39 protein-coding genes, 1 other RNA gene and 1 CRISPR repeat array (1 of these 41 cut by a window edge) are annotated in these 57671 nt (G+C 50.6%); of the genes, 29 read left to right on the forward strand and 11 right to left on the reverse strand.

Annotation, left to right across the window (positions count from 1 at the left end; all coding sequences use genetic code 11):
* Nucleotides 1-341: 341 nt before the first annotated feature.
* The 4 genes from DXB92_RS13560 to DXB92_RS05650 all read left to right on the forward strand — a co-directional run bounded on the left by DXB92_RS13560 (nt 342) and on the right by DXB92_RS05650 (nt 8137).
* Complete coding sequence (locus DXB92_RS13560; RefSeq protein ID WP_181976926.1) at nt 342-4808, forward strand: DUF5620 domain-containing protein; 4467 nt, start codon at nt 342-344, stop codon at nt 4806-4808.
* 323 nt (nt 4809-5131) lie between these two features.
* A complete protein-coding gene (locus DXB92_RS05640; protein ID WP_242986606.1) occupies nt 5132-6421 on the forward strand; it encodes a galactokinase family protein in 1290 nt (429 codons plus the stop codon).
* A 113-nt stretch (nt 6422-6534) separates the two neighbouring features.
* Nucleotides 6535-7545 carry a UDP-glucose 4-epimerase GalE gene (galE, locus tag DXB92_RS05645; protein WP_117733012.1) on the forward strand — a complete coding sequence of 337 codons (1011 nt, stop codon included), beginning with the start codon at nt 6535-6537 and terminating at the stop codon, nt 7543-7545.
* Between the two features lie 55 nt (nt 7546-7600).
* Nucleotides 7601-8137, forward strand: a complete 537-nt coding sequence (locus DXB92_RS05650) for a DUF2500 family protein (protein WP_117733014.1) — start codon at nt 7601-7603, stop codon at nt 8135-8137.
* Between the two features lie 105 nt (nt 8138-8242).
* Here the strand turns inward: DXB92_RS05650 and DXB92_RS05655 are convergent, their stop codons facing one another.
* Nucleotides 8243-10060: a L,D-transpeptidase gene (locus DXB92_RS05655; RefSeq protein ID WP_117733016.1), complete on the reverse strand. Its 1818-nt coding sequence runs from the start codon at nt 10058-10060 to the stop codon at nt 8243-8245.
* A 629-nt stretch (nt 10061-10689) separates the two neighbouring features.
* Between DXB92_RS05655 and DXB92_RS05660 the strand changes: the two genes are divergently transcribed.
* The 3 genes from DXB92_RS05660 to DXB92_RS05670 all read left to right on the forward strand — a co-directional run bounded on the left by DXB92_RS05660 (nt 10690) and on the right by DXB92_RS05670 (nt 16621).
* Nucleotides 10690-14316: a dockerin type I domain-containing protein gene (locus DXB92_RS05660; protein WP_117733018.1), complete on the forward strand. Its 3627-nt coding sequence runs from the start codon at nt 10690-10692 to the stop codon at nt 14314-14316.
* 275 nt (nt 14317-14591) lie between these two features.
* Nucleotides 14592-15785, forward strand: coding sequence for an enhanced serine sensitivity protein SseB C-terminal domain-containing protein (locus DXB92_RS05665; RefSeq protein WP_117733020.1), 1194 nt, complete (start codon nt 14592-14594; stop codon nt 15783-15785).
* An 83-nt stretch (nt 15786-15868) separates the two neighbouring features.
* On the forward strand, nt 15869-16621 hold the full coding sequence (locus DXB92_RS05670; RefSeq protein ID WP_117733022.1) for a hypothetical protein: 753 nt from the start codon (nt 15869-15871) through the stop codon (nt 16619-16621).
* 272 nt (nt 16622-16893) lie between these two features.
* Here the strand turns inward: DXB92_RS05670 and mutY are convergent, their stop codons facing one another.
* The 4 genes from mutY to udp all read right to left on the reverse strand — a co-directional run bounded on the left by mutY (nt 16894) and on the right by udp (nt 21486).
* On the reverse strand, nt 16894-18525 hold the full coding sequence (mutY, locus tag DXB92_RS05675) for an A/G-specific adenine glycosylase (protein WP_117733024.1): 1632 nt from the start codon (nt 18523-18525) through the stop codon (nt 16894-16896).
* Nucleotides 18526-18592: 67 nt separating this feature from the next.
* Nucleotides 18593-19810 (reverse strand): ATP-binding protein, encoded by a 1218-nt coding sequence (locus DXB92_RS05680; RefSeq protein ID WP_021680383.1) that lies wholly within the window; start codon nt 19808-19810, stop codon nt 18593-18595.
* 2 nt (nt 19811-19812) lie between these two features.
* Nucleotides 19813-20499: a response regulator transcription factor gene (locus tag DXB92_RS05685; protein WP_084194290.1), complete on the reverse strand. Its 687-nt coding sequence runs from the start codon at nt 20497-20499 to the stop codon at nt 19813-19815.
* A gap of 216 nt (nt 20500-20715) precedes the next feature.
* Nucleotides 20716-21486 (reverse strand): uridine phosphorylase, encoded by a 771-nt coding sequence (gene udp / locus DXB92_RS05690; RefSeq protein WP_117733026.1) that lies wholly within the window; start codon nt 21484-21486, stop codon nt 20716-20718.
* A gap of 539 nt (nt 21487-22025) precedes the next feature.
* Between udp and DXB92_RS05695 the strand changes: the two genes are divergently transcribed.
* Complete coding sequence (locus DXB92_RS05695) at nt 22026-22451, forward strand: DUF4190 domain-containing protein (protein WP_040646313.1); 426 nt, start codon at nt 22026-22028, stop codon at nt 22449-22451.
* On the opposite strand, the gene DXB92_RS05700 is transcribed toward DXB92_RS05695, so the two are convergent.
* Nucleotides 22446-23504, reverse strand: a complete 1059-nt coding sequence (locus DXB92_RS05700; protein WP_084194289.1) for a YegS/Rv2252/BmrU family lipid kinase — start codon at nt 23502-23504, stop codon at nt 22446-22448. The two genes, DXB92_RS05695 and DXB92_RS05700, sit on opposite strands and share 6 nt — an antisense overlap.
* Nucleotides 23505-24010: 506 nt before the next feature.
* Between DXB92_RS05700 and DXB92_RS05705 the strand changes: the two genes are divergently transcribed.
* From DXB92_RS05705 to DXB92_RS05750, 10 genes are all read left to right on the forward strand, one after another.
* Nucleotides 24011-24931, forward strand: a complete 921-nt coding sequence (locus DXB92_RS05705; RefSeq protein ID WP_117733028.1) for a prepilin-type N-terminal cleavage/methylation domain-containing protein — start codon at nt 24011-24013, stop codon at nt 24929-24931.
* Nucleotides 24932-25070: 139 nt separating this feature from the next.
* Nucleotides 25071-25418, forward strand: an RNA gene (gene rnpB, locus DXB92_RS05710) — RNase P RNA component class A.
* Between the two features lie 186 nt (nt 25419-25604).
* Nucleotides 25605-25787 (forward strand): hypothetical protein, encoded by a 183-nt coding sequence (locus DXB92_RS13340; protein WP_147330024.1) that lies wholly within the window; start codon nt 25605-25607, stop codon nt 25785-25787.
* A gap of 1 nt (nt 25788) precedes the next feature.
* Nucleotides 25789-28110 (forward strand): glycoside hydrolase family 95 protein, encoded by a 2322-nt coding sequence (locus tag DXB92_RS05720; RefSeq protein ID WP_117733032.1) that lies wholly within the window; start codon nt 25789-25791, stop codon nt 28108-28110.
* An 83-nt stretch (nt 28111-28193) separates the two neighbouring features.
* Entirely contained in the window at nt 28194-29765 is a 1572-nt protein-coding gene (locus tag DXB92_RS05725; protein ID WP_147330025.1) for a glycosyl hydrolase, read from the forward strand.
* A gap of 201 nt (nt 29766-29966) precedes the next feature.
* Nucleotides 29967-30188 carry a cation transporter gene (locus DXB92_RS05730; protein WP_040646307.1) on the forward strand — a complete coding sequence of 74 codons (222 nt, stop codon included), beginning with the start codon at nt 29967-29969 and terminating at the stop codon, nt 30186-30188.
* Nucleotides 30189-30249: 61 nt separating this feature from the next.
* A complete protein-coding gene (locus DXB92_RS05735; protein ID WP_117733036.1) occupies nt 30250-32112 on the forward strand; it encodes a heavy metal translocating P-type ATPase in 1863 nt (620 codons plus the stop codon).
* 300 nt (nt 32113-32412) lie between these two features.
* On the forward strand, nt 32413-34089 hold the full coding sequence (locus DXB92_RS05740; protein ID WP_242986607.1) for an AMP-binding protein: 1677 nt from the start codon (nt 32413-32415) through the stop codon (nt 34087-34089).
* A gap of 706 nt (nt 34090-34795) precedes the next feature.
* Nucleotides 34796-35605, forward strand: a complete 810-nt coding sequence (locus tag DXB92_RS05745; protein WP_117733040.1) for a CAP domain-containing protein — start codon at nt 34796-34798, stop codon at nt 35603-35605.
* An 11-nt stretch (nt 35606-35616) separates the two neighbouring features.
* Nucleotides 35617-36582, forward strand: coding sequence for a WYL domain-containing protein (locus DXB92_RS05750; protein WP_117733042.1), 966 nt, complete (start codon nt 35617-35619; stop codon nt 36580-36582).
* Nucleotides 36583-36653: 71 nt separating this feature from the next.
* On the opposite strand, the gene DXB92_RS05755 is transcribed toward DXB92_RS05750, so the two are convergent.
* A complete protein-coding gene (locus DXB92_RS05755; protein ID WP_021682627.1) occupies nt 36654-37685 on the reverse strand; it encodes a hypothetical protein in 1032 nt (343 codons plus the stop codon).
* 175 nt (nt 37686-37860) lie between these two features.
* On the opposite strand from DXB92_RS05755, the gene hydE reads away from it, so the two are divergent.
* The 3 genes from hydE (at nt 37861) to mscL (ending at nt 41084) form a co-directional block, all read left to right on the forward strand.
* On the forward strand, nt 37861-38892 hold the full coding sequence (gene hydE, locus DXB92_RS05760) for a [FeFe] hydrogenase H-cluster radical SAM maturase HydE (RefSeq protein WP_117733044.1): 1032 nt from the start codon (nt 37861-37863) through the stop codon (nt 38890-38892).
* A 278-nt stretch (nt 38893-39170) separates the two neighbouring features.
* Entirely contained in the window at nt 39171-40370 is a 1200-nt protein-coding gene (locus tag DXB92_RS05765) for a M15 family metallopeptidase (protein ID WP_181976928.1), read from the forward strand.
* Nucleotides 40371-40607: 237 nt separating this feature from the next.
* On the forward strand, nt 40608-41084 hold the full coding sequence (gene mscL, locus DXB92_RS05770) for a large-conductance mechanosensitive channel protein MscL (RefSeq protein ID WP_117733048.1): 477 nt from the start codon (nt 40608-40610) through the stop codon (nt 41082-41084).
* A gap of 348 nt (nt 41085-41432) precedes the next feature.
* Here the strand turns inward: mscL and DXB92_RS05775 are convergent, their stop codons facing one another.
* The 4 genes from DXB92_RS05775 to DXB92_RS05790 form a co-directional block, all read right to left on the reverse strand.
* Nucleotides 41433-41609 (reverse strand): FeoB-associated Cys-rich membrane protein, encoded by a 177-nt coding sequence (locus DXB92_RS05775; RefSeq protein WP_021682634.1) that lies wholly within the window; start codon nt 41607-41609, stop codon nt 41433-41435.
* 213 nt (nt 41610-41822) lie between these two features.
* Entirely contained in the window at nt 41823-44330 is a 2508-nt protein-coding gene (locus tag DXB92_RS05780) for a ferrous iron transporter B (RefSeq protein ID WP_117733050.1), read from the reverse strand.
* Nucleotides 44331-44485: 155 nt separating this feature from the next.
* Nucleotides 44486-44707 (reverse strand): ferrous iron transport protein A, encoded by a 222-nt coding sequence (locus tag DXB92_RS05785; RefSeq protein WP_021682636.1) that lies wholly within the window; start codon nt 44705-44707, stop codon nt 44486-44488.
* 17 nt (nt 44708-44724) lie between these two features.
* Complete coding sequence (locus DXB92_RS05790; RefSeq protein ID WP_117733052.1) at nt 44725-44937, reverse strand: FeoA family protein; 213 nt, start codon at nt 44935-44937, stop codon at nt 44725-44727.
* A gap of 535 nt (nt 44938-45472) precedes the next feature.
* On the opposite strand from DXB92_RS05790, the gene cas3 reads away from it, so the two are divergent.
* The 8 genes from cas3 to cas2e all read left to right on the forward strand — a co-directional run bounded on the left by cas3 (nt 45473) and on the right by cas2e (nt 54883).
* Entirely contained in the window at nt 45473-48121 is a 2649-nt protein-coding gene (cas3, locus tag DXB92_RS05800; RefSeq protein ID WP_117733056.1) for a CRISPR-associated helicase Cas3', read from the forward strand.
* A 360-nt stretch (nt 48122-48481) separates the two neighbouring features.
* Nucleotides 48482-50110 (forward strand): type I-E CRISPR-associated protein Cse1/CasA, encoded by a 1629-nt coding sequence (gene casA, locus DXB92_RS05805; protein ID WP_117733058.1) that lies wholly within the window; start codon nt 48482-48484, stop codon nt 50108-50110.
* 17 nt (nt 50111-50127) lie between these two features.
* A complete protein-coding gene (gene casB / locus DXB92_RS05810; protein ID WP_040647833.1) occupies nt 50128-50700 on the forward strand; it encodes a type I-E CRISPR-associated protein Cse2/CasB in 573 nt (190 codons plus the stop codon).
* A complete protein-coding gene (cas7e, locus tag DXB92_RS05815; protein WP_117733060.1) occupies nt 50697-51770 on the forward strand; it encodes a type I-E CRISPR-associated protein Cas7/Cse4/CasC in 1074 nt (357 codons plus the stop codon). Before casB ends, cas7e begins: the two co-directional genes overlap by 4 nt.
* A 5-nt stretch (nt 51771-51775) precedes the next feature.
* On the forward strand, nt 51776-52414 hold the full coding sequence (cas5e, locus tag DXB92_RS05820) for a type I-E CRISPR-associated protein Cas5/CasD (RefSeq protein ID WP_117733062.1): 639 nt from the start codon (nt 51776-51778) through the stop codon (nt 52412-52414).
* A gap of 8 nt (nt 52415-52422) precedes the next feature.
* Nucleotides 52423-53049, forward strand: coding sequence for a type I-E CRISPR-associated protein Cas6/Cse3/CasE (gene cas6e, locus DXB92_RS05825; protein ID WP_117733064.1), 627 nt, complete (start codon nt 52423-52425; stop codon nt 53047-53049).
* Nucleotides 53049-53990 carry a type I-E CRISPR-associated endonuclease Cas1e gene (cas1e, locus tag DXB92_RS05830; protein WP_181976930.1) on the forward strand — a complete coding sequence of 314 codons (942 nt, stop codon included), beginning with the start codon at nt 53049-53051 and terminating at the stop codon, nt 53988-53990. The genes cas6e and cas1e overlap by 1 nt, the downstream gene beginning before the upstream one ends.
* Complete coding sequence (gene cas2e, locus DXB92_RS05835) at nt 53987-54883, forward strand: type I-E CRISPR-associated endoribonuclease Cas2e (protein WP_117733066.1); 897 nt, start codon at nt 53987-53989, stop codon at nt 54881-54883. The genes cas1e and cas2e overlap by 4 nt, the downstream gene beginning before the upstream one ends.
* 35 nt (nt 54884-54918) lie before the next feature.
* A CRISPR array of direct repeats spans nt 54919-57671; the repeat unit is 28 nt; unit sequence CTTTTCCCCGCATAGGCGGGGGTGATCC (it continues 4548 nt past the right edge of the window).

Raw genomic sequence — 57671 nt, forward strand, 5'->3', positions numbered from 1 at the left:
TCAGATTAGCAAGTTGTTTTTCACTGGTAATTCGAGATTTAGAAAAAATGCACAAAAACAGAGTGTGCTTTTATTGGTGCTGTATAAAAATATGTGGAAAATAAAAAAAATACTTGCAAAATAACGATAAATATGCTATGCTGGTATATGGAGAAGTAGGGTGCAGGAAAGCACTGGGCGGATTTCAGAGGACAAATCGCACGGCTGTACAATTTGAAAGCGGAAAGGGGGACGTGAAAAACAGTGCGGCGGCATTCGTTTTTTTGAAATGCCAAAAGCTTCTCTGCACACAACCAAGCGGCAATACGCCGCATCAATTCAAGAAAGGAAGAATGATAATCATGAAGATGAAAAAGTTTCTTTCATCTCTGACAGCTGGCGTAATGGCGGCAACGACCATTTTCACCAGTGCATTGGTGACCCCGATGATGTCCCTCGCTGCGACAGCGGCAGATGATGCACCGATTGCGTTTCTGCACATTCAGAGTGGCGATGGCGACTGGTCGCTGAACAATTATAAGGCAGGAACTGGAACTGATGCTACGATCGATAAGAGCGGCTCTTATGAAGTTTCTGTAAAAAGAGGCAACTGGGGTGATGCTCTGAGTTCCTACAATTTCTTCGACCTGTGCGTTCAGGATCCGGATCTTTACGGCGGTAAATCTCTGTATAAGAAGATCACAATTGATTCTGTAAAGATCGGTGAAACGACTCATGAACTCAATCAGGAATATACGACATTTACTCCGTCTTCTGTACAGTCTGCATCTGATGAGTGGGATTTCACCTGCAACAAGCTGGCAATTGATTCCACTGGCTGGGATATGCCGGCAGCAGGCGAAGTGATTTCAGTTAGCTTCACAGTAGAGCTGGCAAATGAAGTCACCACTACCACAACAACCAGCGAAACCACTGCGGAAACTACCGCGGAAACCACGGTTGCTTCCAGCGAAACTACTGTTGCTTCCAGCGAAACCACTGCAACCTCTGCTGTCACTACAGCGACTACCGCAGAGGAAAAGGGCGTGAAAAAGATCACTGTCGGCAAGACCTACAGCGAACTGCTGAAGGATGCACAGAAGGCTGACCCGAAGGAAGGCATGATCGGCTGGAAGTGGGCTGACTTTGGCATCACCAACAGCAATGTTGTCAAGAAGGTCGTTGTCAACGTTTCCTCTGATAAGGAAATCGGCACATACAACTATATGTTCGGTTCTTCTACACAGAAAGCACCGGATTATTGGACACAGACCACACAGGAAAACAAAACTCTGGGCAAGTCCGGCGAATTCACCTGGGACATCACCAAGACTGTGGACGCAACCATTCAGAAGGAATATGATGGTTCTCTGAAGTTTGGTGCCTGGGGCGACGGTACCTATGAGGACTTCACTGTAGATTCTGTTGTGATTTACACAGATGATGCAACGATCACTACGACTGCTGCAACCACTGTGACCACACAGCCGACCACTACAGTTTCCGCAAAGTACACCAAGGAACTGACTCCGAAGGCAGAGGAAGACAAGGGTACTGACGGCAAGGCAAGCAACACCAAGGTTGAATTTGATCCCATGGGTGCATACAAGGCAATTGCTTACTACACCGTAAAGACAAATGACAAGAACACCAGCGGTGCGTTTGGCACATGGAACGACAGCCTGCCGGAAGGTGAAGAATGGCAGAGCACGGAATTCAAGGATCTGGCTGTACCGGCAAACAAGCAGGTCATCGTATCTTATGATATTCCGAAGACTGTTGGTGAAACTGTACAGTTCATGGTTTATTATCCGAAGTTCGGCGATGTGACAATCGACAAGATCGTACTGTGCTTCGACGAAGATCCGGATCAGACCACCACTTCTACAACTGTGACCACTGAAACAGTTGCAACCACAGAAGAAAGCACCGTTTCTGCAACGACAGAAGAAACTACTGTTACTTCCAAGGAAACTACTAAGGAAACTACTAAGGAAACCACAGTTACAACTGTAGTTACCACAGCTGACACTACAGCAAAAACCACTGCTTCTACTTCGACAGAAGCATCTGCTGAAACCAGCAAGGCTACAGAAACTTCTGCATCTGCTGCAACAACCACAGCAAAACAGACCACTGCTACAAAGGCAGACACCACTGTTGTAACCACTACCAAGTCCATCGGCACCACCACGACAGAAGCTCCGAAGGGCAAGGGCATCATCTTCAAGGTAGACGAAGCACAGGTCAAGACTGCAAGCAACTATGCAAAGATCCCGCTGTCCGTTCTGGTTGAAAACTATGTGGACGCACAGGGCTTCAACTTCGCTCTGGAAGTTCCGGAAGTTACTTCCAAGATCCTGACGATCTACAAGAACCCGAAGAACAAGAAGGACTATGGTTATAGGGACGTTTATGTCAGCGGCGACCTGGCTCCTTCTCCGCAGAACCTGAAGGGCTATGAGGCAAACGGTCAGGATATGAGCGTTGAGCCGTCCAAGCGTTGGATGTATTTCCAGTGGACTTCCAGTACCAGCACGATCACGATCAGCGGTGACAAGGTGATCGACATCAACTGCACCATTGCAGAAAACGCAGTGGACATCGCAAAGGAATACGGTCTGGAACTGCAGACAGATGAAAACGGCGACAGCTACTATCTGTTCCCGGTAAACTTTGCAGAGTATCAGAAGGTAAACTGGGACTTTGAGGGTACACACGGCGACGGCTATCTGGCTCCGAACCGTCAGTACATTGACGAAAACGGCACAGATATTGCGACCACTGATGTAGTTTACTACAACGGCGGTATCCGCGTTTACACAGATGCACAGACTGAAACCACTACAACTGACACGACTACCACAACCACTACCACAGAAGAAAAGGACATCAATCTGGACATTGACGAAGTATTCGTATATCCCAGTGAAAAGGATGCCACTTCTCTGAAGAACTACACTCTGGGCGTGAAGGTAACTGCCAAGGAAGGCGTAGACGCAACCAGCTATGGTATCAACTGCGTTGTCAACCTGCCGGAAGCAACCGCAAAGCTGTACACCATTCCGTCCAAGCTGCTGAAAAAGAGAGCATTTGTTGTCAACGACTTCGGCAGCGGTATTCCGAATGCAAATGATTTCATTGCATACAAGGACGGCACTTCTACCATTACTGACGGCAGCGACCGCTGGATCCGTTTCATTGGTGCACGTTCTGCCGAAGGTGCAACTGACCCGACAAAGATGAATCAGGTATTCCGCATGATCTTCAATGTGCCGGATAAGGATACTGTACAGGCACTGGCTGACGAATATGGTCTGACACTTCAGACTGGTGAATACGATGGCAAGACTGTTGAGTACTATGAGTTCCCTGTAGACTGGGCACCGAATGGTTCTGACAAACTGCCCAGCGGCACCACGATGGTAGATGTCAAGCGTTTCAACTACCTGAACGGCGAGGGCGTAACCGGCGAAGACATCTTCGACGAAATGGTTGGTCTGAAGGACGGTGCGATCCGCGTAATCATGAATGATGTAGTGGAAACCACTGAAACAACAACTGCTACAACTACAACTACTACAACAGCTACCACCACTACAACTGCAACCTCTGCGGCAACGACTACTACCACAGAAGAACCGCAGACTACAACTGCTACAGAGGCTACGACTGTCACCACCACAACTGCAGCAACCACTACAACAACGACTGCTGCTACAACCACCACTACCGAAGAACCTATTGTAACAACTACCAAAGCAACTACCACTACCACTACTACCGAAGCAACGACTGTTACTACTGAAGCAACAACTGCTACGGCAACCAGCACCAGTGCAGGTCCGACAACCACCAGCACCAGTGCAACAACCACTACTGTAACAGAATCTGAAACAACTACTACAAAGGCAACTACAACTGCTACAACAGAAGAGCTGCCGGACTTCAGCAAGAAGACCACAGCTTCTACAACAGAAGAGCTGCCGGACTTCAGCAAGAAGACGACTACCAGCACAACTACCACAACAACTACTACTACAGAAGAAACCACGGAAGCAACTACTGAAGCAACCACTGAAGAAACTACTACCACACCGGCAGCTGTTTCTTCTACTACAGAAGCAACTACCACAGAAGCTACGACAACTGTTACAGAAGCAACCACTACCACAGAAAACACGACAGCTTCTACCGAAGCTACCACTACTACAGAAGTAACCACCACGACTGCAGAAGCAGAACTGGAAATCGAAGTAAATCCGGATGCAAACTTCTATCTGTCTATTGACGGACGCAATTTCAACGCTGCTGACCTTGTGAAGTCTGCAACTGTAAACGGCGAGAGCGTCATGGACGATCTGACCTTTGGTGCAGAAAGCCCGAAGGCACTGTTCGACAGCGAAGGCAAGGCATATGTAGATACCGACCTCGATATCCTGTATAAGGGTGAAAAGGTTGCTACTGCAAAGGTTTACATCGGCGTAAAGGGCGATACTGACTTGTCCGGTAAGGTAGAGGCTACTGATATGTACTACAGCAGCTACTACATTGCAAGACAGGGTGCTGGTATTAAGGATGCAAAGCTTCTGGACGGCACAGAGCACGCACAGGATGAGAATCTGGAGAAACTGTCCTTCTTCCTGACGGATATTGATACCGAAAGCAAGGCAGGAGAGAATTCTGCAGACGGCAAGCTGGAAGCAACTGACATCTTCTACCAGGCATACTATGTTGCTCTGGTTGGTGCTGGTCATAAGAGCACTACCTGGGACAATCCGGTTTGCCCGGATCTGAAGAACCTGAAGGGCTCTATGTGGGCTGAATAATCAGATTCCCTGATTTCGAACGCGTAAGCGTTTCTGACAACAAGGCTATGACAGCATAAGAAAAACCCGATGCGGGAGCATTCCCGTATCGGGTTTTTGTTTGCAAGCGTAAGGCGGGATTTGCTTCAATTTTCAAGGCCGAGGCTTTGCTTTTTTCGAATTCTGTATCGAGATAGAAAAAATCACAAAGAATGCTTGCAAAATCGTGAAAAATCGGTTATACTGAATAGTGGAGAATTGTAGGAACGCAGATTGCCGCTTTCGGGGAACCAAGCTTTACACAGCAGTTCTCCGAAAAAGCGATTTGAGAAAGGGGCATCACATTGAAGACAATTGAGGAGGCTCGCAGACTGCTGCAGTCGGAAGAATTCATGCACATCGCGGCAGTACTTGGCGGCGGTGAAGATCTGGCGGAAGCTTATCGGAACCGGCTGATGTGTGCCATTGACAGTTTTGTGCAGCTGTACGGCAGCGGTCGGGAAATTGCCATTTTTTCTGCACCGGGACGGACAGAACTGGGCGGAAACCACACCGACCACCAGCGTGGTCACGTACTGGCGGCAAGCATCAATCTGGACGTGATCGCTGTTGTGGCAAGACGGGAAGATACCACGATCCGGGTGCATTCAGAGGGCTTTCCGGAAGATGAGATCTCTCTGGAAGAACTGGAACCGGTAACGGACAAAAAGCCTACAGCAGCAGAACTGATCCGCGGAATCGCTGCCCGCTTCAAGCAGTACGGATGTCCGCTGGAAACCGGTTTTGATGCATACACCACCTCGCAGGTCATGGCAGGCTCTGGTCTGTCCTCATCAGCGGCTTTTGAGGTTCTGCTGGGAAATATCTGCAATGCTCTGTATGCCGAAAATCGGTTCACACCGGTAGAACTGGCACAAATGGGACAGTATGCGGAAAACGTGTATTTCCAGAAGCCCTGCGGGTTAATGGATCAGATGGCTTCGTCAGTAGGCGGTGCTGTTGCCATTGACTTTGCCAATCCGATGCTGCCGGCAGTGCACCCAGTTGCATTTGACTTTTCCAGAACTGGTTATGTACTTTGCATTGTGGATACCGGCGGAAACCACGCAGACCTGACAGCGGAATACGCTGCGATTCCGGCAGAAATGCAGGAAGTGGCAAAGTATTTCGGCAAGGACGTTCTGGCGGAAGTTCCGTCGGCACAGGTGCTGCGTTCCATTCCGGAACTGCGGAAAGCCTGTGGTGACCGTGCAGTGCTCCGTGCGATGCACTTTTATCGGGAGGACGGACGGGCACAGGGCGAATCTGATGCACTGGATCGGGGCGACTTTGAGGCGTTCCTGCACCTGGTACAGAACTCCGGACAGTCTTCCTATTGCCTGCTGCAAAACGTCTACCCGTCCTCCGCACCGGAAGACCAGCCCATCTCCATTGCCCTTGCAGTCGGCTCGGCAGTGCTGGGCGGCAGGGGAGCAATCCGTGTACACGGCGGTGGCTTTGGCGGAACAGTACAGGCATTTGTGCCGGCTGTGCTGCTGTCCCAGTTTCAGGAGGGTATGGAATCCGTTCTGGGAAAGGGCTGCTGCCACGTGCTGCGAATTCGTTCCGTTGGCGGCATGACTGTATTGATATAAGGCAGCATTGTGCTTTTGTGCAGTGCTGCTGAAAGTTTGCCTTTCAGGGCAAACTGATAGGAGGGAAAATTCCCTCTCCATTTGACAGAAATTGAAAGGAAGCGTAAAGTAACATGGGAAAAATTCTGGTCACTGGCGGTACCGGCTTTATCGGCAGTCATACTTGTGTGGCATTGATCAATGCCGGCTATCAGGTCGTGATTATGGACAATCTCTGCAATTCAAAGGTGGAGGCAGTTGCCCGTATCGAGATGATCACCGGAAAGCACGTGCGGTTCTATCGCACAGATATGCGTGACGAGGAGGACATGCGGCAGATTTTTGAGGACAACAAGATCGATGCCGTAATTCACTTTGCCGGTCTGAAGGCAGTTGGCGAATCGGTGGAAAAGCCGCTGGAATACTACGAGAACAACATCAGCGGTACACTCTCCCTGCTGCGTGTCATGCGGGAGTATCACTGCAACGTGATAATTTTCTCCTCCAGTGCGACCGTTTACGGCTGCAACAATGAGGCTCCCTACGTGGAGGAAATGCCGACCTCTGCAACGAATCCCTATGGCTACACCAAGGTCATGATTGAACAGATTCTGCGGGACGTTTGCACTGCCAATCCGGAGTTCACGGCTGTGGCTCTGCGGTACTTCAACCCGATCGGTGCTCACATCAGCGGTCTGCTGGGCGAGAATCCCAACGGAATCCCCAACAATCTGGTGCCCTATGTGGCACAGGTGGCACTGGGCAAGCTGGATCATGTGCGGGTATTCGGTGATGACTACGACACGCCGGACGGCACTGGTGTGCGGGACTATATCCATGTTATGGATCTGGCAACCGGTCACGTGGCAGCCGTGGCATACGGACTGGAGCACCGTGGCTTTGAACCGATCAATCTGGGTACCGGTCACGGCAGCAGCGTGCTGGACGTGGTGCATGCGTATGAAAAGGCATGCGGCAAGAAGATTCCGGTAGAGATCACGGAACGTCGTGCCGGAGATATTGCCACCTCGTATGCAGATCCGTCGAAAGCAAAGAAACTGCTTGGCTGGGAAGCAACTGCGGATTTGCAGCAGATGTGTGCCGACAGCTGGCGTTTCACAAAGCAGAATCCCAATGGAATGTGAGAAGCTGCTTTCGTAATCCGTTTACGAAAATGCGTTCCCACAGAAAGGAATACATATGACAGGCAGATTCGGAAATGCGATCGATAATTTCCTGATTATCATGGTTGCTGTTGCCGTGGTGCTGCTGCTGGTGGTGATGCTGGGTTCTCGGCAAAGCCCGTTCCGGCAGAAGCTGAGCCGGCTTCTGGTACAGAATCCAAACACTGCCGACAAACGGCAGTCGCTGGAGTTTAATCGGGAATATTATATCACAGGAGAAAGAGCAATGCGTAAACCAAACCGCGGAAAAAATCCACCCCGTACTGTGATCGCTGTTCTGGTACAAAAGGTAGATGAACGCCGCAGAACCATGGATCCCAGCGGCACTTTGAAACTGTACAACGAATACTATGAGTTGATTTTCAAGACCCGCAAGGGTGATGTGCTGCATATTGTTACCAGCAAAAAAGCGTATATCGAAACCCCGTTTCATCAGCAGGGACAGCTGACTTTTCAGGGGGATCGTCTGATCCGGTTCCAGTATCCGGAGGGAGAAGTTACCGAAGACGAAGCAGCATTCACCAGCATGATGCCGGCAGTACGCCGCGGATAATACAAAAGGCAATACCGCACAGTTTTGTGCCGTGCTGCCATAACAAAAAGCGTACCGTTTCACAAGAAAACGGTACGCTTTTTTCGTTGTTATAGTGGCTGCGGTTTACGGGACGATCATAACCGGAGTGTTGATAGTGACCTTGTCATAGATCTTTTTGGCAACGTCCAGCGGCAGGTTGATACAGCCGTGGGAACCGTTGTTGATGTAGATGTCACCGCCGTAGGCACTGCGGTTCAGATCGTGCAGACCGATGCCGGTATAGGTGACGGGCATCCAGTAATTTACCCATGTTTCATAGCCCTGCACTGCGTAAGTCCCCAGCTTTCGCGGAGATTCTCTGGACCATACCTTGTATGCTCCCGGCGGTGTGGCACGTGTCGGATCGGATTCCTTACCGGTAACCACATCGGACTCCAGGAACAGTTCACCATTGACATAGTACCACAAGTGCTGGTGGCAGATGTCCACTTCAATGTAGGTGTTTCCGGTGTAGGTAACGCCGGCGTTGGAATTCATGCGGAATCCCTCTACTTTATATACCGGTTCAATGGTTACTGCCTCGCCGGCTTTGATGTAATCTACCAGCTTTTCCACAGTGGCAGAAACATTGGTTTTCCAGCCGTAGATGCCGTCAGAACCGATTGGCAAGGTAATCTCTCCGTCTTCGGTGGCTTTGAACTTGAAGTTGTAGCCGGTCACTAGTGTGTCGTACTTGTCAGCGATATGTTCCTGCACCCATGCGGAAGCTTTGTCGGTGTCTACAGTGATGTCATCGCCGTCCGTGGTGATCCAGTCCATGATAGTAGCGTGATCCAGCTTTTCCGTGCCAACCGGATCGAAAATTTCCTCGCGGTCAGTCATGTCATAGGTGATCTCTACAGCACCGATCTTGTTGTACAGTGCCAGTGTAGGCTCCAGACTTTCCGCAGTGACAGCTGCCTTTTTGTAGCAGTCGCTGTCTGCCATCTGAATGGTATTGTTGCCCTCCCGCATCTGTGCGACCGTGTAGTCGGACAGCTTCTGGGTGTCTACCATGTTGCCGTTATCTTCCGGCTGAATGGTAAAGGAACCGTCCTCGTTCTGGACAACCTTGGCATCGGTGGGCGGTACATTGCCCCAGTCATAGGCGGCGATCAGGCTGACCAGTGCATCTTCCGAGTAGGAATCCTGCATCTTGACTGTATACTCGGTTTTGGAGAACAGCTTCCTGAACCAGAGGGCGTGACTTTCGTCTGCCGGCTCTGTCAGAGCGTTGTCCGGCAGGGTAACGGTGCAGCCGAATGAGGAGCCCTTGAAGGTGATCGGGTCGCCGCTTTTGGGAATGAATGTCAGCCCCATATCCTGTGCGGTATTCAGAACTGCGTCACTGGCTTCCTCCGCGGTCATGCCGCCGATGTCCACGCCGTTGACGTAAGTTTTAGGAAGAAACTTGCTGTGATAGACAGCCAGTCCGGCGATGTAGCTCAGCAGGAGTACAGCCAGCACGGCAATACCAATGATGATGCAGATCTTTCCGGCGTTGGACTCCTCCCGCACTGGTTCGTAATGTCTGGGCGGTGTAGGGCGGGGCGGACGCTGTGCTGTTGCCACGTTGCCTCCGGAACGCTGCTGTTGCTGCGGCTGCGGTGCACGCTGCTGCCGCGGCTGGTCATAGGCATAGCCGGAAGAAACGGCATCATGGATCTGCCGTGCCTTGTCCGAACGGGTGCGTTCCGAAGCGGAGCCGTTTTCAGGGCTGCGGGAAGCCGGACGATTCTGTCCGGAAAAGCGTTCAGAAGACGGCTTTGGCGATGACGGCTGAAATTCTGTTGCCTCTTTTGCAGCGAGAGAAGCTTTGATTTTTTCCCGCATTTCGTCTTTGGTCAGATGCTGCTTGGGAGCATTTCCGGCAGGGGATTGGTCTTTATTGTTCACTGTCATCTTTCCTTTCTTCCATGGTACGAGGGCTGTGCGGAATACAGCATCATTGAACTTCACCGCATGTCGGCGTTCCGAGTATGTTGACAAACTGATGACAGCTGCGGTCAGTCCGAAGACAGTAGAACCTCTGTTTCTGGAAAAATTAAAAAAATATTACATTGAGAGAAGCGGGCTCTGCAGCGTGGATATTCGCCAGAGCCATTCTTTATTATTATACCCACTGGATTTCTGTTTGTCAACACTTTTCGACATGAAATATAAATTGTAAACATCCTTTACCGATTTGTTTCCAAATGCACATTGAAATTTTATCGGCGGGCTGTTGTAATGTATGCGGAAAATCAGTCATATATTCTGTTGCTTTATACAATGAAAATAAACAAAAAATGCAAATATGTTGTGTAATGTGCACACTGAAAACATTGCATTTTTGTTGAAAAAGCAGATTGACATTATAGGAAAATAGGCGTAAAATGAAGGTGGAAATTGGGTGGGAAAATGTGCCACCACAATGTGAGCTATCCACCACAATTTGAGCAATAAGGAGAAATATTCCGGGCAATGAGGCTTCCGGAAATTTTTCAGCTGATGTCCGGTGTATGCACACATCGGACGAACAGGAGGAATGAATGATGAAGAACAAAAAAATCGGAACCAGTATTCTGGCATTTCTGCTGGCGGCGGCCACTGCCGCAGCCGGTGCACAGCCGGTTCTGGCAGCAGATCTGGGAACTGTAACTGACAACGTTCCGGCGATTGTGGCAGCCAGTGCTTCGGTGTCTGTGATCGATGCCAGCGGCGACCTGGAAGCTGCCTATGCGGAATGGGGTGCTGTGTCCAATGCGACCGGCTACAACGTGTATATCAAGCCGGCAGGCGGCAGCTACACGCAGCTGGATACCATGCTGGTACGCCAGTATCCGGATCGCTTCCGTGCTGATGCAGTGGGTCTGAAAGCCGGCAGCTACACCATGAAGATCGTGCCGGTGATTAACGGCAAGGAAGATGCTTCTAAGGCAGCAGAAACTGCGGGACTTCAGGTAGAGGCTCACGACAGAAGCGGCTTTGGCTTTGTAGAGGGTACTTCTTCCGGTGCATACAACGAGGACGGCACGCTGAAAGCAGATGCCATTGTGGTATATGTCACCGATGCCAACAAGGACACCGTGACGGCAAGCATTGACTCCACCGGCAAGGGTGCGACCGATGTGACTGGTGTGCAGAACATCATTACGGCTTATAAGAAAAATAAAGAAAAGCGTCCGCTGTGCCTGCGGTTTATCGGCAACATCACCGATCCGGCAGACATGCCCAAGGGCGATCTGATGATCGACACCGCAAAGGCTGGCATCACCGTGGAGGGTATTGGTACCGATACCGTATTCAACGGTTTTGGTCTGGTCATGAAGAACTGCTCTAACGTAGAGGTCCGCAATATCGGCTTCATGAACTGCAACAGCAGCGAGGGCGATGACTGCGGCTTGCAGCAGGGCAACGACCACATCTGGGTGCATAACTGTGATTTCTTCTATGGTGATGCCGGTTCAGATGCCGATCAGGTCAAGGGCGACGGTGCACTGGACACCAAGACTTCCACCTATGTAACACATTCCTACAACCACTTCTGGGATAACGGAAAGTGCAACCTGCAGGGCATGAAGACAGAAAAGGAAACCAACTATGTGACCTATCACCACAACTGGTACGATCACTCTGATTCCCGTCACCCCAGAATCCGCACCTGCTCCGTACACAGCTATAACAACTACTTCGACGGCAATGCCAAGTACGGCATCGGCGTCACCAAAGGAGCTTCTGCGTTCGCGGAAAACAACTACTTCCGCAACTGTAAGAACCCGATGATGAGTTCCGGACAGGGTACTGATGCACTGGGTGAGGGTACATTCTCCGGCGAAACCGGCGGTATCATCAAGGCTTGCGGCAACTATATCGAGGGTGCTTCCAGCTATATCCCGTATTCGCAGAACAGCACCTCGTTCGATGCCTATGAGGTTTCCAGCCCGTCTGAAAAAGTACCGGACAGCGTCAAGACGGTTTCCGGCGGCACAGGCTACAACAACTTCGATACCGATTCCAGCATCATGTACAGCTACAAGGCAGATGCAGCGGCTGATGTGCCGACTATCGTTACTGCCAAGGCCGGACGCGTACAGGGCGGTGATCTCCAGTGGAAGTTTGACAACTCCGTGGACGATACCAGCTATGCGGTCAATCAGGCATTGAAAGACGCTCTGGTCAATTACAAGTCCTCTATCGTGGCGATCGGCAGCGGCTTTACCGACAGCACCACAGATCCGGTTGTCACCACTGAGGAAACCAAGACTACTACAGTGACCACCACCGTCAGCGTGTCCAAGGATACGACCGCAACGGCTCTGACCACTGCTACCACCAAGAACACCACGCCTACCACACCGGACGTGCCGGTGGCAGGGGACATCTTCTGTTCGCCTGCCGGTACCGGCAGCGGTTCTTCCGAAAAGGATCCGGCTTCTGTTACCGATGCGATCTCCAAGCTGTCCGCAGGCCACACCATTTATCTGCTGGGCGGTACATACAAGTTCTCGGAAATGATCCTCATTGACGCTCAGAACAGCGGTACTGCTAATGCAATGAAGACGATCAAGCCTTATAACGGTGCAGATGTGGTGTTCGACTTCTCCGGACAGGGCGATGCAGACGGCAGCAAGCGTGGCATTGTGCTGGACGGTGACTACTGGCACTTCTATGATTTTGAGATCACCAAGGCAGCCGATAACGGCATGCTCCTCTCCGGCAACAACAATAAGATCGAACGCATGGTATTCAACGACAATCAGGACACTGGTTTGCAGCTGTCCCGTTATAATACCAGTGCAGCAACCATTGCAGACTGGCCCAGCAATAACCTGATCCTGAACTGCACTTCCAAGAACAACTGCGACAATGCCAGCATGGAAAATGCTGATGGTTTTGCAGCAAAGCTGACCTGCGGCGAGGGCAACGTCTTTGACGGCTGTATGGCATACAACAACAGTGACGACGGCTGGGATCTGTTTGCAAAAAGTGCTACCGGTCCTATCGGTGTTGTCACCATTCAGAATTGTATTGCATTCCGCAACGGCTTTACGGAATTCGGCGAGGGCTACGGCAATTGCGACGGCAACGGCTTCAAGCTGGGCGGCTCTGGTATCGGTTCTGCACATATCTTGAAGAACTGTCTGGCATTCGAGAACCTTCACTGCGGCTTCACCGATAACAATAACCCGAAGCTGGGCAGTCTGACCAACTGTACCGCAGTCAACAACAATGGCGAAGGCAAGGGAAAGCCGAACTTCTCCTGCTATCGCTGCACAGATCCGGGTGCAATCTTTGAGAATATGATGTCCTATTATGATGATTCTGTATTTATGTCTGACGCAAAGCTGAAAGGCGGTGCTTCTAACGACAAGTATGTTGGTACTTATGAAAACGGCGTGTACTACAACAGCGGCTACTATCAGGTAGATGCAAAGACTGCGATCACAAACGGTGCGAAGATCGGCACAAAGCTTTCTGCGGCTCCGGCAGCTTCTGACTTTATCACAATGGCAAAGGCTCCGGAACAGGGTACCGATTTTGATGCTGTATGGAGAAATGCAGACGGTTCGCTGAATCCGGGCGGTTTGTATGAAACTGCGGATTCCAGCAGCTATAAGACAATGGGTTACCATATGTATAACGGCAGCATTGTCGTTCCGCCGACAACAACCACAAGCACTTCTTCTGAACAGCAAACCACCACTACTACTACCACAGCAGTACAGCCCACTGAAACCACAACCGGTTCGGAAACTTCTGCAAAGACCAGCGAAACTTCTGCGCAGCCGACAGAAACTGCTGTAAAGACCAGTGAAACTTCCGCACAGCCCACTGAAACCACAGCTGCTCCGGCAACTTCGGATACGGCGGACACCACGGAACATTCGACTGCCACTACACCAGTCAGCAGCGGCGACAGCAACACAGAAACCACGCAGACCACCGCTTCGGAAGTGACCTCTCAGTCCCTGTACGGCGATGTGAACTTGGACGGCAAGGTGGATATTACCGATGCAGTTCTGCTGAACAAGGCGGTTGCCGGTGTGGTAACGCTGAACGCCAGCCAGCAGAAGAATGCCGACTGCATGGCGGACGGAGAACTCTCTACCAATGATTCGACAGTTCTGCTGCAATTCCTGGTACGCATAGTTACCTCCCTGCCGGTAACGGAATAACCGATTCTCCGGAAAAGAAATAGATCTTTATTCTGCAAATGGCAGCCGATGTTTTCGGCTGCCATTTTTGCGTGAAAAGCAATTCCGCTTTTTTCGGTTTTTTTGTACAATTTGACTTGCTTTTTTTTACGGGATATGTTATACTATAGACAGCACCCATGCCGGATTTGGAAGTCTGACATGGAAAAGTGTTTTCATTTCTATCCCTGTCGCTTCCGCTGCCTGCGGGCACGGCGGCGTTTTCGGGCGATAAATTTTAGATGAGGTGAATCAAATTGTCACAACTGAAAAAACCCACAATCAAAAACCCTGATCTGGTTGCCGCAATGGCGGAATTCAAAAAACAGCAGAGCGTACAGACCGAAAAAGAAATGCTGGACGCAATTGCAGCAGCATCGTTTATTGCTCCGATCACGTTGCAGAACAAGCTGAACGAGGTAGAACCGGACGAGAATGGTCAGCGTCACATGGAGGCTTCTCTCATGGCTGTTTCCAACAAGGACGGTGTAAAGTTCTTTCCGGCTTTCACCGACTGGCTGGAATTCCTGAAGTGGAAGAACGATCCGGACGCGGACACAATGGTAATTACATTTGACCAGTACTGCGGGATCCTGCTGAAGCAGGGTGTCGATGTCAGCGGTATCGTCATCAATCCGGCAGAAACCAACATCGTGATCCGCAAGGAAAAAATGGCAGAGATGAAGGGCGTTTCTCCGGAGGCAGAACAGCCGCAGGAGGCTCCGAAGAAGAACAACATTCTCCCGCTGTTTGGCTGCGAAAAGGTCACCAATCCGGAAGTGATCGTTGCCGCAGACCGTCTGCGTCGGGAAAACAACGAACCTGCCCGCAACAATATGTTTGAGGCAATGCGGAAAGCACGCTTTGTGGCTCCGGTGCTGATGGAAGTGCCGAAGGAAGTTAAGGCTGGCGAAAAGGTCAATGCACAGGCAGAGTTCATCATGCTGAATCACGAGGGCGGAAAGTACATGCCGCTGTTCACCAGCCTGTCGGAACTACAGAAGTGGAACGGGGCACCGGACTGCAAGGCAGTTCCTATGAGCATGGCAAACTATGTGGCAATGCTGTCTGATCCCAAGAGCACAGCTGCCGGCATCGTGCTCGATCCGTTCACCATGGGGCTGGCATTCAGCAAGGAGCAGGCAATGAACATTCAGCCGCGTCTGGCAATGCGGGATATTGACTCCACTCCGGAGGGCATGGAAGACGACCTGAAAGCATACTTTGCAGAAAATGCAGATGTCAAGAAAGCATACATCGATGGTGTCAAGGCGAACAACACAGACGGTTTCGTGGTAGTTCTGGAACTGGAAAACGAAAACAATGTCCGTGAGATCGCTGACCACGTGGCAAAGGCAATCAACAAGTATGGTTCCTGCGTAGTGGCTCCGATCAGCTCGCCGATCGGCAAGAAAGTGCTGGAAAGAAAGACTGCTTTCTACGAAGCTTGAAAATTACACACATCGGAGCAGTAAAAGGAAATGCTGATCCGGTAATTTGGGGGCGAAAAAATTTTGGGAAGGGAAGAAAAAATATGTTAAGAAAGAATCGAAAAAGATGCGGGCTGCTGGCAGGGACACTGGCATGTGCAGCTGCGGTGTCGGCGGTCATGCTGCCGATGCACTGTGAGGCGAAAACGCCTGTGATCGGTGCGAAGCAGGTGGGCGTGGCATACTTGCAGCTGAATGGGAACACCGTCAGCTCTACGCTCAACCTCTTTACGGACGGGCAGAACACGCTTTCGTGTGATGTGGCTGCCGTGCAGGAAACGGATACGCTTACGCTGGTAGTTGACAATATCGATCCCACGCCGCTGGGCGACAGCAGTACGACGCTGACCATTGATTCGGTACAGCTGAACGGCACAGAAACCGGAGCCAAGCTGCGGGACGGTGACGGACTGCTTAGGGTGTCCAAAACGGATATGGGATACGCTGCCGGTGCAATTACCGGCTTTGTCGGCACGTTTACCCCGTTGCAGTCGGAACTGGAAACCAATCAAATTACTGTGACATTTACGCTGACGAATCTGACGGCTGCTGTAGAGGGAACTACGGCGGAGGTTGCCACAGGTACGACCACGCTGACAACTACCACCGCGGTGACATTTGCGAATGATGCAGGCGGTTCTGTAACCGCTGGGCAGTCATCTTCCGGCAGCGGAAGCACGTCCGGCACAAAGGGGAAAAACGCTTCTCCCAAGACCGGCGATATGGAAATCTACGGTGTGTTCGCAGTGCTGGCAATCAGCGGCGGCATCGCATTCTGGGCAAAGAAAAAGGGATAAAAACCAACCTGTTCTGAACCCTCTCTGAAAGAAAATCAACCCCCTGTCCTCGCGGCAATGGCTGCAAGGGCAGGGGGTTTTTGTGATATTTTGATTTTAGGCAATACCGCACAAAGAGCGTCTGGCGACTTTGCACGCCATCTGCTTGCAAATTTCCCGTCATATTGCCCAGAAATCCCTTGCCATACGGCAGTATGCCTGCGGAATTTCTAGGCAATCTGCCGAAAAATTTGACGACGCATCTGTCGTACAATCTTTGTGCGGTATTGCCTTTAGAAAAACTGCCGGAAAGCCGTGGGCAGGGAAATCTCCTTGGTAATTTCTGCCGCAGTTTTCCAGACGAATTGTTCGTCCTGTCTGGCACAGGTGAGGTATACGCCGTAGAGTTCCCATTCCACATGGGTGAAGATGTGTTTCCGTTCCACCGTCTGCGTCAGATCCGTGGGCTTGCAGTGCCAAGCACTGGCCTGGGCAATGGCTTCTTCGGCAGTGCAGATGCCGGCAACATTGGGATATTCCCAAAGCCCGTGGAGCAGCCCCTTGGCAGTGCGTTTCCGGAGGGCGAATTTCCCGTCGCATTGCAGCACAAAAACGGTGTACTGTTCCTGTCGTCTGGCTTTTTTGGCAGTCCGCTGGGGCAGCCGCAGAGCATCGCAGTACTGTCTGCCCAGACACAGTTCCGACAGGGGACAGGTTTCACAATGCGGCTGTCCGTTGGGCACGCAGACCGTGGCTCCGATTTCCATAAACGCCTGTGTCAGCGTGCCGCAGTGTTCCGGATTGTCCAGATAGACCTGCCGCAGCAGGGCAGTGACAGCTGCCTTTTGTTCCGGCCGGTCGATCTCACAGAAGTGGTTCATCACTCTGGCGGCCACCCGCAGCACATTGCCGTCTACCGCTGGCGTAGGCAAACCGTAGCAAATGGAACAGACTGCACCGGCGGTGTAATCGCCTACGCCAGCCAGTCCGCGGACTTCCTCCCATGTGCGGGGAAACACGCCGCCGTACTGCTCCTGAATCGTCTGTGCTGCCTTTCGCAGATTCGCTGCACGGCTGTAATAGCCCAGCCCCTCCCAGCACTTGTTGACCTGATCCTGTTCCGCTGCGGCAAGTGCGGCAATGTCCGGAAAGGTTTCCAGAAACCGTGCGTAATAGTTCTTGACGGCTTCCACCCGCGTCTGCTGGAGCATGATCTCTGACAGCCAGATGCGGTAAGGCTCCTGCGTGTGCCGCCAGGGGAGATCCCGTGCATGCAGCGGATACCACGCCAACAGCGGCTGTGCTGTTTGCAGAAGTGCCTGTTCCTGCATGGCTTTCCAGCAACGCATGCGGTGGATCACTTTTTCATAGACCGGCAGCATGTGGGGCTCTTTGCAGATTTCCGGCAGCTGTTCCACAGGGATCCACTGTACCGCAGTGTTTTCGTCCGGCTGGATCCGCAGCGTTTCTTTCTGGTCGGCAATGATGCCGTAGGTGACGTTATAGTGCTGATGTGCCGGAACGGGAACGCCCTTTTTCTGATGTGCTTTGACAGGGAGAATGTCCAGCGAGAGAATGGCTCCGGTAAGGGGATAGGGTTTCTGAATACCGGTTTCCTCTTTTGCCTCCCGCACGGCTGTCCAGAGAAAATCACTGGAACCGTCAGCGTGTCCGCCTGTCCATGCAAAGGAATCGTAGATGCGGTGGTAGACCATCAGCACCTGATCCATTGCCGGATTCATGACGAAACCGGAACAGGTGAAATGGCTTTCCGCGTGGCTGCGGTAGAGCAGCTGTGTGTCGTACTGTTCCGCCGCAAGGAGTATCTCGTTCCGGTCGCGTCGTTCCTGTTCAGTTTCGGGCGTATAGGCAGCAAGACGTTCTTTCCAGTCGGTCACATCTTGTTCCTGCATGACGTTTCTCATGTTGTTTGTCCTTTCTTTTGGATAACCCCGCACAAAGCCGATTCGCAAACCTTGTGCGGGGTTATCATTACTTTGCCGGCAGCAGAATCGTAATTTCCGTACCGTGTCCCAGTTCGCTGCGGAGAGAAATGGTGCCGTTGTGGCAGTCTACGATGTGCTTGACGATAGACAGCCCCAGTCCTGTGCCGCCACGCTGTTTCGAACGGCTTTTGTCCACCCGATAGAACCGTTCAAAGATCCGGCTCTGTGCCTGTAGGGGAATGCCGATGCCGTTGTCTGCAATGACGATTTTCGCCTGTGTGCCGAGGTGCTGTATGGTGATCGTCACGGTGCCCTCCGGATTGTTGTACTTGATTGCGTTATCAATGAGGTTGATGAACAATTCCCGTATGTAGCCCTCGTTGCTGTGGAGCAGCAGACAGTCGCCCTCCAGCCGGACGTGAATTTTGTTCCGCTGAATCTGCGGCTCCAGAATTTGCAGGGCGTTCTTTGCCGCAGCTTCCAGTGCCACCGGTGTGTTCAGCATTTCCGTGTGTTCCTCGATCTCCGACAGGCGGATAATGTCGTTGATGAGAAACAGCAGGCGTTCGCTTTCCCGTTCGATCATGGCACCGTACTTGGCAACGTCTTCCTCTTTGGTGATCATGCCGCTGCCGAACATTTCGCCGAATCCCTTAATGGTTGTCAGCGGTGTTTTCAGCTCGTGGGAAACGTTTGCGGTGAATTCCTGCCGCATCTTTTCCGCCTTGACGTTGTAGGTCACATCGACCAGCAGCACGATCGTGCCGAAAATGCCGCCCATTTCCACGCGGGTGATGTACGCCCGAATATACTTGCCGTCGATCTTCAGCAGCTGCCGCACAGAGCAGCCCTTGTGCAGTTCACTGTCTTCCGGCAGCAGTTCATGCTGAGGTGCTGTTTTGGATTTTCGCAGTGCGTCCAGAAAGTCCTGATTGTTTGTCAGAATGAAAATGGATTTGTTGTCCCAGCTTTCCTTGCTGATGTTCAGCAGTGCCGTTGCCGTGCGGTTGGCAAGCTGGATCTTGTCGGAATCGTCCAGAATCAGAATGCCCTCTACCATGTGCTCCTGAATCAGCCCGATGATATCCCGTTCGTGGTGCAGCTCTTTCTGCATGCGGTTCATTTCGTTTTCCAGCTTTCCAAGAGCCTTTTGACTTTTCTTGTGCTGATGCTGTGCCTGCTGTTTCTGGTGCAGATACAGAAAAATAAAAATTGTCAGCAAAAGAGCCGTTGCCGCAGCAAATGCCCAACCGAGCCATTCCATAATTACCCTCCGATCTTATAGCCGTAACCCCGTACTGTGTGAATGAGATTGGTACAGCCGGCAGCCTCCAGCTTTTGCCGCAGCGTCTTGACATGAGCGTCCACAGTTCTGGTTTCGCCCTCATAGGAGAAGCCCCAAACCTGTTCCAGCAGCCGGTCGCGGGAAATGGCAGAGCCGCGGTTGCGTACCAGATAGGACAGCAGTTCGAACTCCTTATAGGTGAGAACGATCTCCGTTTCCAGATAGACCACGGTACGCTGGTTCAGGTCAATGGTCAGGTCATGGGCAGAGAGCACCTGCTGCTGTTCCGGCTTTTGCACATGGCTCCGCCGCAGCACCGCCTTGACGCGGGACAGCAGTTCCATGATGCCGAATGGCTTGGTGATATAATCGTCTGCACCGTTTTCCAGTCCGGTGACCTTGTCGATCTCCGAGGACTTCGCCGAAAGCATGATGACAGGAATTTCCGCCGTTGCCGCATCGGATTTCAGTCGTTTCAGAATCGAGATGCCGTCCTCGTCCGGTAGCATGATGTCCAGCAGGATCAATGCCGGCTGTTCTTCCTGTACACGCTGGAAAAAGCTTTTTCCGTCAGGGAAGCCCTTCGCAGTATAGCCGCCGGACTGGAGAGCACAGGTGATGAGTTCCCGAATGCCGGTGTCGTCTTCCACACAAAATATGTTTGCCAAATTACATTTCCTCTTTTCCCTGGAATCCGCCGCAAAGCTTTAGGAAACACTGAATAAAGCTTGTGCGTAAGATGCGTAGTCAGATTTTTCGGCAGATTGCCCAGAAATTCCGCAGGCAGACTTGGTGTCTGGCAAGGGATTTCTGGGCAATATGACGGAAAATCTGCAAGCAGATTGCGTGCAAAGCCGTCAGGCGGGCTTTATTCAGTGTTTCCTTTATACAGCAGTTCCCTTGTTTTCCCGAATCACAGCACGCATTGCCGCCACGGCGACCTCGATGGCGTGTGTCATGTCGCTTGCGGCGTGTTCCTTGTCCCGTACCACTGCCTGCCGTTCCTGATTCCACAGCATCTGCAAAATGGTGGCACAGCGGACGTGCCGTGCGGCGGCGACCGTGAACAGAGCAGCCGATTCCATTTCCGATGCCAGCGTGCCGGCGGCTTTCCATGCCTGCCAGTTCTGGAGCAGGGTGGGAGCTACCGGCATGGTTTCCGGCGAGTGCTGCCCGTAGAAAGAATCCTTGCACTGTACCACGCCGGTATGATAATCATATGCAGCAGCACGTGCCGCACAGACCAGATGTTCCGTCAATCCGAAATCCGGTACCGCCGGAAATGCCAGCGGCATGTATTCCTGCGAAGTGCCCTCCATGCGGATCGCTCCTGTGGGAATGATCAACGCCCCCGGCACCAGTTCCGGCTGCATGCCGCCGCAGGTGCCGATCCGCAGAAAGGTATGGGCTCCCAGAGCAGCCAGTTCTTCCATGGCGATCGCGGCAGAGGGCCCGCCGATGCCGGTGGAGGTGACGCTGACGCGGGTGCCGTCCAGCGTGCCGGTATAGGTGGTGAACTCCCGGCTCTGTGCCACCTTCTGGGCGTTTTCAAGATAGGACGCGATCCACGGAACACGGTCCGGATCGCCGGGGAGAAAGACATAGTGTCCGATGTCCTCCGCGGTGCATTGAATGTGAAACTGACGTTCTGCCATAGGGAACTCCTTTCTGAATCGGTTGCCTATCCCATAATTCGACACACTTCTTGACAAAATTCCGGAATTCTGCTAAGATACTGATACAGGGACAACGCTGCACAGGAATATGCAGTGTTTCCTTTTGGCAATACCGCACAAAGAGCGTCTGGCGACTTTGCACGCCATCTGCTTGCAAATTTCCCTTCAGAGCCTGTTTCGTATCTTCCCGCACGCATCTTGCGTGCATATTTTCCGAGATATTTCGGGAAAATAATCGAAAAACCACAAAAGAATTTCTCCGTTTTTCCCTTCATCTCTCAAAAAATCTGACGACGCAATCTGCATACGTCAGATACGAAACAGACTCTCATATTTCACAAAAATGCTCGTGAATACATCAAGTATTCACTCCGCTTTTTGTTTCATCTGACGAAAAATTTGACGACGCGTCTGTCGCACAATCTTTGTGCGGTATTGCCTTTCAGGACCTGACTTCACAAGACACATGTATACGCCTGTGAAAACAGGTTCTCATCAAAGGCAGGAGGAAAAATGCCATGCAGCAATATTCCAACCGACCTCCGTTTATGGGACCGGAGTATCACTATGATCTTAGAGCATTGATTTTTGGGATCGTGTCGTTTTTGTTTTGCCAGCTGCCGGTGCTGTCCGTCGTGACGGGCATCGTGGCACTGGTCTATGCGGCAAGGGCGAAAAAGCGGCAGTGGAATTACAGCCGCGGCATGCGTCGCTGCGGTATCATTTTGGGAATCGTCGGCATTGTCGTATGTGTACTTTTCAGCATTTACTGGGGCATTTCGATCCTGCGGACAGTGATCATGCTCTATGAAGAAAATCAAATGGTACCGGCTCCGCCGAATCCCCAGTTCTTTGAGGGACCCGGCACACCCGCAGCGATTTATGGCACCATCGCACAAAGCTCGCCTGACGGCTTTGCACGCGATCTGCATCATTTTTTATGATTCTGAAGAATCTGGATCGGGTTCTTCCGGTTGGAAGCTGTTTTCCGCGTCGTCATCGGTTTGCTTTTCTATGCCGAATGGCTGGACATCGTCCGGCAGAGGCTTGACTATGGCAAAACCGCTGTCGGCGTTTTCTTCTGCCTGTTCGCGGCAGGCGGGGTCCACGTGGAACGTCACCGCCTGTTTCCGGTTGAACACCTCGTTGACCCGTTCTGTGCCGCCGTATTCGCCGTCAATGGTCCACGAAACCGGCTCTTCGTCCAGTGCAGTGACTTTCAGGTGCGATGTGCGGAAATAGTGGAGATACTGTTTTGCCAGTCCAAGCTGGATCTTGGAGAATGCCATGACCAGTTTGTGGAATTCCACCAGATTAGAGGGCTTGTGGATCAGGGTGACTTCAAACAAGCCGTCGTCCCAGCGAACATCGGACAGAGCCAGAAATTTCGCAACGGAGGAAGAATTGGTCACCATGCCGTAGAGGAATTCGTCCTCGATCACGCCGCCGTCGTATTCGATCCGCATGCGGTATGCCCGAATTTTCGGCAGCTTGGAGATCGCGTTGAGCAGGTAGGCGGAGTGTCCCAGCAGGTTTTTGAAATGCTGCGGCGTTTCGTAGGAGATCTCCGTAAATGCTCCGAATGCTGCCACGTAGGTGAAGTATTTGTCGTTGAAGCTGCCCACGTCGCATACCAGATCTTCGCCGTGAATGATACAGTCTACGGCTTGTTCCGGATCCTTGGGAATTCCCAGACCGCGGGCGAAGTCGTTGGTGGAGCCAAGGGGAATGTAACCGATGGGACACTGGGTCTTGCTTTTCATACAGCCCTGAATGACTTCGTTCAGGGTGCCGTCGCCGCCGGAGCAGACGAGAATATCATAACAGCCGGCATCGCACGCCAGCTTGGCACAGGCGGTGGCATCGCCGCGGTCCTGTGTCGGGTGTACGGTCACTTGAAATCCGGCAGCGGTGAATTTGTCGATAATCATTGCCAGATGTGCCCCCGCCGAGGCTCTGCCGGAATGCAGATTGCAGATAAAATAGATCTGTTTCAACTGTGATACCTCCTTTTTTCAGAAAAAGATGTCGCCTTTAGTATACCACAAATTTTACAAAAATGCAAGCATTTTGATTTGTGAACGTCTTTGAAAAATACTGTAAAAAATAACGTGCTTCCTGCGTTTTTCGGTTCTTTTTGAATTTTTTTTGCTTGCAATTTTATGTGCACTATAGTATAATGAGAAAACGATACACAGATACCGTTGTGTGCAGGTCATGTATGCGGATCGTTGAAAGTGGAAAAAGGTATAAGGCAGCACCGCACAACATTTTTAGGCAATACCGCACAAAGAGCGTCTGGCGACTTTGCACGCCATCTGCTTGCAAATTTCCCGTCATATTTCACAAAAATGCTCGTGAATACATCAAGTATTCACTCCGCTTTTTGTTTCATCTGACGAAAAATTTGACGACGCATCTGTCGCACAATCTTTGTGCGGTATTGCCTTTATTCAGTATTTCCCTTGTGCAGTGATGCCGCTAAAGGAGCGTGGAGGTTGTTATGAGTAAAGTTCAGAATAAAGTAAATGGATTTACGCTTGTTGAACTTTTGATTGCCTCTGTGATTATGGGGATTCTTGCTACAATTTTGGTGCCCGCTCTGCTGCAATATATTGAACGAAGTCATGAAACCATTGACATCACCAATGTGCGTGAGGCATATCTCGAAGTCAGAACGGCATCGATGATCGATGGAGCAGCAGGTGTGTCCAAAACGGTAAAGCTTGAACAAAAACGAGATGACTGGCAGTCGTTCAATCCTGTAACGATTGCGGGGATCAAACACTATACCTGGGAAGGGGATACAGATCACTGGAAGGGTATCCCCGCGGCGAACGGAGAGTGTAAGATCACCTATACGCCCTCGACCGGCATTGTTTTCTACTGGAAAGGAAAGAGTGAAACCAGTACAGTTACTGGTATTGATTTTAACGAAGATCTGCATAGTGCACTGAATCAAACCAGTATATTGTCAGATTTGATTGCAAATAAATCTGCTCGCTTTGAGATCGATTCTCAGTGTCCCAATTCTACAATGGTACCAAAAGTACAGGAGCAGATCAGAGAAAGCAGTCTGCTGAATTACGGTACATGGGCATATTTGGGAAGTCCGAATGATGCTTCCGGAAGGTATCTGTTCTGGACTTCGGTAGATACTGAAGCAGTTGGTGCGGGGAAAAAGATCCCTGTGATCATCAGCAGGGCAGATGGTGGATTTTATATCTCTGAAACGACAACGGCAGAACGATCGAATAAGGGTAAAAATTATGTCGCGATCGTAGATCATATTTATAATTCTGCCGGATTCAGACCATATACCAAAGGTGAACGTTATAATAGTCTGACGGAAGCGTATGCGGCATATGAAAAACTGCTTACCGATGGAAAATATTCCAATTATAAAGATACACTGCCGAAATAAACGGTTCGTTATGGCAATATCGCACAAGGTCTTCCTGACAGCTTTGTACGCAATCTGACGACACATCTTACGCACAAGCTTTATGCAGAAAAAATCCGGACTTGACAAAACGGCAAAAATCCGGTATAATAAAAGTCCATGAGCAGACTGTGTGATAGCACAGCGGTTTCGCTGTGAGGAAAGTCCGAGCACCATAGGACAGGATAGCTGCTAACGGCAGCCGGGGGCGACCCTAGAGCCAGTGCAACAGAGAGATACCGCCGCGGGTTTCCTGCGGTAAGGGTGGAAAGGTGTGGTAAGAGCACACCAGAGTGCAGGAGACTGTACTGCTATGTAAACCTTATCCGGTGCAACGTCTATTGGTACACGCTGTCTTAACATCGGTCCGGTGGACAGCGGCGTAATGGCGGCTAGAGCTGTGAGGCGACTCACAGACCAGATAAATTATCACACACGACAGAACTCGGCTTACAGGTCTGGTCATGGAAAAACAGCACAGCATTGATACCGTGCTTTAAGAGCCTGTTTTGTATTTTTTGCACGCATTTTGCCTGCATGTCCGGATACAAAATGGGCTCTGGCTCTTATTTGTGCTTTGTGCAGTGTTACTTTGCAGCTGTGCAATGAAAAATACACCATTGTGCCGCATATGCTGTTTCAGGAGGAAACGGCAATGCAGCAGAATGAATCCAGAAAACATACAAAAGCACCGTACTCCGTCCGCGTGATCCCGCCGTCCAAAAATGCGGCACAGGAAAACGCCGACCGGATCCGGTGCGGAAAAATGCTGGGGCGGCTGATGCAGCTTTCAGAGGAAATGCAGGGGCGGGAGTCCCCGAAAAAACGGAGGATTTGACATGGACGCAGAAACGATGCTCTGGTATGAAAAACCGGCAGAGGATTTTGACCATGCACTGCCTGTCGGCAACGGCAGAATCGGAGCCGTGATCTTTGGCGGTGCAGCAGATGAAGTGCTGAAGCTGAATGAGGACTCTATCTGGTCCGGCGGCAAGCGGAACCGGAACAATCCTGATGCACGGGAGGGACTGGAAGAAGTCCGGAAGCTGCTGAAAGAGGAACGCATTCCGGAAGCAGAAAAAGTTGCTTTCGAAAAAATGCAGGGCGTGACGCCGAATTCCAGACACTACATGCCCTTGGGCAACCTGAATTTACACATGGATTTTGCCGGAAAGGCAAAGCAGTACCAGCGGAGTCTGGATCTGGAACACGCACTGGCAACGGTACGCTTTACCGCCAACGACATCACCTATGTGCGGGAAGTGTTCGTTTCAGAACCGGATCGGGTGCTGGTGATGCACATTGCCGCCAGCGAGCCGGCAATGGTCAACCTGCGGGCAACCTTGGACGGCAGAGATGACTACTACGACGACTGCCGTCCCTGCACGGACTACCCCAACATGCTGGTCTATGACGGCGGTACCGGCAGCAAAGACGGCATTTTCTTCGCCGCAGCTCTGACCGGATTTGCCGAGGGCGGCACACTCCGCATGGTGGGCGGAGCGTTGGAGGTAAAAGATGCCAATGAGGTAACGCTGATCCTCAGCGTCGGCACCAGCTTTTACCACGGAGAACAGTATGAGGACTCCGCCAAGCTGGACGCATCCTATGCGGCGGACTGTAGCTATGAGGAACTGCTGTACCGGCATCTGACGGAGTATCAGGAAAAGTTCCGTCGGGTACGGTTCACCCTGCCGGACAACAGCGAGGGCGGCAGCGAACTGCCTACAGATGAACGCCTGATGCGGCTTCGCGGCGACGAGGGTGACCACAAGGAGTGCAAGCTACAGATCCACGACAGCAAGCTGGCAGTGCTGTACTTCAACTATGGGCGGTATCTGATGTTGTCCGCCAGCCGCCCGGGGACACAGCCTATGAACTTGCAGGGTATCTGGAATCAGGACATGTGGCCGGCGTGGGGCTGCCGCTATACCATTAACATCAATATTCAGATGAACTACTGGCCGGCGGAAGTCTGCAATTTGTCGGAATGTCATCTGCCGCTGTTCGACCTGATCGAACGCATGCGGGCAAACGGACGGGAAACCGCACAGGCAATGTACGGCTGCCGCGGCTTTGTCTGCCACCACAACACAGACATCTGGGGCGATACGGCTCCGCAGGATCTGTGGATGCCGGCGACGATCTGGCCTATGGGTGCGGCATGGCTCTGCCTGCATATCTTCGAGCACTACCAGTTCACGCAGGACTTGGAATTCCTCGACCAGCACTATGAGGCAATGCGGGAGGCTGCCCTGTTCTTCGTGGACTATCTCACGGAAAACGACGAGGGCGAACTGGTGACCTGCCCGTCTGTGTCGCCGGAAAATACCTATAAAACCGAAAGCGGTGCCAAGGGCTGCCTGTGCAGCGGACCGTTTATGGATACGGAAATTTTGACGGTGCTGTTCCGGAACGTCATCGAAAGCAGCAAGCTGCTGGGACGGGACGGAGAGTTTGCCGCAGAACTGGAAACCCTGCTGCAAAAACTGCCGCCGCTGAAAATCGGCAAATACGGGCAGATTCAGGAGTGGGCAAAGGATTACGAGGAAGTAGAGATCGGACACCGCCACATTTCCCATTTGTTTGCTCTGTATCCGGCAGATCTGATCACACCGTACTACACACCGGAGCAGGGCAAGGCTGCCCGTGCAACTTTGATCCGCCGGCTGATCCACGGCGGCGGGCATACCGGCTGGAGCCGTGCATGGATCATCAATCTGTGGGCAAGACTGTTAGACAGCGGCATGGCATACGAAAATTTCCAGCAGCTTCTGGCGTGGTCTACTAACCCGAATCTGCTGGATTCTCACCCGCCGTTCCAGATTGACGGCAACTTCGGCGGCACGGCGGCAATTGCCGAGTGCCTGCTGCAAAGTCATTCCGGCGAGATCAATCTGCTGCCGGCACTGCCGGAATCGTGGCAGGACGGCAGCATCAGCGGTCTGCGGGCACGGGGCGGCTTTGAAGTGGATATGATATGGCATGCCGGCAAGCTGGAAACTGCGGTGATCCGCTCTCTCAGCGGAAATATGTGCACGGTTCGTACCAATACAGTGACCAGTGTGTCCAGTGATGCGGGAGCAGTTGATGCCAAAATTGACGGTGCACTGCTGCGGTTCCCCACAGAAAAGGGCATGACTTATCGTCTGAAAGCGTAATATTCGGGTGAAACAGATGGCAGGCGGCCTGTGTGCTGCCTGTCGTGTTTCTCCGGACGATCCCTCTAGGAGATGGAGCAATTTTGAGGAAAGAACAAGTGTTCGCTCTGGCGGCGGCAGGTGTGCTGCTGACAGGGTGTGCAAAAATTGAACAGGAAGAATCCCAGTCGTCCGCTTCGGTGGCAACTGCCACAACACAGCTTGCAACAGAAGCAGAAACGGTTCCGGCACAGCAGTACCCGTCTGTGGCGTTACAGGTGCCGGAAATCACCCGACAGGACGTGTCCATGAAGCTGGAGGCAGAAGATGCTGCCGTTCCCAGCGGCTGTTCCGTGGCGATGATGCCCCGACTGGGCTATTCCGGAAACGGCTACCTGAGTGGGCTGGATGCCAAGAATGACAGCAGTCTGGTGCTGAATGCCGAGATTCCGGCGACACAGCACTATGACATCACCGTTGTAGTGGGGGCAAGTGCCGCTTCGACCTGTAAGATTCAGGTGGACGGCGAAACTGTCTACACCATGAAAACCGATGCCACCAACAATTTCATGCGGGTCAAGATTCAGGGGATCTTCCTCAATGCAGGAGCGTGTGAACTGTCGGTGGCTCCGGTGGACGGTATTGTGGACATTGACTGCATTGAACTGGTGAACAATACCAGCTTATATGACGGGACTTCTGAAATTTCCGCCACACCGGTGAACGGCAAGGCGACTGCCAGGACACAGCAGCTGTATCAATTTTTGCAGCAGAACTACGGTTCCAAAATCATTACCGGACAATATGCCTCGGACAACAGCGGCAAGGAACTGGACGAGATCTATAACATCACCGGAAAATACCCGCTGATCCGGTTTGCGGACATGAACGCCTATTCTCCCAACGGCGGGGATTCCCAGAACGCCACTGCTGTGGCGGACAGTCTGGCGTGGGCGAAAGACGGCGGTGTGGTAGGGCTTTCGTGGCTCTGGAACGCTCCCATGGGAACGGGAACGATCTACGAGAAAGACACCTCCTATGACCTGAAAACGGCGGTGACAGACGAGGACATTGCCGGAAAGTCGCTGGAGGAATTGTCTGCCATGGTGACAGAGGGCAAGATCTCGCAGAACTGCTATGCTCTGGTGTCGGACATCGACAGCATTTCAGAGGCATTGCAGCCGTTGGCAGATGCCGATGTACCGGTGCTGTGGCGACCGCTGCCGGAGGCTGGCGGCGGCTGGTACTGGTGGGGCTCTGACGGGGCAGAGAATTACCAGTGGCTCTGGAAGCTGCTGTACACCCGTATGACAGAGTACCACCACCTGAACAATCTGCTCTGGGTCTGGAACGGACAGAGCAGCAGCTTCCTGGTGGACAGCAGCATGTACGACATTGCGGCACTGGATCTGTACGTGGAAAAAGATCAGACTTACGGCAGCCGTTACGAACAGTATGTGGCACTGCGGAACATGTCCGCCGGAAAGATTCTGGCGATCAGCGAGTGCAGCAACGTGCCGGACATGAATGCCATGTTTCGGGATAACGCGGTGTGGTCGTACTTCGGGCTGTGGTATGCTCCTTATCTCGGAGAGTACACCGACAACAACACCTTAATGGAGTTTTATAACTCCGAAGCGGCTCTCACCAGAGAAGATTTCTCCTACAGCGAATAAAACAAAGCAATAACGATAGACAGAGAACGTATTCGAATTGGATACGTTCTTTTTTTCTGCAAAATGATAGAGATACTTTTGTTTCTTTGAAGATGCGGCGGAGTCTGATTTTTTTCGGGAAAAGGGTTGACAATTGCCTTGCAATTGTATATAATGAACATATGAACAATCGTTCAAATGAATTGCATGGAGGAAACGCAAATGAAAAAGGTATTTAAGCTGAATGATCTGGACTGTGCAAACTGTGCCGCAAAAATGGAGGCAGCGATCCAGAAGCTGGACGGTGTCAAGTCGGCAACTATCAGCTTCATGACACAGAAGCTGACACTGGAGGCAGACGATGCGGATTTTGACAAGGTGCTGAAGGCTGCACAGAAGTGCATCAGCAAGGTAGAACCGGACTGCGAGATTATCATCAAGTAAGGGCAACACTGCATAAGCATTGCACGGTATTGCCCATGATAAAAAACAGGAGGCGATTCATATGACAAAACAACAGCGTAAAATTCTGATCAAGATCATTATTGGTGCGGTACTGTTTGCCGTGGGAATGGTGGTCACACATCTGCTGACGCTGCCGTGGTGGGCGGAACTGCTGATTTTTCTGGCAGTGTATCTGGTGCCGGGGTTCAGTGTGCTGGAAAAGGCTGTGCGGAACATTGCACACGGGCAGGTATTTGATGAGAATTTCCTGATGACGATCGCCTCCATTGCGGCGTTTGCAATCGGACAGTATCCCGAAGCTGTAGAAGTTATTCTGTTCTATCAGGTCGGCGAACTGTTCGAAAAAATTGCCGTGGGACGTTCCCGTCAGGCAGTGTCCGACTTGTTGGATCTCTGTCCGGACGAAGCCACTGTCCTGCGGGACGGCAAGCCGGAAACGGTACTGGTAGATGAGGTGGAAGTCGGTGAGCATATTCTGGTTCGCCCCGGCGAAAAAATCCCGCTGGACGCTGCTGTTTTTGAGGGACACACCACCATTGATACGGCGGCTCTCACCGGCGAATCTATGCCGGTCAGTGCGGCAGAGGGTGACGCAGTTTGCAGTGGCTGTGTCAATCTGAGCGGTGCAGTAGAACTGGTTGTCACCAAGCCGGCTTCGGAGTCCACAGCTTCCAAAATTATGGAACTGGTGGAAGAATCCGCTTCCAGCAAGGCGAAAACAGAACAATTTATCACCAAGTTCGCACGGTATTACACCCCCTGCGTGGTCATTGCTGCCCTCATTCTGGCAGTAGTGCCGCCGCTGATCACCGGTCAGCCGTTCTCCGGCTGGATCTATCGGGCACTGACGTTCCTGATTATTTCCTGTCCGTGTGCACTGGTCATTTCCGTGCCGCTGAGTTTCTTCGGCGGAATCGGTTGTGCTTCGAAAAACGGTGTGCTGGTCAAGGGCAGCAACTATCTGGAAGCTCTGTCCCACGCACAGACAGTGGTCATGGATAAGACCGGTACGCTGACGGAGGGTAAATTCCACGTTACCAAGCAGAAAGCAGTGGAAATCACACCGGAGGAACAGCTGGAGCTGGCAGCTCTTGCGGAATCGGCATCGAATCACCCCATTGCCCAGTCGCTGAAAGAGGCATACGGCAAGTCAATCGATACGGAACGTGTGGAAGACGTGCAGGAGATTGCCGGACACGGCGTTTCTGCCAGGGTGGACGGCAAACAGGTGCTGGCAGGCAATGCGGCTTATCTGGAAGATGCCGGCTTGCAGCCGGAAACACCGACGGAAATTGGTACAGCAGTGCATCTGGCTGTGAACGGTGTATATGCCGGCTATATCCTGATTGCGGATACGATCAAACCGGACGCTGCACAGGCGGTGCAGGCATTCCGGCAGGCTGGGGTTTCCACGGTGGCAATGCTGACCGGCGACAGCGAATCGGCGGCGGAAGCAGTCGGGGACACTTTGCAGCTGGACGAGGTACACGCCAAGTGTCTGCCGGCGGATAAGGTACAGTTCATGCAGGCATACCGTGCCAAGCTGGCAAAGGGCAGAACGCTGGTCTTTGTGGGTGACGGCATGAACGATGCTCCGGTGCTGGCACAGTCTGACGTAGGCGTTGCCATGGGTGGTCTGGGTTCTGATGCGGCAATTGCGGCAGCGGATCTGGTCATTCTGGACGACAAGCCCTCGAAGCTGGGGCTGGCGATGCACATCGCCAAAAAGACTATGGGCATCGCACGGGAGAATATCGTCTTTGCACTGGGTGTCAAGGCAATCGTGCTGGTACTGGGTGCTGTCGGTCTGGCACATATCGGTGCGGCAGTTTTCGCAGATGTCGGGGTGTCTGTCATTGCGATTCTGAATTCCACCCGTGCTATGCGGACAAAATTCAAGTAATTAAGGAAACGCTGCATAAAGCCCGCCTGACGGCTTTGTATGCAATCTGCTTGCAGTGTTTCCTCAGAGAAAAAGAGAAGAAATGGATATGGGGCAGACCTCTCGGCAGGGAGATCTGCCTCTTTTGTAAAGTTGTGCAAAAAAGTGGGAAAAAATCTTGACAAGGCTCGGTGAATTGTAGTATAATAAAAATAATCACTGTTTTTTCAAATAGTGTCTGTCAGGAAAAAACTGCCGCAGCAGGTGCGGCAATGGGATTTTCCATGCAGAAAAATCTGAACAGAAAAGGAGCATTTGCATATGCTGCTCGACAAATATTTGCCTCGTATCGATTTTGACAGTTACGAGGATTTCAAAGCAAATTATCGTGTCAACATTCCGGACGACTTCAACTTCGGTTTTGACATTGTAGACGAATGGGCAAAGCAGGAGCCGGAAAAGAAAGCCTTGGTCTGGTGCAATGATGCCGGCGAAGAAAAGGTGTTCACATTCACGGACATTTCCCGCCTGTCCAACCAGACAGCCAACTATTTCCAGAGCCTTGGCATCAAAAAGGGAACTGTTGTCATGCTGATTCTCCGCCGCCGCTGGGAGTACTGGATTTGTGCAGTGGCTCTGCACAAGATCGGTGCCATTCTGATCCCGGGTTCTTTGCAGCTGGCAAAGAAAGACCTGATCTACCGCGGAAACAGTGCACAGATCCACACCATGGTATGTCTGGACGACAAGTATGTACTGGAGCAGGTGAACGAGGCTCAGCCCTCTGTGCCCAGCATTCAGCACAAGATCGTAGTGGGCGGCTCTCACGAGGGCTGGCGGAACTTCCACGAGGAAGTGGAAAAGTTCCCCACAGAATTTGCACGTCCCACCGGTGAAGCAGGCACCAAGGCACATGACCTGATGCTGGTATACTTCACCTCCGGCACTACCGGCGAACCGAAAATGGTAGAACACGATTACACCCACCCGCTGGGACATATCGTGACTGCGAAATATTGGCAGCAGGTACAGGAAAACAAGCTGCACATGAGCGTATCTGATTCCGGCTGGGCAAAGTTCGGCTGGGGTAAAATTTACGGACAGTGGATCTGCGGGGCAGTGATCTTTGCCTATGATATGGACAAGTTCGTGCCGACACATCTGCTGCAAAAGATGCAGGACTACAAGCTGACCACATTCTGTGCACCGCCGACTATGTACCGGTTTATGTTGCAGGAAGATGTGGCTTCTTATGATCTGTCCAGCATTCAGAATTTCTCCACCGCCGGTGAACCGCTGAATCCGGAGGTATACTATCGTTGGCAGGAACTGACCGGCAAGGAAATTCGCGAGGGATTCGGACAGACCGAGGGTTCGGTTCTGCTGGCAAACTTCCCGTGGATCACGCCGAAGCCCGGCTCTACCGGAAAGCCCTCGCCGCTGTATGACATTGTGCTGCAAAATGATGACGGCACACGAACCAAGGACAACGAGCAGGGTGCACTGGTGATGCAGAACCTGAAAAAGGCTTACCCCACCGGTCTGTTTGTGGGCTACTATAAGAATCCGGAAATGACACAGGAAATTCTGGGCAGCGGCAGCTATTGCCCGCACGATGTGTTCATGCGGGATTCCGATGGTTACTACTGGTTCGTGGGCAGAAATGACGATGTTATCAAGTGCTCCGGTTATCGTATCGGACCGTTCGAGGTAGAAAGTGCCCTGATCGAACATCCGGCTGTGCTGGAATGTGCGATCACTGCGGCTCCGGATCCGATTCGTGGACAGGTTGTCAAGGCAACTGTCGTTCTGACAAAGGGATATACCCCCAGTCCGGAACTGACCAAGGAACTCCAGAACCACGTAAAGCACACCACCGCACCGTACAAGTATCCGCGTATCATTGAGTATGTGGACGAACTGCCGAAAACGCTGGGCGGCAAGATCAAGCGTGCTCAGATTCGCAAGGAAGACGAAACGGCAGTAAAGAATTCCTAAGACGAGTTAAAAAATATTGTGATGAAAGCGTCATGCAGGTGTTGTACTGCATGACGCTTTTGGTTTTTGGGGAAAAATCACCCCAAAAGACACGTGTCAGGTTTAGTGTCAACACATCCTAGGGTAATCAGGTCGAAACCATTCGGCGGAATTCGCTCGTTTTACTCGCTGTCCGCCTTGGGCTTGCCAATGCCGATAGTTACCCTTGCTTGTACTTGCAGCGTTGTTTTTCTAAGGTGTTACTTGTACAGTCGGTCAACTTTTATTTTTACGGCGTTTGCAAGCTTGTATTGCTAGGCTCCCCTTTAGGGCACCCGAAGGGCGTGCCTCGTGCTGAACTGTCACCGCAGGTGACTGAGGGGTTACTCTCTACAGCAATCAAACGATTTCACAAGGAGTTACGCTTCTTTTTTTCTTTACTGAAAAGAAAAAAAGAAGCAAAAAAAGAAAAGAGCTCGCTTACCCTTGATGAAAAAGGCAATGCATCACACGAATGGCAGTCACATCATTTCTCTCTCCCTTCTTTTCATCTGAAATGGCATTCTCTGTATATTTTCACAAATGTTCGTTGAAATGTATTGAAAAAAATGTCCTCATGTAGTATAATAAAGAAAACACCGCACAAAGATTGTTCGTGCAAAGTCGCCAGACGCTCTTTGTGCGGTATTGCCCTAAAATATCACAAACACACAAAGGAGGTGTGGAGATGCGAAAAAAGGGAATTGCCGTTTTTTGCGGTCTGGCGGTACTGTTTTCTATACTATTCGGCGGATTTCCGCAAAAGTGGCAGGTTTCCGCAGCGGCAGACATGACCAATTTTGCAGAGGAAGCGGCAGCACTGACCAACCAGTTCCGGCAGGAAAACGGACTGCCGGCGTTGCAACTGGCACCGGTACTGTTAGATTTATCGGCACAGCGTGCGGAAGAACTGTCGCAGACTTACGGACACAACCGACCGGACGGGCGGGAATGGTTCAGCGTCATTGAGGATTCCACGCTGGATTCCAATTGTTATGCGGCGGAAAACGTGGCGGCAGGATACGACACACCGCAGGAAGTGGTGCAGGCGTGGATCGATTCTCCCACCCACCGGAAAGCCATGCTGGGAGAACCGTATCAGTATATCGGCATTGGGGTGTACTACCTGCCGGAAGATACCAATCATTACTATATGTACTGGGATATGCTCCTGATTTCCTCACAGGAACCGCTGGAGGGGGCGAGGTACCCCGATAGCAGTACAGCCACTTCGGAAACTGTTGCTGCCACAACAGTGACAACGACACAGACAGAGCCGGTTTTGCCGCGTATCGTCGGTGATGTCAATCTGGACGGTCTGGTGGACATGAGCGATGCGGTATTGCTGCAAAAAATCATCATGGGGCAGGTGCATGTCAACGATGCCCAGCAGCAGAACAAAGACTGTTATGCAGACGGCGTGCTGGATAATCGAGATGTAGTGGTGCTGCTGCAATTTCTGGTGCATCTGTTTCCGTCGCTGCCGGTAACTGTGTAAAGGAGGATACCATGTCGCGAATTCTCTATGTGCTGGATTATCTTAGCCACAATACCGATGCGGAAAAAGGGGCAACGCTGAAAGAGATTCAGGCGTACTTGCTGAACCAGACGAATCTGGGAGCGGTATCGGTGCTGAGCATCAAGCGGGACATTGAAAGGCTGGACACCATGGGGTATACCGTTGGAGTTCGGAAAGGAGCCCACAACACAGCGTATTATTACATGAAAGAACGGGGCTTCACCTTTAATGAGATTCGGTTTCTGGTGGACTCGGTGTCTATCAACAAATTCCTGAACAACGAACAAAAACAGCGGCTGTTCAAGAAATTTGAAGGGCTGTGTTCCGAAGCAGAAGTGCGGAAGCTGGTGGGGCGGATCACCTTGAGTGAGGTGGCTCCGCCGTCACTGGATCTGCTGGATAATCTGGAGTGTGTGCACCAGATTATTGCCGAAAAGCGGAAGATCAATTTCAAGTACGGCAAGTATAATACCAATCGGGTCATCGAATACTATACCAAAAAGCGAAATCTAATCCCATGTCAGGTGGTCTACACTGCAGAGCGGTTTTATCTGAAAGTGATCGTGGAGGACACCGGCAATGTGCGGAACTATCGCATCGACCGCATGAAAGACATCACCGCGGGAGAACGGGTTGACATCATGCCGAAGTTGTCGAAAGCAGAGGGCTTTTCCGCGGACATTTTTGTACCGGAGGTGTACGAAGATGTACAGCTTCGGGTGAAGCGGGTGCTGCTGGACGATATGATCGAACAGCTGGGAAACTATGCCCATGTGCGGGAAGATGAAACCGACCCCGAAAACTATATTCTGGTGCGTGCCAAAATGGGCATCAGCCACGGACTGTATCGCTGGATCATGAAATACGGGGCAGATATGGAAGTGCTTGCTCCGGAAACGCTGCGGCAGGAAATGGCAAAGCGGCTGCACGAGGCATATCAGCAATATGAAAAATAAGGCAACACCGCACAAAAAACGGACAGCATTGCTGCTGTCCGTGTGATCGGTTCTTAGTAAGTGTGAAAAAATTATGCCTGTCCCCGTTCCTTGGCGAGGGTGTCGTAGCGATCCAGCATTTCCTTGATCTCAGGGTCATTGGTCAGACCATACTGCATATGCAGATAGAAACGGATTGCCGGCAGGTCTTTGTTTTCGATGGCTTCCTTTGCCAGTGCTGTGATAACACCGACTACGTCCTCATTGGCACCGCACTTCATACCGTAGTGTTCGAAAGCCTCGTTGACTTCTTCTCGTGTGGGTGGTACGATTTTTTTCTGGGTAATGGTGTGGATATGGTGCAGCTCTGCCGGAACCATAGGGTGGTCGGCGTAGATCAGGCTCTCATAATAGAAGCAAACGGCACGGTCATAGTCCTTGACTTCCACACAGTAGAAGCCCAGATTGCAGTAACAGCGGGAGATCTGTACCGGCGTTACGGCAACTTCCAGCGTTTCCTTGATAACAGAAAGCAGCTGGTCGTGATCCCGCAGGGACTTATAGCACTCTGCCAGTTCGAAATAGGCATCTGTGTTCATGGGGTTGTAGCGGATCGCATCGTTGATGACGCGTGCAGCTTCTTCTGCACGGTTCAGTTCCAGCAGGTTGTAACCGTGGAGCAGGATCATCTGCGACAGGTCAAAGACCGGACGCACCAGCTTCTTGGACGGGCGGTAGAAGTACAGATACAGCTGATGTTCCAGCGTGTTGCGGAAGCTAAGATATACTTCCGATTCGGTTTCCCGATAGTTCATGCGAATCTTGGTGTACAGTGCTTCTGTCAGCTTGAACGATTCTTCGATTTTCTTTTCCTGAATCAGCTTGTTGGCTTCGGCAAAGACAACGTCCAGCCGCTTGCCGTCGATGTACATCATTTTGTTCAGGACTTCCCGCTTGTCGTCCGGCAGGATCTCATATGCCAGATCAGCGATTGCACTTCCGATTTCTTTTGCATTTTTTGCGGAACGGTACTTGTCTGCCTGTGATTCCAGATAGACCATGTCTACGCTGTATTCGCCGGTCAGACCTTCCCGAATTTTTTTCATAATTTCATCTGTTGTCATAATATAACTCCTTTTTGACTGTGATTATTCAGCCAGTATAGTTTTATTATACAAGATTTCTGGGATAATTGCAAGTCTTTTTTGTGGATTTTTTCGAATGGCAGCAATATTTTCTCATAGGGCAACGCTGCACAAAGTTTGTGCGGTGCTGCCGCAGGAAAGGACGGGGTTTTCCATGTCAGAACTGATCGCAACGCTGGAGCAGCAGCGGGACCTGCCGGACGCTCTGCTGTGTTCGCTGCTGGAAACAGACCGCTATGATGCAGCATTGTTTCAGGCGGCAGACCGCGTGCGGCGGCAGCGGTACGGGACAGATGTATTTGTCCGCGGGCTGATCGAATTCACCAACTATTGCCGGAACGACTGCTATTACTGCGGGATTCGCCGGAGCAATGCCCATGTGCAGCGGTACCGGCTGACACCGGAGGAAATTCTTGCCTGCTGCATAGAGGGGTACGCACTGGGGTTCCGGACATTTGTCCTACAGGGCGGCGAAGATGCCTTTTTCACGGAGCAGCGTGTCTGTGAAATGGTTTCTGCCATACGGGAACGGTTTCCGGACTGTGCCATTACGCTTTCTGTCGGGGAGTGGGAAAAGTCCAGCTATCGGGCGTTTTTCCGTGCCGGTGCAAACCGGTATCTGCTGCGGCATGAAACCGCAGACGCGGCACACTATCGCCGTCTGCACCCCCAGCCGCTTTCGTCTGAAAACCGGAAACGCTGTCTGTTTGACTTGAAAGACATCGGCTATCAGGTAGGCTCCGGATTTATGGTGGGCTCACCGTATCAGACAACGGAAAATCTCTGTGCCGACCTACGCTTTTTGCAGGAACTGGAGCCGGACATGATCGGCATCGGACCTTATCTCACTCATAAAGACACGCCTTTTCGGGAACAGCCCAACGGCAGTCTGGCACAGACACTGCGGCTGATCGGCATTCTGCGTCTGTTGTTTCCCTATGCCTTGATTCCGGCAACTACGGCGTTGGGGACGATCCACCCGCAGGGGCGGGAAATGGGACTGCGTGCCGGTGCCAACGTGGTCATGCCGAATCTGTCGCCGGTTTCCGTGCGAAAGCTGTATACGCTGTACGAGGACAAGATCTGCACAGGGGAGGAGTCCGCCCAGTGCAGAAGCTGTCTGGAACAGCGGGTGGCTTCGGCGGGATATGCCATTGTCACGGATATTGGCGACGTGCGGCGGTGATTTTATAGATGTAGGGAAACACTGCATAAAGCCGTCAGGCGGGCTTTATCCAGTGCTTCCATAGCATGTCAATTTTGCCGTTCGAAAAAAATTTGCATAAAAAGTATTTGCATTTTGCGTAAAATATGCTATAATATAAAGGCGATACGGAATAACAACTTTGCATGCGATACTGCGTACAAGTTTTTTCCGTGTTTTCTGAAAAGATGTTTGAGATTTCACTCGGCGGCACGATATGGAATTTGTGTGATGCCGTCTTGATATTTGGAGGTTTTTCGATGAGCAGGGAAGAACAAAAACAAAGCAAACCAGCCAAGAAAAAAGCACCCAAAAAGCAGGCTGCTTCGCCGCAGAAGCAGATGACAAAACGTCCGAATCCACGCCGCCCCAGAGGTACCGGCGGAAAAATGGTGGCGGAAATCGTGATCTCTGTGGCACTGGTGGCATTTGTCGGTTATCAGGGATTTCATATGTACCATTCGCTGCAGCCGATCTCGCAGGGAACAGATGGCATGGAATTGACAAGCGACATGAGCGAAGCTGCGACAGAGCCGCAGAATGTCTATGAGAATGTTTCTGTTTCCAATGAAGATGTGCATGCGGGAGATTTGATTCTGGTCAATGCGAATACTGCCTATGTGGAGGAGAACCCGTCAGAGATCGTCAGCATTTACGACCACAAGACGGACAACTACCATGTCAGCGGCACAGAAACCAGTCTGCGGCAGCAGGCGGTAGATGCCCTGAATCAAATGCTGGACGCGTTCTATGTGGCTACCGGTCATCAGGATATGATCGTCATCAGCGGCTATCGTACCAATGCCCAGCAGCAGGAACTGTATGATGAGGACTTGCAGGCAACCGGAGAACAGACTTCCACCCGTGTGGCACTGCCGGGACACAGCGAGCACGAAAGCGGCTATTCGCTGGACTTCTCCCTGTATGAGGACGGTGTGCAGTCCGACTATGACGGCACGGGAGAATATGCGTGGATCAATGAGAACTGTTCCCACTATGGCTATGTGCTCCGCTACACCGAGGACAAGCAGGACACCACCGGCATTCAGGCAGAGCCTTGGCACTACCGCTATGTGGGACAGCCCCATGCCGCTTATATGCAGGAGAACAACGTTTGTCTGGAAGAATATCTGACACTGCTGAAAAATTACAGTGCAGACGTGCCGCTGTCCATTACCAACTGGGACGGCGAGATCTATCAGGTATATTATGTGGCTGCTGATACAGCTGCGGATTCTACCTATGTCATGGTGCCGCCGGATAAAAAGTACACCATTTCCGGCAACAACAGCGACGGATTTATTGTGACGGTGGACACCGGAGAGGTACAGAGCGGAGAAGCGGCAGCTTCAGAGGCCTCTGGTGCTGCCGATAATCATGCAGTAGACAGTGCCGCAGACAGTGCAGCCGATGTTTCCGGAGAAACGGCTCCGGACGCAGAAGCAGATGCAGCACAATAAAGGCAATACCGCACAAAGAGCGTCTGGCGACTTTGCACGCCATCTGCTTGCAAATTTCTCGTCATATTTCACAAAAATGCTCGTGAATACATCAAGTATTCACTCCGCTTTTTGTTTCATCTGACGAAAAATTTGACGACGCATCTGTCGCACAATCTTTGTGCGGTATTGCCTAAAGGACATTTTACGCACAAGCTTTGCATGGTGTGCCTAAAAATAAAGAAAAGGTGAGTTCAAATGGACAAGAAAACAACTGAAGAAGCATTGCAGAAAACCGGAAAAGGTCTGAAAGGCGTTGTTGGTGAGTTCAAGGAGTTTATTTCCAAAGGAAATGTGCTGGATATGGCAGTCGGTCTGATCGTGGGTTCTGCGTTTACGGCAATTGTCAATTCGCTGGTCGATGACATTCTGATGCCGGTTATCGGTACCGTGCTGGTTGGTATCAATTTTTCTTCGCTGGGAATCACGATCCCGTGGGGCAATCACCCCTTTATCGCGATCGGCAGCTTCCTGAACACAATTATCACATTCCTGCTGACAGCGCTGTGCGTGTTCCTGATCGTAAAGACAATGAACATATTCCGCCGCAAGCAGGAAGAAAAGCCTGCACCGCCGAAGCCCAGCAAGGAGGAGCAGCTTCTCACAGAAATTCGCGATCTGCTGGCAGCACAGCAGGGAAGGCCGATTCAGAAGGACGAGAAAAAGAACAATTAAGGAAACACTGAATAAAGCCCGCCTGACGGCTTTGCACGCAATCTGCTTGCAGATTTTCCGTCATATTGCCCAGAAATCCCTTGCCATACGGCAGTATGCCTGCGGAATTTCTATGCAATCTGCCGAAAAATCTGACTACGCATCTTACGCACAAGCTTTATTCAGTGTTTCCTTAAAAACGACATCTTCTTACTATTCTACATATAGAAAAAACGCTGTTCCACGTGCAGGAACGGCGTTTTTTCGTAAGGATTATATTGTGTACTTTTATTGAGAGTTTATCGCAAGACAAAAAGCGGGAGCAGCCGTATTCCAGCTGCTCCTGCTTTTCTTTATGGAGAGGTTTCGTTATTTTGAGGATTTCTGTTTATGTTTTTGTGTGTCGCCGTGGCAGCTGCACGCATTCGGACAGCCGCCGCAGGTACCGCCGCAGGAATGTTTTCCCTTTTTGCGGTCACTCCGCATGGACAGGACGATTGCAGCAATGATCGCTACAACAATGATTCCGACAATGACACTTCCCATAGAAATGCCTCCTTTTGAAACGTCAGGTCAATTTTGTTTATAGCAATACCGCACAAAGATTGTGCGACAGATGCGTCGTCGAATTTTTCGTCAGATGAAACAAAAAGCGGAGTGAATACTTGATGTATTCACGAGCATTTTTGTGAAATATGACGGGAAATTTGCAAGCAGATGGCGTGCAAAGTCGCCAGACGCTCTTTGTGCGGTATTGCCTTATGCCTTTACCTTTACGCCCAGCTTGTTGCTTTCCTTGTACGGACGAACCAGCAGGTAGATCATTGCAACGATCAGTGCGAATGCAGCGATCAGGCTGATGATGTTTACAACACCGTTGCCGGCAGTCATCAGCTGACCGGTGAACAGGTTGCCCAGCTGGTTGACGATCAGGGCAATGACATATGCAAAGCCGCATTCGTAACCAATTGCGAACCAGAACCACTTGGTGTTGTTCATCTCACGCTTGATCGCACCCATTGCAGCGAAGCACGGTGCACACAGCAGGTTGAAGATCAGGAAGGACATACCTGCTACGCCGGTGAATGCAGCTGCCAGATTGCTGTACACGCCGTCGCCGCCGCCGTACAGGATACCCATAGTTGCAACGATGTTTTCCTTTGCGACCAGACCGGTTACAGCGGCAACCGTTGCCTGCCAGTCGCCCCAGCCCAGCGGAGCAAAGATCCAGCAGATGCCCTTACCGATGTAAGCCAGAATGCTGTGGCTCATCTGGTCTTCACTCAGCATCTGGAATGCACCGTCAACCCAGCCGAAGTAAGAAGTGAACCAGACGAAGATGGTGGACAGTGTGATGATGGTACCAGCCTTCTTAATGAAGGACCAGCCGCGTTCCCACATGGAGCGGAGTACGTTGCCGACAGTCGGCATGTGGTATGCCGGCAGTTCCATAACAAACGGTGCCGGATCGCCGGCGAACATCTTTGTCTTTTTCAGAATGATACCGGAAACAACGATCGCTGCCATACCCAGGAAGTAAGCACCGGTTGCGATCCATGCAGAACCGCCGAAGATTGCACCGGCGATCATTGCGATAAACGGCTGTTTTGCACCGCAGGGGATAAAGGTGGTTGTCATAACAGTCATACGGCGGTCACGTTCGTTTTCAATGGTTCTCGAAGCCATGATGCCCGGAATGCCGCAGCCTGTGCCGACCAGAATCGGGATAAAGGACTTACCGGACAGACCAAACTTCCGGAAGATACGGTCCATAACGAATGCGATACGAGCCATGTAACCGCAGGCTTCCAGAATTGCCAGCAGAATGAACAGTACCAGCATCTGCGGTACGAAGCCCAGAACTGCACCAACACCGGCAACGATACCGTCCAGAATCAGACCCTTCAGCCAGTCCACGCAGTTGGCAGCGTCCAGTCCCTTTTCGATCAGTACCGGAATACCCGGAACCCATACGCCATAATCTGCCGGATCCGGTTCGCCCTTTGCGAATTCGTCTGCCGCAGTGGTCAGGTCGTCCATGGAAGCAGTTTCTGTGGTAACTTCCAGTGTTTCTTCATCTTCTACATCATAGGAGAAGTCTGCGTTGTAATCCTTTTCATAGTTCAGGATCATGTCCTTTGCAGCTTCGCCGTCAAAGGTGTCTGCTTCTGCGTCAATGTAGCTTTCCAGTTCTTCTGTATCAACGCCCTGTTCGCCCAGATAAGCCACATAGCCGTCAATGATCGCATTGGTGTCGCCGTATTCATCAGCGGCATCGTTGTAGGAGCTGGTGCCGATGCCCAGCAGGTGCCAGCCGTCGCCGAACAGTCCGTCGTTTGCCCAGTCTGTTGCAGCGGAACCTACAGTAACCATGGAAATATAGTACACCAGGAACATGATGACTGCGAAGATCGGCAGACCCAGCCAACGGTTGGTGACGATCTTGTCGATCTTGTCAGAAGTGGTCATGCCGGTTCTCTTTTTCTTCAGGCAGTCCTTGATGATCGAAGCAATGTACAGATACCGTTCGTTGGTGATGATGCTTTCTGCATCGTCGTCCATTTCCTTTTCTGCGGCTTCGATGTCCTGTTCAATGTGCTTTTTGGTAGCTTCCGGAATGTTCAGCTGTTCCAGAACCTTGTCGTCCCGTTCGAAGATCTTGATCGCATACCATCTCTGCTGTGCTTCCGGACGGTCATGCAGACAAGCTTCTTCAATATGTGCGATGGCATGCTCCACGCAGCCGCAGAACTTGTGCTGGGGAACCATGGGGATCTTGCTTTCCGCAGCCTGCATGGCTTCCTTTGCAGCTTCGTCAATGCCGGTGCCCTTCAGTGCGGAAATTTCCACGACCTTGCAGCCCAGTTCCTTTGCCAGCTGGTCAATGCGGATCTGGTCGCCGTTCTTCCGAACGATGTCCATCATGTTGATCGCGACAACTACCGGAATGCCCAGTTCTACCAGCTGTGTGGTCAGATACAGGTTACGTTCCAGATTGGTGCCGTCGATGATGTTCAGGATTGCATCCGGACGCTCCTGAATCAGATAATTTCGGGCAACGACTTCTTCCAGCGTGTACGGGGAAAGAGAATAGATACCCGGCAAGTCTGTGATGACAACATCTTTGTGCCCTTTCAGCTTACCCTCTTTCTTTTCCACGGTAACACCCGGCCAGTTACCGACGAACTGGTTCGAACCTGTTAATGCATTGAACAGTGTGGTCTTACCAGCATTCGGGTTACCGGCTAATGCGATTTTAATACCCATTTCACTCCATCCTTTCGTGTTAGCGTTTACTAATTAGCGATTGCTAACTTGTGACTAAAAAAATAATTCCGCCGTAAAATGAAGATGTGAATCCGCCGACGCAGGACAGATTCACGGATTTTCTTCCACAGCATGCACAATGATCTGTGCGGTGCTTATTCTACTTCGATCAGTTCAGCGTCTGCTTTCCGCAGAGAGAGTTCATAACCTCTTACAGTGATCTCGATCGGATCACCCAGAGGTGCCACCTTGCGGATATAGACCTCGACACCCTTGGTGATGCCCATATCCATGATTCTGCGTTTTACTGCACCTTCGCCGGTGAGCTTCTTGACACGGACGGTCTGTCCGATCTTGGCATCTTTTAATGTAGCCATACTCCAGTTCCTCCTCTTTATATCATAATTTTTCCCGCCATTTCTTTCGTAATGGCAATACGGGTTCCTTTTACATTCACGATAAGATTTCCGTTTCCGGAATTTACTACCGTGAGCATTCCGCCGACAACAAAGCCGAGGTCTTCCAAGTGCTTTTTGGTTTCAGCACTTCCGCCTACTTTTTTGATGATCACTTCGTCACCGGGATTCGCAAACATCAGCGGCATCATAGCATGCTCTCCTCCTTATATCAGAACCGTTCCTTTGTTTCTCAGAGCCGGTTCTGGAATTAGAAAAAGCTAACCATTTGAGAAATGATAAAGGTTAGAATCTTCTAACCCTCTTGTAAGTATACAACTTCTCATGGCATTTGTCAAGGGTAAAATGGAGATTTTCAAATTTTGTGAGATTGCACAAATGAAAAATCTGAAAGAGAAAATGCATTGGGCGGTTTTTTGGCTGATCGCCTGCAAAGCCGTCAGACTGATTTTATGCATATTTTTAATTTTTTTCAAACTTTTTTCAGTTCTATCCATTTTGAAAAACTGGAGTTGTACAATCAAAGCATAAAACAAAGGCAACACCGCACAAAGCTTTACACAGCGTTTTCCAAAGGAATGCATGGCGTCGGAAAATTTCGAAAAGCGTGTTGGATTTTGTCGAATCTTGTCGAATGTGAGAAATTTAAATGTTGACAAGTCGAACGAAATGTTGTATAATAAAGAACAACAGTAAAATACAGGATTGCTGGGAGGTGACAGACAAATGGATATGTCACGAATTTTGATTGCCAAAACGGGAAAGACTGCATCGGAGTGGCTCCCGCTGGCGGTGCATCTGGAAGATACGGCTGGGATCATGCAATGTATGATTCGGGATATGATTCCGCCGTCTTTTCCGGAATCTTGTGCCCTCTCTCCGGAGGCGTTTGAAAAAACAGCAGTTTTTTTGGCATATGTGCACGACATTGGAAAGGCAATGCTTGTGTTCCAATATAAGATCAGCAGAAATCTTCCGGAGATGCGGAGCCGTCTGGAGCATTTTCAGCTGCAATTTCCTGAAAGCTATGAAAAGGATAAAATCAACGTGATCCCCCATGCACAGGCAGGGGAAGAAATTCTGGTCACGCTGGGGTGCTCTGAAAGTGTCGCCGCTGTTGTAGGAGCACATCATGGCATGCCGTCAGAGCACATACAGAAGAATCTGATGCAGCCGCGAAGAAATATCAAATTCTACGAGAATTACTATGGCTATGCAGAGGAAAATGTATCTCTGCTTACTGAAACCTGGAATCACATTTTACAAAGGGCGTTGCAAATTGCCCGGATCGATTCGGTGCAGGAGCTTCCGGTACTGACGAAACCGGCACAGATGCTGTTGTCCGGTCTGCTGATCATGGCAGACTGGATCGCGAGCAACACAGATTATTTCCCGCTGATTCCCACGGACGAGGACATTCCTGAAAATCCGGAAAGAATCGCTGATGCATGGGAAACGATCCAATTCCCCGAAATGTGGAAGTCTGCACGATTGGACTATTCCGATGCGGCATTTCGCAAAAACTTTTCGTTTGCACCGCGTCTGGTGCAGACAGAGTTTCTGAACGTGATAAAGAACATAGAGTCACCGGGAATCTGTATTCTTGAGGCTCCCATGGGGTGCGGAAAGACGGAGGCTGCCCTTGCCGGAACAGAAATCCTCGCTGCAAAATGCCGGAAAAACGGTATGTTTTTCGGGCTGCCGACACAGGCAACTGCGAACGGCATTTTTCCCCGCATGATGCAGTGGGGCGAAAAGCAGTCCCAGAATTTCTACCATTCCATTCAGCTGAAACATGGCAGTTCCGCTTTGAATACCTGCTTTCAGAAAATCCAGAGAGGGATACCGGAACAGGAAACGGACAGCGGACTGATCGTGCACAGCTGGTTCTGCGATAACAAGAAAGCCTGTCTTGCCGACTTTGTCGTTGCAACGGTGGATCAGATGCTGATGATGGCATTGAAGCGAAAGCATGTGATGCTTTTGCACGTGGGCTTGTCTGAAAAAGTAGTCGTGATCGATGAAGTGCATGCATATGATGCGTACATGAACGAATATCTGGAAATGGCTCTCCAATGGCTGGGGTACTATAAAACGCCTGTGATCCTGCTGTCCGCAACGCTTCCGGCAAGCCGGAGAATGTCGCTGGTTCGTGCATACCTCGGAATCAGAGAATCCGAAAAGGCCTTTGAAAACGAAATGGGGTACCCGCTTCTGACGTGGACGGACGGAACTGAGATCCGGCAAAAAAGATTGACGTATCAGGGAGCACATACGCATGTTCAGATGCACCCATGTACAGAAGATGCTGTTCTGGCAGTGGTTCAGAATGTTGTAGAGCATGGCGGCTGCGTTGGCGTGATCGTGAATACAGTGAAACGTGCACAGACTTTTGCGGAAGAAATACGAAATCAGACTCATGCAAAAGTGCTTTTATATCATGCACAGTTTATATTCCCCGACAGGACATTGAAAGAGCAGGCTCTTTTGAAAACTGTGGGGAAAGACAGCAGTGCAGAGGTTCGCCGCGGAACCGTTGTGGTCGGGACACAGGTCTTGGAGCAGTCGCTGGACATTGACTTCGATTTGCTGATTACGGACATTTGCCCAATGGATTTGCTTTTGCAGAGAATCGGCAGACTGCACCGGCATGCCTTTCGGGAACACAGACCGGAAGTCGTGAAAACTCCGGTCTGCTATGTCATCATGGACGAACTGCATGGGGAAAATACCGCGTCTAAAAAGATATACGGCGATTTCCTGCTGCATCGAACAGCGGAAAACCTGCCTGAAAGCATTGTGCTTCCGGACGATATATCGCCCCTTGTGCAGGCGGTCTATACGTTTTCCGAGGACGATGCGATGTATCAGACATATCATAATCAACAGGAAATCCAAAAACGGCGTGCACGCTGTTTCCGGATCGGAAAACCTACGGGAAAAGATATACACCGGCTGTTGTCCCGTGATATAGAAGATAAAAATGAGTGTGAAGTGGAGGCAGCTGTTCGGGACGGGATCTCTTCCATAGAAGTGCTGCTGATGCGGCGTATGAAAGACGGCAGCATTTGCTTCTTGCCCAATCAGCATGGCGGCAGGAAAACAGAGGCGTTTCCGGACGAGGCAGAGTGTCGAGAAATTGCAGAGCAGAAGCTGCGGCTGCCGACAGTGTTCAGCCAGAAGTGGAGCATCGACCGGACGATTCACGAACTGGAAAAGCAGTGTCTTCCCTATGTGGAAAATTGGCAGAATTCTCATTGGCTCAAGGGTCAGCTTGTTTTGTTTCTCGATGAGGAAATGAACGGGGAACTGATGGGATTCCAATTGCACTACAGTTTTGAAAATGGTTTGGAGTATTGGAAAGCTGCCGAATAGGGGCAATACCGCACAAAGAGCGTCTGGCGACTTTGCATGCCATCTGCTTGCAAATTTCCCTTCAGAGCCTGTTTCGTATCTTCCCGCACGCATCTTGCGTGCATATTTTCCGAGATATTTTGGGAAAATACTCGAAAATCCACAAAGGATTTTCTCCGTTTTTCCCTTCATCTCTCAAAAAATCTGACGACGCAATCTGCATACGTCAGATACGAAACAGACTCTCATATTTCACAAAAATGCTCGTGAATACATCAAGTATTCACTCCGCTTTTTGTTTCATCTGACGAAAAATTTGACGACGCATCTGTCGCACAATCTTTGTGCGGTATTGCCTAAAAGCTTTAAGGAGGAGTGTTCATGAAAGAAATCGAATTCAATTTACTGGACGAACCGTGGATACGCGTGAGAGATGATTCCTGTCAGGTGCATGAAGTGTCATTGACAGACGCACTTCTTCACGCACATCAATATACCTCGCTAAGCGGTGAATTGCCAACGCAGGATATTGTCATTCTTCGTCTGATGCTTGCAGTGCTGCATACGGTTTTTTCCAGAGTCGATGCGGACGGCAATGCGGCAGAACTGGAAGACGAAGAAGAAGCGGTTGAGAGGTGGACAGATCTTTGGGAACTTGGTCAGCTTCCGGAGGAACCGATTCGCGAATATCTGGAAAAATGGCATGAACGGTTCTGGCTGTTTCATCCGGAAAGACCTTTTGGACAGGTGGCAGGGCTGGATTCACGGTTATATGACGTGAAAAAACTAAATGGTGAAATATTGCAAAGCGATCATAAAGAACGATTTTTTTCTTCTTATTCGGGAGAAGAAAAAAACAAGATGAGTTATGGACAAGCAGCAAGATGGCTTTTGACACTAAACGGATTTTCAGATGTGGGAATTAAAAAGCCGGATCCAAAAAGAGTGGGTTGGTTGGCAGAACTAGGGATTGTTTATGTAGAAGGAAAAAATCTTTTTGAAACTTTAATGTTGAATTTTATTCTCGTTGATTTTAGTGGCGAATATAGAAAAGAAATGCCTCTTTGGGAACGTGATAAAATTGTCATTGAGGGTAATGAGGAAAATCCGATTCCAGAAACTCATTCAGAATTATATACATTTCTTTCGAGAAAGATGTTGCTAGTAAGTGATAGTGGATATGTAAAGAAATTTAGAGTTTCGGCAGGTGATTATTTTCAATCTAAAAATGCATTTATTGAACCTATGACATCATGGGAAAAGTTGGATAATAAGAAGGAAACTGTTTTTTACCCTTTAAAACATGATAGTTCAAAACAACTATGGAGAGAATTCCCCTCAATGTTTACAGAATCTGAAAAAGATGAAAGCAAGCTATCTGGCATCGTACAATGGGTTAGATATTTATGTGATAATAATATGGTTGATAATAATTACTTGTTTTACACAAAGATTATAGGAACACTGTTTAGTAAGGCTCATAAAAGTCTAGTGAAAAATTTCTTTTTTGATTCTCTTTCAATAAATGCATATCTACTTTCAAATGTTGGTGCAAACTGGCGGGAAAAAATCAAAGTAGAGATCAACAGATGCGAACAGCTTGCAGATGCCATTCGCAAATTAGCCGGTAACTTATATCTTGCATCAGGCGGAACCAAGGGCGATGCCAAGAGTTGGGATAAGACTTTTCTGAAATCCAGAGAATCTGCCAGTGCACAGCTGTACTTCCGTCTGGACATGCCGTTCCGTCGCTGGCTGGCTGGGATCACTCCGGAAGAAGTAGATTCTGCTGATTATGAAACAGAGGAAAGGGTATTTTCTGCATGGCAGAAAACTGCAAAGACAATCGCATACAGCTGTGCGGAAGAACTGGCAATGCATGCGGGAGATGCTGCTATGGTAGGACATGAGATAAAAAATGAGAAAAGCGGAGACAGTGTTCGATATTCTGCCCCGAAAGCAATTCATCAATTCCGCATACAGGTGGCAGAAATCTATAAAAAGATCTAGTGAAAGGAGATGAAATCATGTCAAAGATCGACGATGTCAGAAATTATACCTATCGGCAAATTCAGTTTTTGATCCGGCAAAAGGAAACCAGTGTCGGAAAAGCGATGCTTGCCAATCTGCGTAGAGGCATTGGAAAAACACCGGGAGAGCTTCCGGAATTGTGGGGAGCATTTCTGAATGAAATGCCGTCAGAACTTTACGGAAATTCCGGTATGCCGAGCGAAGGCGAGTGGGCTGTCTATATTGCGTTGACTTTGTTTGCCCTGCATCAGCAGGGGAATGCTGAACCGGTGCACTGTGAGAAAGTATCCCTCGGCACGGCTGCTGCCAGGTTGATGAATGAAAAAACAGAAGAAGAACGAGGACGAATTCTGCGAAGATTTGGTCCGGTTGTTACGGCAAAGAGCATGCAGGAACTGTCACACCATTTAAGAGGATTGATCCAGCTCTGCAAAGCAAAAGGCGTGCGGCTGGATTATGTACAGCTTGCAGGAGATATTTACCGTTTTCAGTTTCTGGAGAGCCGGAAAGAAGTACAGCTTTCGTGGGGACAAGACTTTTATTATGTTGAAAAAGGAGAAAAACAATGAGTATTTATGTTGATTTTCATGTGTTGCAGACCGTTCCGCCCAGCTGTGTCAATCGTGATGACACAGGAAGCCCCAAGACCGCTGTCTACGGCGGTTCCGTCAGAGCGAGAGTTTCGTCGCAGGCGTGGAAGCATGCCATGAGAAAGGAATTCCGGGGCATGTTTGCGGAAGATGATCTGGGAAACCGCACGAAAAATGTTGTGCAGCTGGTTGCACAGGAAATGCAGTCTATAGATGCTTCTCTCGATGAAAAGAAGTGCCTGAAGAAAGCGTCAGATGCATTGAAGGCGGCAGGAATCAGCCTGAAAGCGAAAAAAGAGGAAATCGAAAAAGCAGATGCGTTGTTTTTTATGAGCAACCGACAGGCAAAGGAAATTGCCCGACTTGCATGCGGGGACACAGCAGACAAAAATGATTTCAAAAAGGCTTTGAAGGAATATCCGTCTGTAGACATTGCCCTGTTTGGACGAATGGCTGCGAGCGACCCGACATTGAATTACGATGCCGCCTCTCAGGTTGCCCATGCGATCTCCACGCATGCTGTCCAGAACGAGTACGATTATTTTACTGCGGTAGATGATATTTCAGAGGACGACAATGCCGGAGCAGGCCACCTCGGAACCGTAGAATTCAACTCGTCCACGTTGTATCGCTATGCCAATGTGAATGTGTCTGAACTGCGGAAGACACTGGACGATGCCGCTGATGTGGCTGTGGTCGTGCGTAAATTTGCAGAAGCATTTATCCGTTCTATGCCGACCGGTAAGGAAAATACCTTCGCAAACCGCACATTTCCGGACGCTGTTTATGTGACGATCCGAATGGACCAGCCTGTCAACCTGTGCGGTGCATTTGAAAAGCCTGTTCGTGCATCGGAAGACGGTTATGCCACAGAATCGGAAAAGCGGCTGGCAGCGTATGCAGAGAAAGTATACAGCCAGTATGCGGCAGAGCCGAAGGCAGCTTTTTGCATTGGCGATGCACTTTCGGATATTGCACAGCAGCTGTCTTTGCCGGAGCTTCTGGACACACTGGAATCCAATTTGCGGGAACAAGTCAGTGAGGCATAACAAAAATGGCAGTATTATTGTTGCGGTTGGCTGCCCCGTTACAGGCGTGGGGCAGTAACTCGAAATTTATCATTCGGAACACAGAACGGGAGCCGACGAAAAGCGGTGTGGTCGGAATGCTTGCTGCCGCACTGGGCATACAGAGAAATGATGATCCGAAAAAGCTGGAGCCGCTTACAGCACTGCGTTTCGGCGTTCGTGCGGAAAAAGAGGGCAGGCTTTTGAAAGACTTTCATATGGTGCATTCTCCTAAAACAACAGATGTTACAGAACGGCACTATCTTTCTGATGCGGTTTTTCTGGTAGCACTGGAATCGGAGGACACTGCCTTTTTGCAGAAAATTGCAGAGGCATTGCAGCATCCGGTTTATCCGTTGTATCTCGGCAGAAAATCGTGCCCGCCGACACTTCCGATCGTATGGGGTGTACGGGAAAAAAGTCTGGAAGCAGTTCTGAAAGAAGAACCGCCTCTTTGCAACGAGAAAGCCGGCACATTCCGCATCGCCTATGAAGTGCCGTTTGGTGGTATTCCGGTGCAGGACGTTCCGCAGTCGTTTTCTCAGCTGCACAGACAGCACGGCTGGCGTATGAAGTGCGAAGAGATCATCACCGGCAAAGAACATGACCCGTTTTCGGAATTGTGAGGTGTCGTATGTATCTGACAAGAATTCAATTAGATCTGACAAAGACGAAAACCATGCAGGCGTTGGTGGCACCAAAATTGTTTCACGGTGCCATTGAATGTGCAGAGCCGGAGGGAAGGACGCGGAAACTCTGGAGATTGGATACCCTCAATGGAAATCAGTATCTTCTGATTTTGACAGAATCTCCGCTGGACTTTTCGGAAGTTGTAAGGCAATTTGGCACAGGGACATGTGCAGAAACCAAAAAATATGATGTTCTGCTTGACAGGATCAAAAACGGAAGCAAGTGGCAGTTCCGGCTGAAAGCCAATCCGGTTGTTTATAAGAAGATCGCACAGTCCAAAAGAGGAAAACCGGTTGCACATATTACTACTGCGTATCAGGAAGAATGGCTGGAAAAACAGGCGGCGAAACATGGCTTTGCACTGGAAGAAGACCAGTGGCTTGTAACAGAATCTAAATGGTATCGTTTCCGAAAAGGGGACAGCAGGCAGTATGTGCGGATACTGGCAGTTACATATGAAGGGGTTCTGACTGTGACAGATGCCGAATGCTTTCAGTTGTCCCTTATGCAGGGAATCGGCAGAGGAAAGGCATATGGACTTGGAATGCTGACCGTGGCAGGGGAGCACTGATGGCAGAACAAAACGGTATGGAAAAGCCGGATTTGCAAGCACTTCCGACGATCAACGACCGTATGACGTTTCTCTATCTGGAACACTGCAAGATCCATCGGGAAGACGGTGCGATCACAGCACGTGATCTGGAAGGCACGCTGTACATTCCGGCGGCAGCAATTACTGTGCTGCTGCTTGGACCGGGGACAGACATTTCTCATCGGGCCATGGAACTGATCGGTGATACGGGGATCAGTGTGATCTGGGTCGGAGAACATGGGGTGCGATATTATGCACATGGGAGAGCTCTGAATTCTCACAGCACGTTGCTGGAAAAACAGGCAAAATTGGTTTCTAACACCAGAAAGCACCTTGATGTTGTCCGTAAAATGTACGAGATGCGGTTTGCAGATGCAGATGTGTCAGGCATGACATTGCAGCAGCTGCGGGGACGTGAAGGTGCACGAATGCGAAAAATCTATCGGGAGCAAGCAAAAAAATGGGACGTTTCGTGGGACGGGAGAAAGTATGATGCAGAAGACTTTTCTGCAAGCGATCCGGTGAATCAGGCTCTTTCTGCCGGAAACGTCTGCCTTTATGGGCTTGCTTCTGCGGTAATCACTGCACTGGGCTGTGCACCGAGTCTGGGATTTATCCATGTCGGGCATGAATTTTCCTTTGCCTATGACATTGCAGACTTGTATAAAGCAGAGGTCACGATTCCGCTTGCCTTTGAACTGGCAGCAGAGGAGCCGCCTGATCTTCCCAATATCATGCGTAGACGGGTTCGGAATGTGTTTTCGGAAACCAAGCTGCTGGAGCGAATGGTGAAAGATGTCAAATATCTTTTGCAGGAATCCCAGCCGCAGGAGCAGCAGGAAGTTGTTTATTTGTGGGACAATTTGAAAGAACATGTAGAGTACGGCATTTCTTATGGTAAATATGAGGATGGAATATGATTGTACTTACGATAGCAAATTGTCCGCCGAAACTGCGTGGAGATCTTTCAAAATGGCTGCTTGAGATCAATACAGGTGTTTATGTGGGGCGTGTGAGTGCCAGAGTTCGTGAGGCACTCTGGCAAAGAGTTTGCGAGAATATCCGTGACGGACAAGCTACGATGGTGTTTACTGCGAACAATGAGCAGCATATGGATTTCTATGTGCATAACACGGCATGGGAGCCGGTCGATCTGGACGGTATAAAACTAATGAAGCATCCGCATCGTCATAACGCCGCGGAGAGTGGTTTAAAAGCAGGCTTTAGTAATGCTGCAAAACAGCGAATGGGAGCAAAGAAACGCAGAAGATCTGGTTCCCGTTCAGATGCCGACAGCGTGGAAGAATCTTTTGTAATTATCGACATAGAAACAACAGGCCTTGCAGCTGAAAAAGATGAAATTCTGGAACTTGGAGCAATACGGGTTCGGAATGGAAAGTGTGTGGACGAATATCAGCAGCTGATACTGGTTCATAATGAAATTCCTGAAACGATCACTGCATTGACGGGAATTGAAAATGCATCTGTCAAAGCAAATGGAATCCCTATTCAAGATGCCTTAGCTGCATTTTATGATTTTATAGGAAGCAGTATGGTGTTGGGGTATTGTATTGATTTTGATAAAAAATTTCTCGAAACTGAAAGCCAAAGAAATGGCATGGATTTTCCAGAAATGGATACCTATGATGTAATGCAGGCTGCAAAAAGCAAAATAAAGGGGTTGAGAAGTTATAAACTCGAAACAATAGCAAACGTATTGGAAATTCCGGCAAAGCAGGAGCATCGTGCACTGGCAGACTGTCAGCTTTTGTATCAGGTGTATTGCAAACTAAATGAAAATGAAGCAGGCTGATGGAAAAAGTAACGCTGTTTTGGGATCTTTTTAGTCTTTTCCCCGCATAGGCGGGGGTGATCCTAACAGCTGCTTGCATTTTGGGGCTTTTTTAGACTTTTCCCCGCATAGGCGGGGGTGATCCCGGCAGGCGGCGAAAATCGTGCTTATTTCATGCCTTTTCCCCGCATAGGCGGGGGTGATCCTTCTTCCCGATCTTTTGGGGAAAAGTCGTGTAACTTTTCCCCGCATAGGCGGGGGTGATCCTATCTGGGCAGATGATGCTGATCTGTCCGGTGGCTTTTCCCCGCATAGGCGGGGGTGATCCCTTGGTGCCGCGGTTGGTGGCGAAAAAAACTGACTTTTCCCCGCATAGGCGGGGGTGATCCTTTGTGAACGGAAAATTTATTTTTGACTTGTACCTTTTCCCCGCATAGGCGGGGGTGATCCTCCGCAAAAAACGGCAGCGGAACCCAAGTAAAACTTTTCCCCGCATAGGCGGGGGTGATCCTTGTACAAACATCAAGAAGCAGCGTTGCAAGATACTTTTCCCCGCATAGGCGGGGGTGATCCTCCGATCATAGACTGGACAGATCAGGAGATTTACTTTTCCCCGCATAGGCGGGGGTGATCCGTCGTTCCTTCACCGCCAACGCCGGAAATGACACTTTTCCCCGCATAGGCGGGGGTGATCCCTGTGCGGTCTTGTCCAGACCGTCCCAGTCAGGCTTTTCCCCGCATAGGCGGGGGTGATCCGGCAGGCATATCGTGACCGGTGTCCGGTGGGCTGCTTTTCCCCGCATAGGCGGGGGTGATCCCTTCAAAGAAGTAAAGTAAAGTAAAGCAAAGTACTTTTCCCCGCATAGGCGGGGGTGATCCCAATAGAAATTATTTCCAGACGACCGCCCGCGACTTTTCCCCGCATAGGCGGGGGTGATCCCTGTACCCGCCGAAGAAGAACAGGCAATAGGCACTTTTCCCCGCATAGGCGGGGGTGATCCTATAGGGTGTCTATCATGCTATAATATGTGTAGCTTTTCCCCGCATAGGCGGGGGTGATCCTTTGATTGAAGCTATGAGCCCGCATAACCGAACCTTTTCCCCGCATAGGCGGGGGTGATCCCATGAAGCAGATGTGCAATTTCTTTGGCATTCCCTTTTCCCCGCATAGGCGGGGGTGATCCCATTTGTAATTTGACAAGCCAAACTTTTTGGAACTTTTCCCCGCATAGGCGGGGGTGATCCTATCACGGAGGAATAAAGAAGATGAAAAAGTACCTTTTCCCCGCATAGGCGGGGGTGATCCTCCGATGCTGTCACTTCTTCCGCGTCCGTGACACTTTTCCCCGCATAGGCGGGGGTGATCCTATTGGTTGGTCAAAAACCACTTTGAGTGAAGACTTTTCCCCGCATAGGCGGGGGTGATCCTATCTTCGGCCAGGTCTTCCAGCTGCTCATTGACTTTTCCCCGCATAGGCGGGGGTGATCCTGAATCCACTATCATTTTGCAGCTGACTGGTTTCTTTTCCCCGCATAGGCGGGGGTGATCCCAGAAGGAGAGTGAACACCAAAGAAGTCTTTGACTTTTCCCCGCATAGGCGGGGGTGATCCTATGTTATGTTGAAAGTTTGGGAACAGCTCTATGCTTTTCCCCGCATAGGCGGGGGTGATCCTACATACGTAAAATTTCATTTTGAAGATAAAGACTTTTCCCCGCATAGGCGGGGGTGATCCTAACAATGAGGCTGAGAATGAAGAAGCCTCTGACTTTTCCCCGCATAGGCGGGGGTGATCCCAAAGGGCGCGTATGGCTGGTGCACTACCAATACTTTTCCCCGCATAGGCGGGGGTGATCCTAATAAGCACGTAATCGACAACGAGAAGCTAAAACTTTTCCCCGCATAGGCGGGGGTGATCCTGTTCAGAAGCTTGCAGAAGAGCATCTCATGGACTTTTCCCCGCATAGGCGGGGGTGATCCTAAGCTGCTTCGCAGCTGGCATTGCGTAAACAGCTTTTCCCCGCATAGGCGGGGGTGATCCTCAAGCAAGTAACTGTCAATGCGGTAAAACGGGCTTTTCCCCGCATAGGCGGGGGTGATCCCATCCTGCCACCACAAGAAATCATGGTAAATATCTTTTCCCCGCATAGGCGGGGGTGATCCCTGTAGCTTAAACTTGTCGTCCGCTGTCCCCGCCTTTTCCCCGCATAGGCGGGGGTGATCCTTATACCTATTCCACAGATGCCATGGAGTATACCTTTTCCCCGCATAGGCGGGGGTGATCCTCATACATGGGAAATGACATCCGGGAAACGTCCCTTTTCCCCGCATAGGCGGGGGTGATCCTAAGCCGCCTTACGGATACGACCGGAAAAAGCTCTTTTCCCCGCATAGGCGGGGGTGATCCTACATATGGTGTTTTAGGAGTATACACAAGGAGCTTTTCCCCGCATAGGCGGGGGTGATCCTGATGAATTGGATCTGCTGAAATACGCCTGTAACTTTTCCCCGCATAGGCGGGGGTGATCCCAGCAAGCACGATTGTACTATCTTTGCCACCACCTTTTCCCCGCATAGGCGGGGGTGATCCTTGTACGGTATTCGCGGGTTTCATCTGCCAACCCTTTTCCCCGCATAGGCGGGGGTGATCCCGGATTTTTTCTCACCTACCTTCTATTGTAAATCTTTTCCCCGCATAGGCGGGGGTGATCCCGGATTTTGCTGAATGCCTATATCGCATGTATCCTTTTCCCCGCATAGGCGGGGGTGATCCCATCAAAAGCGTGTTTACTGGAATCGGTGAAAAAGCT

Origin of the sequence: Ruminococcus sp. OM06-36AC, from assembly GCF_003438725.1 — a bacterium.
Lineage (GTDB): Bacteria > Bacillota > Clostridia > Oscillospirales > Ruminococcaceae > Ruminococcus_C > Ruminococcus_C callidus.

Excerpts from the sequence above, each read along its gene's own strand:
- DXB92_RS05650 (WP_117733014.1), top strand. The coding sequence starts at position 7,601 with ATGACAGGCAGATTCGGAAATGCGATCGATAATTTCCTGATTATCATG.
- DXB92_RS05730 (WP_040646307.1), top strand. The coding sequence starts at position 29,967 with ATGAAAAAGGTATTTAAGCTGAATGATCTGGACTGTGCAAACTGTGCC.
- DXB92_RS13340 (WP_147330024.1), top strand. The coding sequence starts at position 25,605 with ATGCAGCAGAATGAATCCAGAAAACATACAAAAGCACCGTACTCCGTC.
- mutY (WP_117733024.1), bottom strand. The coding sequence starts at position 18,525 with ATGAGAAACGTCATGCAGGAACAAGATGTGACCGACTGGAAAGAACGT.
- cas3 (WP_117733056.1), top strand. The coding sequence starts at position 45,473 with ATGGATATGTCACGAATTTTGATTGCCAAAACGGGAAAGACTGCATCG.
- udp (WP_117733026.1), bottom strand. The coding sequence starts at position 21,486 with ATGGCAGAACGTCAGTTTCACATTCAATGCACCGCGGAGGACATCGGA.
- DXB92_RS05720 (WP_117733032.1), top strand. The coding sequence starts at position 25,789 with ATGGACGCAGAAACGATGCTCTGGTATGAAAAACCGGCAGAGGATTTT.
- DXB92_RS05765 (WP_181976928.1), top strand. The coding sequence starts at position 39,171 with ATGAGCAGGGAAGAACAAAAACAAAGCAAACCAGCCAAGAAAAAAGCA.
- DXB92_RS05755 (WP_021682627.1), bottom strand. The coding sequence starts at position 37,685 with ATGACAACAGATGAAATTATGAAAAAAATTCGGGAAGGTCTGACCGGC.
- cas2e (WP_117733066.1), top strand. The coding sequence starts at position 53,987 with ATGATTGTACTTACGATAGCAAATTGTCCGCCGAAACTGCGTGGAGAT.
- cas7e (WP_117733060.1), top strand. The coding sequence starts at position 50,697 with ATGAGTATTTATGTTGATTTTCATGTGTTGCAGACCGTTCCGCCCAGC.
- DXB92_RS05695 (WP_040646313.1), top strand. The coding sequence starts at position 22,026 with ATGCAGCAATATTCCAACCGACCTCCGTTTATGGGACCGGAGTATCAC.
- DXB92_RS05705 (WP_117733028.1), top strand. The coding sequence starts at position 24,011 with ATGAGTAAAGTTCAGAATAAAGTAAATGGATTTACGCTTGTTGAACTT.
- hydE (WP_117733044.1), top strand. The coding sequence starts at position 37,861 with ATGTCAGAACTGATCGCAACGCTGGAGCAGCAGCGGGACCTGCCGGAC.
- DXB92_RS05735 (WP_117733036.1), top strand. The coding sequence starts at position 30,250 with ATGACAAAACAACAGCGTAAAATTCTGATCAAGATCATTATTGGTGCG.
- DXB92_RS05790 (WP_117733052.1), bottom strand. The coding sequence starts at position 44,937 with ATGATGCCGCTGATGTTTGCGAATCCCGGTGACGAAGTGATCATCAAA.
- cas6e (WP_117733064.1), top strand. The coding sequence starts at position 52,423 with ATGTATCTGACAAGAATTCAATTAGATCTGACAAAGACGAAAACCATG.
- casA (WP_117733058.1), top strand. The coding sequence starts at position 48,482 with ATGAAAGAAATCGAATTCAATTTACTGGACGAACCGTGGATACGCGTG.
- DXB92_RS05775 (WP_021682634.1), bottom strand. The coding sequence starts at position 41,609 with ATGGGAAGTGTCATTGTCGGAATCATTGTTGTAGCGATCATTGCTGCA.
- casB (WP_040647833.1), top strand. The coding sequence starts at position 50,128 with ATGTCAAAGATCGACGATGTCAGAAATTATACCTATCGGCAAATTCAG.
- cas5e (WP_117733062.1), top strand. The coding sequence starts at position 51,776 with ATGGCAGTATTATTGTTGCGGTTGGCTGCCCCGTTACAGGCGTGGGGC.
- DXB92_RS05745 (WP_117733040.1), top strand. The coding sequence starts at position 34,796 with ATGCGAAAAAAGGGAATTGCCGTTTTTTGCGGTCTGGCGGTACTGTTT.
- DXB92_RS13560 (WP_181976926.1), top strand. The coding sequence starts at position 342 with ATGAAGATGAAAAAGTTTCTTTCATCTCTGACAGCTGGCGTAATGGCG.
- DXB92_RS05660 (WP_117733018.1), top strand. The coding sequence starts at position 10,690 with ATGATGAAGAACAAAAAAATCGGAACCAGTATTCTGGCATTTCTGCTG.
- DXB92_RS05670 (WP_117733022.1), top strand. The coding sequence starts at position 15,869 with ATGTTAAGAAAGAATCGAAAAAGATGCGGGCTGCTGGCAGGGACACTG.
- galE (WP_117733012.1), top strand. The coding sequence starts at position 6,535 with ATGGGAAAAATTCTGGTCACTGGCGGTACCGGCTTTATCGGCAGTCAT.
- DXB92_RS05785 (WP_021682636.1), bottom strand. The coding sequence starts at position 44,707 with ATGGCTACATTAAAAGATGCCAAGATCGGACAGACCGTCCGTGTCAAG.
- DXB92_RS05750 (WP_117733042.1), top strand. The coding sequence starts at position 35,617 with ATGTCGCGAATTCTCTATGTGCTGGATTATCTTAGCCACAATACCGAT.
- DXB92_RS05740 (WP_242986607.1), top strand. The coding sequence starts at position 32,413 with ATGCTGCTCGACAAATATTTGCCTCGTATCGATTTTGACAGTTACGAG.
- cas1e (WP_181976930.1), top strand. The coding sequence starts at position 53,049 with ATGGCAGAACAAAACGGTATGGAAAAGCCGGATTTGCAAGCACTTCCG.
- DXB92_RS05680 (WP_021680383.1), bottom strand. The coding sequence starts at position 19,810 with ATGGAATGGCTCGGTTGGGCATTTGCTGCGGCAACGGCTCTTTTGCTG.
- mscL (WP_117733048.1), top strand. The coding sequence starts at position 40,608 with ATGGACAAGAAAACAACTGAAGAAGCATTGCAGAAAACCGGAAAAGGT.
- DXB92_RS05655 (WP_117733016.1), bottom strand. The coding sequence starts at position 10,060 with ATGACAGTGAACAATAAAGACCAATCCCCTGCCGGAAATGCTCCCAAG.
- DXB92_RS05780 (WP_117733050.1), bottom strand. The coding sequence starts at position 44,330 with ATGGGTATTAAAATCGCATTAGCCGGTAACCCGAATGCTGGTAAGACC.